Source organism: Flavobacterium sp. RHBU_24 (genome assembly GCF_046613695.1).
Lineage (GTDB): Bacteria > Bacteroidota > Bacteroidia > Flavobacteriales > Flavobacteriaceae > Flavobacterium.
In genome coordinates this window covers 1-57,671 of the sequence record NZ_JBKJHD010000014.1, presented here as the reverse complement: position 1 = coordinate 57,671, position 57,671 = coordinate 1, and the positions used below count along the sequence as shown (strand labels likewise).

Here is a 57,671-nt window from a genome sequence, read left to right as displayed (position 1 = left end):
GCCGGCCATGCTGGTTATGTGCAGGCCTTCTTCTACCTCTTTATTGTAGTCGTCAAGGTCAAGGCGCGACGTACGTAAATAGAACGTATACGCCTGTTCCATCCTGTCGAGGCTGGCGGCCTGTATGCTGTGCACACACGGCGAAAGGCTGCTCTCGTGTACCGTAAGCGGCTCATAAAAGTCGAAGTGCTTTTCAAGCTGGTCTTTGGTAAAATGGTCTTCAAAAAAGTAGAAGCCCTGCAATACATCCGCCTGTTTTATGTAAGGCGAACGCAATATCCTGTCCCAACTCCACTTTTGGTTAATGGGGCGCTGGCTGCGGTCAAGCTGGCTCACGGGCACAAGCTCCTTATCAAGGAAACCGTCCTGCTGCAGGTACACGCCAAATTTATCTGAAAATGGCAGGTACATGTTATCCGAAACATCTTTCCAGGCGCGAATCTCTTCTGCGTCTAATTTAACCAAATCCATAATACGGGCATGGTCATCCGCATATTCATCACGCACGCGGGCTATCTGCTCCACGGCATAGTCAATACACCATTTGGCAATATAGTTGGTATAAAAGTTGTTGTTTATGTTGTTCTCGTACTCGTTAGGGCCTGTAACGCCCAGTATCATGTACAGATTTTTATTGGCAGAAAACGTAGCCCTCTGGTGCCAGAAACGCGCTATGCCTATCAGCACTTCAAGCCCTTTTTCAGGGATGTAGCTGTAATCGTTAGTAAAGCGGTAGTAGTTATAAATGGCGAAGGCAATGGCGCCGTTACGGTGAATTTCCTCAAAGGTAATTTCCCACTCGTTGTGGCATTCCTCTCCGTTCATGGTAACCATAGGGTACAATGCCGCGCCGTTTGTAAAGCCCAGCTTCGTAGCATTTTCTATCGCTTTGCCCAACTGGTTGTGGCGGTAGGTAAGCAGGTTACGCGCTACCTGCTGGTCTTTGGTCGCCATATAAAACGGTATGCAGTAGGCCTCGGTATCCCAGTAGGTAGAGCCACCATATTTTTCGCCGGTAAAGCCTTTAGGGCCTATGTTCAGCCTTGGGTCTTTGCCCAGGTACGTCTGGTTGAGCTGGAAGATATTAAAGCGGATGCCCTGCTGCGCCTTTACGTCGCCATCAATGGTAATATCCGCCATTTCCCAAATGCCTGCCCAGGCGTGTTTCTGCTCTTCTAAAAGGGCATCAAATCCTTTAACTTTCGCCGAAGCAATAACCGCCTTAGCAGCGCTTATCAGCTCCGCCTCCGGATGGTTTGTCGATACGGTATAGCCGCCGAATTTCACTATGGCTGCCGTATCGTTAGCGTTAGCTTCAATAGTATAGCTCAGTTGCACTTTCCTGTCTGTAGCCTCAGCATTAACGGGTAGCGTTTGTGTATCATTGCCATTTAGCAATATGTTGTTGTGCATAAAAGCAGCCGCTCCAAAACCGGTCTTGAACGTGCGGGCCGTTACAAAACCTTCGTTAGCAGAATATTGCACGTCTATTGGCTCCCAAAAGGTTTCCTCCCAGTTGGCATCCATATTCTTAACGCCTGCATCTACATAGGGGCTAAAGGTTATCTGTGCCGCGCGGTTAAGCGGGGTAATTTCATATTTTATGGCGCCAAGCTCATCTGCCACAAGCGACAGGAAACGCTTTACGTTTACTTTTATTTCGGTCCCGTTTTTTAGTACGGCCTCAAAAGAGCGGTTGTACCAGCCCTCTTTCATATTGAGCTCGCGGCGGAAGTTGTTTACAATGCTGCATTTGGCCAGGTCAAGCGCTTCACCATTTACGGTAATGCCTATCCCTATCCAGTTAGGTGCATTAAGTACCTTTGCAAAATATTCAGGGTAGCCGTTTTTCCACCAGCCCACCTTGGTTTTGTCGGGGTAATATACACCCGCTATATAACTTCCCTGAAAGGTATGCCCGCTGTAGTGCTCTTCAAAGTTGGCACGCTGGCCCATGGCGCCGTTGCCAATGCTAAAGAGGCTTTCTGATGAACGCACTCTTTCCGCATCAAATCCTTCTTCTATTACCGACCAATTATCCGGTATAATATAATCCTGGTTCATGTGTGCTTATTAACTGTTAACTAACGTTTCTAAAAAATGTATGTTTATCTCTGCAAAGCTGTTAAAGTTGTGCTTTGCTTCGTGCAGGGTATTGGCATCACCTATGCCCACGCTCGTCATGTGTGCAATGTTTGCGGCCTGTATGCCTGCAATAGAATCTTCAAATACTATCGAATCTTCAGCAGGTTTGCCCAGCAACTGTGCCGCCCTTACAAATACTTCGGGGTCGGGCTTGGCATTGGCTACATCATTGCCGTCTACAATAACATCAAAGTAATGGATGATGCCCACGCGCTCTAAAATTGGCCTTGCGTTCTTGCTTGCCGAACCTAAGGCTATACCCTGGTTATTGGCCTTAAGCCACTCCAGCACCGGCATTACACCATCGAGTATTTCATCAGCGGCCATGTTAGCTACCGAGTTCATATAGTCGTCATTTTTTTCGGCAAGCCATGCATCTTTTTCCGCCTGGCTTGCTTCTACCTGGCCTAAGCCAAGGATAATATCCAGCGAGCGGCCGCGGCTTACGCCTTTGAGCAGCTCGTTATGTTCATGCGTAAAATCGATACCCAGGCGGTTGGCAATTTTTTTCCAGGCCACGTAGTGGTACTTGGCCGTATCTACAATTACACCGTCGAGGTCGAAGATGAATGCTTTTTGTTTCATTGATTATTTTTGATTGATGTATGCTTAATTAGTCACGGTGTCGTCGTTATCTTTTACCCTGGCTACAAACAGTGCAGCAATGATAAACGACACGCCGCTTGCCATAAGTGCATAAACAGCGTTGCCGCCATAGAGGTACTTTACCATAGGCCCGCCAATAATGGCATTGATGATTTGCGGTATTACAATAAAGAAGTTGAATATACCCATATACACACCCATTTTCTTTGGTGGGATGGAGCCTGAAAGGATGGCATAGGGCGTAGCTAAAATGCTTGCCCAGGCAACGCCCACACCTACCATAGAAAGGATAAGCCAGTTAGGATTAGGCACAACGTAAATGGATAGCAGCCCGATACCACCTATTAGCAAGGCAATGAAATGGGTTTTTTTACGCCCTATTTTTTTAGCGATAAACGGAAGGAAAAGTGCCACTATAGCCGAGACACCATTATAAACACCAAAGATGATACCTACCCAGTCGCCTGCTTTTTGGTATAATGCGCTTTCGGCAGCGCTATATTCGCTAAGCTCTTTTAACGGGGTGCCATACAGGTGGTGTGCAATGGCCGGTACAGTAAATACCCACATGCCAAACAGTCCGAACCATGAAAAGAACTGCACCCAGCTGAGCTGGCGCATGGTTTGCGGCATTTTTGCAAAATCGGTAAAAATGTCTGTCAGCGAATGCTTTTCCTCAGCAGCAGGCACGTCAGCAGTTTCTGCGGCTACCTGAAAAGCAGCCATTTGTTCGGGCGTATATTCTTTTGTGGTAGCTATAGTAACCAGCACAGCCCCTACAATACATACTGCCCCGATAATGAATGATAATATAAGATGGTAAGGCACCTGCCCGGGTGTTTCGGCATGCGGCACATTAAACCAGTTTGCCAGTACATAGGGCAGCCATGAGCCTATAACCGCACCCACGCCTATAAGCACCGTTTGGGCACTAAAGCCCAGTGTACGCTGATCGGCAGGGAGCATGTCGGCAACAAGTGCACGAAAAGGCTCCATGGCAATGTTAAATGAGGCATCCATTACCATAAGGAAACCGGCACCAACGTATAACGCAGGCATAAGGGCGGTAAGTGCCCCGGCCTGTGGCATAAATACCAACCCAAGTGCAGCGAGTAATGAACCTACAAGGAAATAAGGTTTCCTGCGGCCGAAGCGTGTCCAGGTGCGGTCGCTGTAATGCCCGATGATGGGTTGTACAATGAGCCCCATGAGCGGCGGTATAATCCAAAACCAGGAAAGGGTGTGTACATCGGCCCCAAAAATCTGGAGGATGTGGCTGGCGTTTGCGTTTTGTAGTGCAAACCCCATCTGGATTCCGAGGTAACCGAAGCTCATGCCCCAGATTTCCCAGAAACCTAATTTACGCTTTTCCATTATCGTAATTTAAATTATTAACGATAAGCGCGTATGGCTTATCAAAATCTTATAAAAAAGTTTGAAGTGACTTTATAAGCTTTGATAATCAGTACAAAGATATATGTTTTTTAATACAAAAAACGTTTTAGTAAAAAATAATTCCTACGCTGCCAATAAAATTCAGTTTTTAACCTGCTGTATATTAGTGATTTGAAAAAACTACAAGGTTGTCGTAGATTTCTGTTGAGGCCCCTCCGAAACCCTCTACTTTTGAGAGACTATGCGCGATACTTACACCTGTGCCGTACTCTCCCTCAGCACCAAATGTGTTTCAACCAGTTCGGTGTGGTATTGCTCAGTTTCCTCCTCTTCGCGCTCCAGGCGCTCTATAAGCAGTTTTGCCGCACGTCCACCCATAACAACACCATTCTGGCTTACTGTGGTAATGCTCGGGCTACTGTATTGGGAGATTATACCATCGGTAAAACCGATAATAGACATGTCTTCGGGTATACGGATACCCATTTTTGCCGCCAGTTTTATGGCGGTAACGGCAAATAGCTCGTTCACTGCAAATATAGCCTCCGGTTTCTTATCCTGCAGCAATACGGCTATTTTACTGGCACAACCCTCTATATCTTCAATTTTTACAATAAGCTCGTCGTCTATCGCCAGGTCGTGGTCGCTCAGGGCATTAATGTAGCCGTCGGTACGCAGGCGGCCTACACTTACATAATCTACCGTAGTTATAAGGCCTATTTTCTTAAAGCCTTTACTTACCAGATAGTCCACCGCTTCATAGGCCGCCATCTGGTCATCTATAATTACTTTATCGCACAATACATCATTAGTAACGCGATCAAACATTACCACAGGCATACCCTGGTTAATAACCTCCTGTATGTGGTGAAAGTCCTTTTTTTGCTGGGTTTCTTTGCTGAGTGCCATGATAAAGCCATCAGTGCTGCCGGTGGCGAGCATCTCCATATTAATTACCTCTTTATCAAAACTTTCGTCACTAAGGCAAACAATTACATTATAACCCATCTCATTAGCCACCTGCTCTATGCCGCTAATTACTGTAGCAAAAAAGTGGTGCACAATTTCGGGAATAATAATGCCTATAGTCTTAGTCTTTTTGTTTTTAAGGCTCAGGGCAATGTTATTGGGTTTGTAATTGTAAAGCTTTGCAAACGCCTGTACCTTCTGGCGGGTATCTTCTCCTATTTCAGGGCTATTTCTCAGTGACTTAGACACCGTACTAATAGAAACATCGAGTTCCCGTGCAATTTGCTTTAAGGTTACCTGTCTTTTCATCGGGTTTGAAGTATATTTAGTCGATTTCGACTATAATTATTGATATCCAAATAAAGATAGTCATTATTTTTATTAATCACAATATTAAGCTGTTTTGCTGCTGCAAATTTAAAAAGTTTTCAACACGACAACGTTGTAGTAACCTTCATTTTACGAAAACGTTTTTTTGTGTCGCCAATTTAGATAATTTTAATCCCTGAAGTGATTTTATAAGCATTTAAAAACGCAAAAATAACCTAAACGACTTGTATGAAAACTATGTATCAGAAGTTATTACTTTTATTGCTGATGCTTCCCTTTGGCCTTTTGGCGCAGACCAAAACCGCCACGGGAACCGTTCGCGATAATACCACCGGGCAGCCCATACCCGGCGTGAGTGTACTTATAGTGGGCACCCAAAACGGTACATCTACCGACATGGATGGTAATTTTACCCTTTCGGCAGTTGCCGAAGGCGCCCAGATAAGCTTTAGTTTTATTGGCTTTGCCTCGCAAACGGTAACTTTTACCGGCCAGCCCATAAATATAGTACTTGCCGAAGATGCTACACAACTGCAGGAGGTAGTTGTAATAGGCTACGGTACCACTACTAAAAAAGATGTAACTGGGTCTGTTACCAGCGTTACCGCAAAAGACTTTAACAAGGGTGCCATAGTAACGGCCGAAAACCTTTTTAGCGGCAAGGTTGCGGGCGTTACTGTTAACACCAGTGGCGCGCCGGGCTCTGGCTCGCAAATACGCATAAGGGGTGGTTCGTCGCTTTTTGCATCTAACGACCCGCTTATTGTAATAGACGGGCTTCCCATCCTTTCGGACACTAACATTGGGTCTACCTCTCCGCTTGCCGCGCTTAACCCTAACGACATCGAGTCGTTTACAGTATTAAAAGATGCTTCGGCAACCGCTATTTACGGCAGCAGGGCGAGTAACGGTGTAATTATCATTACCACTAAAAAGGGCGGTAAAGACCTTAAAGTGAGCTATAACTTTAAATATGGAGCCGGTAAGCATACCGATAAAATAGACGTGTTTAGCGCCGATGAGTTTCGCACCATAATACAAAACACCAGGCCAAACGACGCGGGCTTGCTGGGTACCGCCAATACCGACTGGCAGGATGCCATATACAGGCGCACTGATTTTGTAGACAACAATCTTTCATTGAACGGCAACCTATTTGGCTTTATGCCATCACGTCTAAGCTTGGGTAATACCTACCAGGAAGGTTTAAGGCTTACCAACAAGTTTAACCGCAGTAATATTTCGTTATCATTAAACCCTTCGTTTTTTAAAGACCACCTTAAGTTTAATGTAAACGTTAATTATACTAACGAAAAAAACCGCTTTGCCGATGGTGTAGAGTATAACGCCATTCACTTTAACCCTACCCAACCTATTTTGGATGCCGATTCACCTTATGGCGGCTATTTTGAATACTACAATGCAAACGACGCTAATAACGCGCTGATTTTAGGTACACGCAACCCGGTTGCCCAGCTTATGCAAACCTACGATACGGGTAACAACAACCGTATATTTGGAAACTTCCAGACAGAATACCGTTTTCATTTTATAGACGGGCTTAAAGCAGTTGTAAACCTTGGTTATGACAGGTCTAATGGAGACAGGACTCGCCTGGTGGGTACTAATGCTGCCTCTGCGCCAAGCAACAACAGCATACCTTATGGTACTAATGAGTATAGCGAAAGAAGGATAGAGAACCAACTTTTTGACGGTTACCTTAACTACAACAAAACATTTGGCACTACGCAGCTTGATGCTACCGCAGGTTATTCTTACCAAAAATTCCAGACACGCAGCTTCTACACAGGCAACCTTAATAACCCTACGCTAGGCAGCAATTTCCCTGAAACGGATATTGATACGCCTAACGTACTAATCGGTTTCTTCGGGAGGGCAAACATTACTTTTAACCAAAAATACCTGTTTACCCTCTCGTACAGGAGGGATGGCTCATCGCGCTTTGCCGAAAATAACCGTTGGGGCAATTTCCCTGCAGCCGCTTTTGCATGGAGGGTAAGAGACGATTTCTTTGCAGAATCTAACACCGTAAGCGACCTTAAACTACGCCTGGGCTATGGCGTTACCGGCCAGCAGTCTATACCCGAAGCTAATGTGTACCTGCAGCAATACCAGATAGGTAACGGTAACAGCCAATATATGTTTGGCGGCTCACAATATCCTATCGCAGTTTCAAGGTCATACAACCCTGACATTAAATGGGAAGAAACCACTACCTACAATGCAGGTATTGACTACGGCTTGTTTAATGACCGTGTTACGGGCGCTTTAGATGTGTTTTATAAAAAGAGCGACGACCTGTTAAGCAACGTACCGGTTGCAGATGGCAGTAACTTTTCTAACTTCATCTGGCAAAATATCGGCAGCTTTACCACAAAGGGTGTAGAGTTCAGCGTTATAAGCGATGTTGTAAAAACAGAAAACTTTAGGTGGAACGTAAACTTTAACTTCACCAAATTTGAGAGAAGGATAGAAGAGCTTGCCTACAACCAGGACATCCTTTTAGGAGGCACGGGTTCCGGTACTGGAGGTACCGCCCAGATTTTAAGGGAAGGCTATACCCCCTACTCTTTTTACCTGTACAAACAATTATATGACACTGCAGGCAAGCCTGTAGAAGGCGCTTATGCCGACCTAAATGGCGACGGTGTAATAAATGGCGACGACCGGTATATTTATAAAAACCCCGATGCTGACGCTATTTTTGGCTTTGCATCAAGCATCAACTGGGGTAACCTTGATTTCTCATTTAACCTTAGGGCAAGCGTAGGAAACAGGATATATAATGCGGTTAACGCCGGCAATGCCCAGCTTGCGTTGCTAAAAGCCGATGCCGTATTGGCAAACGTACCTAAATCGGTAACCGCTACTAACTTCGTAAACACTTCTGACGTGGTGCTATCAGACTACTTCGTAGAAAACGGCTCCTTTTTAAGGATGGACAACATTACACTGGGCTACACATTCCCTAAATGGCTTGATGGAAAGGCTTCATTAAGGCTGTACGGTGGCGTGCAAAACGCATTCCTTATAACAAAATATTCAGGCCTTGACCCTGAAATTACTAACGATGGGCGCGACCAGACCATCTACCCAAGGCAAAGGCAGTACCTTTTTGGTGTTAACGTTAATTTCTAAAAAAAGCAACTATGAAAAATATTAAACTAAGCCTGATTTACCTCATGGGCCTCTTCGCACTAAACTCGTGCACGAGCGACCTTGATGTAACCCCAAAAGACGACGACATCTTTACGGCAGACAATTTTTACGCACAGCCGGGAGCTTATAAGCAGGCACTTGCAGGTGTATACGGTAACTTATCTATGACCGGAACCTCCGGTTCAGACAACTCACTACTGCAGGGTATTGATGCCGGTACCAGCCATTATGGCCGCTGCCTGTGGTACCTGCAAACCCTTACTACCGACGAGGTAATATGGAGCTATGAAAATGATGCCGGAACACGCGAACTGCAACGCAATACCTGGAATGCCGATAACCCATTGCTACTGGGTATGTACAGCCGCCTTATGGTGGAGGTAGCCATAGCAAACGAATTCCTTAAACAGTCTACACCCGAAAAAGTAAGCGCAAGGGGCATAACAGGTACCGAAGCTACAGACATAGCCCTATACCGCCAGGAGGCAAGGGTACTGCGGGCACTGGTATACTATAATATGATTGACCTTTTTGGCAAAGGCACTTTTGTTACCGAGAATGACCCTGTAAACTTTCAGGGGCCGGAATACAGCGCAAAGCAACTTTATGATTTTGTAGAGAGCGAACTTACTGAAGTACTACCCACACTTAAAGCGGCGCGTACTAACGAGTATGGCCGTGTAGACCAGGGAGTGGCTAACATGATACTTGCCAAGCTGTACCTTAATGCCGAAGTATATACCGGCACGCCTAAATATGCAGAATGTGCAGCGAAATGCAGCGAAATTATTGCAGGCGGTTATACTTTAAACACAAACTACCTCAACAACTTTACAGCCGATAACGAATTGTCTCCGGAGATGATTTTTACGCTTCAGAGCGATGGCAACGTTACCCAAAACTACGGTCCTACTACTGTTATGGTTAACGGCCAGGTAGGCTCTATTGAGCAAAACGGCCTTGATTTTGGTGTAAGCGCCGCAGCATGGAGCGGGGCTTTGAGGTTAAGGAAACAATTTGTAGAGAAATTTAACGGGCCAGAATTCCTTAATGATGCGAGGAATACCATTATAGGTGGCGACGAACGAACAATTGACATTACGGATATAGCAAACCGCGACCAGGGATATATTTTAGGTAAATATTCTAACATTTCTTCTACCGGTGTGGTAGGGCCTAACTCTACGTTTGTAAATACTGATTTTCCACTGTTTCGCCTTGCAGATGCCTACCTTATGTATGCGGAATGTGCGGTAAGGAATGCAGCCGGCACTTCTCTTACACAAGCACTTAGTTATGTTAACGCGCTGAGGATGCGTGCACACGGAGGCTCTAACGTTGGGAACATAAGCGCGTCTGAACTTTCGCCTGAGTTTATACTTGATGAGCGCGCACGCGAACTGCACTGGGAAGGCCACCGCCGCCAGGACCTTATCCGCTTTGGCAAATATACCGGTGGTAGCTACAACTGGGCCTGGAAAGGAAACGGCGCTAATGGTGTGGCCATACCCGGCCATTTCAGACTGTTCCCGCTGCCTACCGCCTCATTGGCATCAAACCCTAACTTAACTCAAAATACTGGCTATTAATATAATCCTTAAAAACTCTTAAAATGAAAAATATATTTTTATACGTATTTACTGTTGTACTTGCCGCCGGTTTCACGTCGTGCGAAGATGAGCAGGACCTGCTGTTTGTTAACCCTACAGGCAGTTTTACCATAACGTCGCCTGAATCGGGCGCTGCTGCCGTGCTTACAGCCGCAACAGCTACTAACACCGCGCTTACCGTTACCTGGGAAGATATGGACTATGAAACCGCGACCGAGGTTAATTATGTAGTGCAAATTTCTGCCGACGAAGCTTTTACCGCCCCGGTAGATGCTGCTACGACTACCTCTACCACTGCAAGCATTGTAACATCTGCCCTTAATAGTATAGCGGTTAACGCGGGCATAGCTTATGAAATGCAGGGCGTGCTGTATGTAAGGGTTAAGGCTACCGTAGGCGCACAAGGTGCTATGGAGACGTATTCTAATACTATTACATTCCTTGTAACGCCTTATGAGGCATCTATACCGGTGGTGGACCTGTACCTTGTAGGTAATGCCACAGATGCAGGCTGGAATCCTGACAACAACAATACTCCTCTTTTCAGGGATGCGGAAAACCAGAATTTGTATCACTTTACAGGCTATTTTGCTGCTGGCGAACTTAAGTTGCTTTCCCTATTAGGCTCATGGCAGCCGCAATATGGTTCAGCTGGTGACGGTATACTTGCAGTTAACGACGGTACAGGCAGCGACCCCGCAGCTATTGCTGTTGCAGCCGCGGGCTATTATGAGTTGACTGTAAACACGGAAGACATGACCTATACATTAACCCCTTATGATGCCAGCGCTGCACCGTCTTTTAATTCAGTAGGAATTATAGGAGAAGGTACACCCGGCGGATGGACTGCTGATACAGTATTAACAGCCACTGCCACTAACCCCCATATATGGCATGGTACAGACATTGCCATTACTGCTGCGGCTGTTAAATTCAGGGCAAATGCAAGCTGGGACCTACCGGGAAACTGGGGTGGAGGCACTCCTATATCGGGCATGGTTACGGTAAACGGAGGTGATTTTGTACCTGTTGTAGATGCGGGAAACTACGATGTTTGGTTTAACGACCTTGACGGACGTTACATCTTTATAGCCGTAAACTAATACACAAAATTAAAAGGGCTGCCACTAACAGCCCTTTTATAATTAAATTATAAGCATGAAAAAAGTATTATTCTTATTACTGATAGTTACCGGCTTTACAGGCTTAGCGCAGGTGTCTACCACCCCTTCCCCTGGCATACCTACAGAGGCTGTTACCCTGAATTTCGATAAAGCAGGCACACCCCTTGCAGGCTACAACGGCACTATTTACGCCCACATAGGACTTACCGTTAACGGCCAGACATGGCAAAACGTTGTAGGTACCTGGGGGGTAAACTCATCGCAGCCCGCCCTTACCCTGGTAAGTGGTACTACTTACAAACTTGACCTTACACCAAACCTGTACACTTATTTTGGCGTACCGACTACCAGCACCATTACGCAAATATGTGTAGTATTCAGGGCTGCATCGGGTGCACCGCAAAGTGCTGATTACTTTATAAACGTAGGCGCGTTTCAGGTTAGCCTTACCGCCCCTGTCGAAAACGGCACAACCATTGTTTCAAATGGTGGCAGCCTAACCGTTTCGGCTACTAACACTGGTGGGAACGCGGCTTATGAGCTTTTTTTTAACGGCACGAGCATCAACACAAATGCATCAACTGCAAGCTATAACTATACACAAACTAACATAACAGAAAGCGGCCATTATGAGCTGGTAGCTACAATGGGCACTAATGTTATTACTAAAGAGTTTGATGTCATTGTAAACCCGGGTACCATTAGCCAGGCACTGCCTGCCGGCGTGCGCGATGGTATTACCTATAATGATGCCGATAATACTAAGGCCACGCTGGTGCTTAACGCCCCGGGCAAAGACTTTGTGTATGTGGTGGGCAGCTTTAACAGCTACAGCCCTTCATCAGGCTACGCCATGAAAAAAGACCCTGCAACGGGCAAATTCTGGCTGGAGCTTACCGGGCTTACGCCAAATACAAACTATACCTACCAGTACTGGGCAGTAGACCAAACGCCTATTGCGAACACACAATCACTGGTAAAAGTGGCCGACCCATTCTCTACCCTTGTACTTTCGCCTTATGACGACCCATATATTACCAGTGCCGAATACCCTAACCTTCCTGCTTACCCGGCAGGACAGCAGTTTGAAGTTTCGGTGTTAAAAACAGGGCAACAGGCGTACAACTGGCAGGTGCCAGATTTTGTACGTCCGGCTAAGGAAAACCTTATCGTTTATGAAGCCCTTATAAGGGATTTTGGCACAGACAAAACCTGGAACGGCCTTGCCGCTAAAATTGATTATTTTAAAAACCTGCATGTAAACGCTATTGAACTTATGCCGGTTATGGAATTTGAGGGCAACATATCATGGGGTTACAACACGGCCTTCCACATGGCGCCCGATAAAGCGTATGGCACGGCAGACAGCATGAAAGCGTTTATAGACCTGTGCCACCAGAACGGCATTGCGGTAATACTGGATGTGGCGCTTAACCACGTATACGGCCGCTCTCCGCTGGCGCGCCTCTGGGCTGTTGACGGCGATGGTGACGGTTTTGGCGACCCATCTACAGAAAATCCCTATTGTAACACGGTTGCAAGGCATTCCTACAGCGTGGGCAGCGACCTTAACCACTCCAGCCTGCTCACACGATACTATGTGCAGCGCACGGTAGAAGAGTGGATGACTGAGTATAATATAGACGGTTTCCGATGGGATCTTACCAAAGGATTTACCCAAAACTGTACTGCTAATGACCAAACGTGTACTAACAACTACCAGGCAGACCGCGTGGCCATACTTAAGCAATATGCGGACTACCAGTGGGATATTGACCCAGACTTTTATGTGATATTTGAGCACCTGGGCGTGGGCGGCAGTGCTAATGAGGAAACCGAATGGGCTAACTACCGCGTGGCAGAAGGCAAAGGCGTAATGCCATGGAGTAATTTTAACCATGCTTACAACCAGCTGAGCATGGGTTATGCATCTGAAAGCAACTTTAACAACATGGATTTTGAAAACCGTGGTTTTACCGCGCCTCGTGTTATGGGATACATGGAAAGCCATGATGAGGAAAGGCTGATGCGCAAAAACATACTTTATGGTGCCGCATCGGGCAGCTATGATGTAAAAAACGTAGCTACAGGCCTTGAAAGGCAAAAAGCCATAGGTGCTGTATCGTTACTTATACCGGGGCCTAAAATGTTCTGGCAATTTGCCGAACTAGGCTATGACTATGGCATTAACTACTGCGAAAATGGGACCTATAACAACGATTGCCGCACTAACCCCAAGCCAATTCCATCTGAAATAGGATATACAACAGACCCGGCGCGTTTAGCAATTTACAACACTTGGGCAGCGCTAAACAATATGAAGCTGAACAATGCAGTGTTTAATACCAATACATTTACTATTACATCGGGCACTTTAACGCCCAGGATAGACATCTGGAACAATAACCTTAGCGAAAGCGAGCTTAAGGCGGTAGTTGTCTTGACTAACTTTAATACGACGGCACAAACGGTTACTACTAATTTTTCTATTGCGGGAAACTGGTACAACCTTATGGACAATACAACCTTTAGCGGCACAAGCGTTATGTTGCAGCCGGGAGAGTTCAGGGTATTTGGCAACCAGCCATCAAGCCTCGCTACAAACACTCCGTCCGCAGTATCCGCAGCGCTTTTCCCTAACCCGGCTACAAACCAGTTTAGCATAAACATACCGGTAGCTAAGGCTGAAGTATATGCCATAACCGGGCAGATGGTAAAAAGTTTTGGCCCTAACAGCAACGGCAACACGTATGATATAAGCAGCCTTAGCAAAGGTATTTACCTTGTAAAAATTACCGATGTGACTAACCGCCAAATCACAGTAAAACTTGTAAAAGAATAGTTTTTTGAATTAATTTAGATAGTACGCTTGAGAATGGCTCCTTTAAACGGGAGCCTTTTTATTTATTGAAATTTCCCCCCGCTATGATATATAATTTTGCTAATGCACTGAGCCTGTTCTGTATTTATGCTTCGATGGCATTTGGCTACAGCCAAAGCGCCAGTATAACCTTTAATGTAAACATGAACAGCAGAGGCGTTCTTCAAATAGGCCTTTGTTATTTATATCTTAAAGGGACTGCCTAATATAAGCTGTAGGCGTATTTTTATTATTTAAAATTTAGACACTACATGAAAAAGATACTTTTTATGCTACTCGCTTCTACACTGTTTGTAATGTGCAAAACGGCTAAGACCGGCAACACCTCAAAAACAGGCAAAATAGAAACCGAGAAGGCCAACGAACCCGCAAGCGAGAACGTTATTTATTCTGATAAGTTTAAGGCTGCCACAGCTGCCGAGACTGCCGCATTATTAAAAGAACTTAACGCCACGGCAGAGAATTATTCCGTTTTGGTGCTTACACGCAACTACAAGGGCGAGCAAATAACCGTAACCAGCAACGGCAAGCAGGTATATAAGGACTACCCTATTTCTAACAACGCCATTGGCATAGCCGAGAAGATTCGCATAGACAACACTGGCGATACCGAAATTTATGATAACCATACCAAGAAATCAATAACTATAGGAAGTACGGATGCCAAAAAGTATAAGTTTATACATGTGGCTAAAGAGCCGGCCAAAAAAGTGCCGTTTGTAATTGTGTATAGTAATAAGGTGAAGAAGCTGAAATAATTTTATATCCAAAGGCGTTAGGTTTTTAGTACTGTTGCTATTAAAAACCCACCACCATGAAAAAGTTTATCTTAATTACCTTTTTAGCTTGCTTTTCCTGTAGTAAGAAAGAGGTTTTGCCACCCGAAACCGCGGAAGAACGGGCTGAGGTAGAAGCATTCATTCGCAAAACCGACACTTTATATAAGGATTTTAAGCTGCATCTCCCGGATTATTTTGCAGACAGCCGTCATCTCTATAGTATGAGGGACAGCACCATAAAAGAATTTTTGGTCCACAACGGAATAAACCGCACGTTTTATTATGCCGATTTTGATGGCAATGGTATTGACGACATACTGGTAATGGGAGACAACCCATCAGTTTGCGGAGGCCTTCAATCTGGCGAACCCTGTATGTTTTGTTGCCTGGTAGTATTAAAATATCCTGAAAGCAAACCAAAGGTTATAAAACTGCAACGCGGCTGGAGGGGGCTATTCGTTCCGCAGGTAGTTAAGCAAAATGGCAAGCCCCTCATCCATATATTTGAACCCGCCCAATATATAATTAATACACAAATCATACCCGTACGCCGCTATACTTTAGGATATGTAAATGGTGAATTCATTGAGTACAACCCGAAACCGACGTATAATGAAATTGAAAAAATTGAATTTTATGCAGATAGTTGTTTTGGCACCTGCCCGATGTATCAATTGACTCTAAATAAAACCGGAGCATCATATTTTATAGCAAGGCACTATAATTTTAGTGATGAAATAGGCAAAGACTATAATAAAGAGGAAGGTTTTTTTAAATGCCATATAAACAAAAACGATTATGTTTCCCCTGAAAAACTCTTGAACTACATAAACGCTGAAAAGCTTAATACATATTATCAAGTATTAGGGACAGACCAGTCCACAGGCTTTTTAAAAATAACCTACAGTAACGGCAATACAAAAAAGATAGGTGATTATGGTAAAGTAGGCACTTATGGGCTTATGAAATTATATGGACTGATGGACGAAATTCGCTTTAACCAAAAGTGGGAAAAGACAACGGAAAAGCCCGGCATACGCATGGGCCTTGAAGAATGGTATGCGAAGTAATTTATCCCCCACAGCGCAGAGTGTTCTCCATAAAGATTACGGCATCTCAATTCCTTCGCAAAGACATCGCATGAAGAAGGCGACATAAATCAGTCTAAACCGACCGTGTAACAGTCGTACCCGATAGCCCCGGGCATCGCCCGGGGAAACGAATCGCCGTCGAACTATCGAATCATCAAATCAATCGAACCATCAAATCACCAAATAAACGCATAAACAAATCCACCAAAAAATCTCTATCTTTGCATCCTTCACGATGTTAAAAATCATTCCGCGATAATAATTTTTATACATATTTGAATTTCTAAGAAATAATTGTACTTTTGCATCCCCTTTATTGGGGACGGAATGTTTAATTAAAATTATTTATTGTGAACACATTAAGCTACAAAACAGTTTCAGCTAACAAGGCCACTGCCCGCAAAGAGTGGATAGTTGTTGATGCTGAAGGGCATAATCTGGGCCGTTTTGCTTCTAAAGTTGCGATGCTTTTAAGAGGTAAATACAAAACAAATTATACCCCGCACGTTGATTGTGGTGATAACGTAGTAGTTATCAACGCAGAAAAGATCAACCTTACAGGTAACAAGCTGGAGGATAAAACCTACATCCGCCACACCGGTTACCCAGGAGGGCAGCGCACTCTTACCGCTAAAGTTGTTAAGGCAAAAAACCCTTCAATCTTAGTAGAGAAAGCTGTAAAAGGAATGCTCCCTAAAAACAAATTAGGCGCAGAGCTATTCCGCAATTTAAATGTATATACAGGGCCAGACCACAAACATGCGGCACAGGCACCTAAAACCGTTAACCTAAACGACCTAAAGTAAGATGGCGACAATCCACAAAATCGGCAGGAGAAAAACTGCTGTTGCCCGTATTTACCTGACTGAAGGATCAGGACAAATTACGGTTAACAAAAAAGACATTGCAATTTATTTCCCTACCGCTACACTACAGTACAAAGTACGCCAGCCGCTTAGCATGACTAATACGGTTGACAGCTATGATGTAAAAGTAAATGTATATGGTGGTGGTATTACCGGCCAGGCTGAAGCTGTACGTATGGCAATAGCGCGCGCTATGTGCGAAATTGACGTAGAAAACAGGAGCATCCTTAAACCAGAAGGCCTGTTAACAAGGGATCCACGTATGGTAGAGCGTAAGAAATTCGGCCAGAAGAAAGCCCGTAAGAGATTCCAGTTCTCTAAACGTTAATATGTTTATGGGATATATATCCCAAACTGTTTATTATTATTATTTAAAACTGAGTTGTTGTTGCCCCACCGAGGTGAGGGGTTAGTTTAGCATCTAAATGGGCAAGGCCGTTAATTCGCCACTTACTCATTGCGCTTACTCAACAGAACGTAAACTATTACAAAAATGGCAAATAAAGTAGATGTAAAAGAATTACTGGAAGCAGGTGTACACTTTGGACACATGACCAGGAAATGGGACCCAAACATGGCTCCTTATATATACATGGAGCGTAATGGCATACACATTATCAACCTGTATAAAACCGCAGCTAAAATAGAAGAGGCTAACGAAGCCCTTAAAAAAATTGCTGCATCCGGCCGAAAAATACTTTTCGTAGCCACAAAAAAACAAGCAAAAGACATTGTGGCTGAAAAAGCAGGTGCCGCTAATATGCCATACATTACCGAGAGGTGGCCTGGTGGTATGCTTACTAACTTCATCACTATCCGTAAAGCCGTTAAAAAAATGGCTTCTATTGATAAAATGAAGAAAGACGGTACATTCATGACGCTTTCTAAGAAAGAGCGCCTTCAGGTAGATCGTCTTCGTGCTAAGCTTGAAAAAAACCTTGGCTCTATTGCTGACATGACAAGGCTTCCGGCTGCGTTATTCATCGTAGACATCAAGGCAGAACACATCGCAGTAAAAGAAGCTCAGAAATTAAACATTCCGGTTTTCGCAATGGTAGATACCAACTCCGATCCACGTGAAGTTGACTATGTTATCCCTGCAAATGATGACGCTTCTAAATCAATAGACAAAATTTTATCTTTAGTAACCGGCGCGGTTGTTGAAGGCCTTGCTGACAGGAAATCTGACAAAGATGACTTTTCAGACCTTCCGGCTGACGAAGCTGCTGAAACAATAGAAGCTGCTCCTGCAACTCCTGCTGCCGAGGCTCCCGCTGTAGAAGCTCCTGCTGCTGCAACTGAAGAATAAATTAACATTACAGTAAAGCCGTTGTGCGGGGTGATGTTTACTTTTGTGGCATTATCTGTATAACGGCTTTATATTTTTTTACAAACATCAAAAAAAACAACTTTATAATGGCAAATATTACTGCTGCAGACGTTAATAAACTACGTACCATAACTGGTGCCGGTATGATGGACTGCAAAAAAGCGCTTGTTGAAGCTGAAGGAGATTTTGACAAAGCAATTGAAAACCTACGTAAAAAAGGACAAAAAGTTGCTGCTAACCGTGCTGACCGTGAGTCTACCGAAGGTGCAGTACTAGCTGTAGTTAACGCTGACAAAACCGCAGGTGTTGTTGTATCTGTAAACTGTGAGACTGACTTTGTTGCTAAAAACGAATCTTACGTTAAGCTTGCTACAGATATTGCTAACCTTGCCCTTAACTATAACACTAAAGAAGAACTTCTTGCCGCAGACTACAACGGTATTACTGTTGAAGAAAAACTTACTGAGCAAACAGGCGTAATAGGCGAGAAAATAGAAATTGGTGCTTTTGAAAGGCTTGAGGGCGCTTTTGTAGGTTCTTATATTCACGCCGGTAACCGTATCGCTACCCTTGTTAGCCTTAGCGCTAATGTAGAAGGTGCTGAAGAGGCTGCCCGTAACGTAGCCATGCAGGCTGCGGCTATGGCCCCTATAGCCCTTAACGAAGATGGTGTTGACGCTGCTATTGTTGAAAAAGAAATAGAAATTGCTAAGGATGTACTTCGCCAGGAAGGCAAGCCTGAAGCAATGCTTGATAATATTGCAAAAGGTAAACTGGGCCGTTTCTTTAAAGACAACACCCTTGTTAACCAGGACTACATTAAAGACAACAAACTAAGCGTAAGCGCTTATGTTAAGTCGGTTGATGCCGGGCTTACTGTAACAGGCTTTAAAAGGGTTGCGCTTGCATAAGTAAAGCACACCCTGCTAAATATAAAATCCCGCTTTCAAGGCGGGATTTTTGTATTCAGGTATACATTAAATTATTGCTTATTAGCCGTAAAGAAAAATTGCAGCGATAAAAACTCCTCAAAAATACCAAAGGTAAGCCTATTAAATATTTTCGCCATCGACCTGCCTTTATAAATACTTATAGCACTTTTTAGAGTAGTAACCTTAAAGCCCGATTTTGCAAAAAGCCCCACCATGTTCTTTTTACAATAAAACCTCATGTGCGTATAGTCAAACAGGCCACTTTCATCATACTTAAAGTCGCCTTTTAAAAATATCCTTTTAAATGTACTGTAGTGCCTTACATTAGGCATGCTTACAAGCGCGGTACCTCCTGCCTTAAGATACCTGTTCACTTTTTCAAGCACATGTTTAGGCTCTACAAGATGCTCTATCACATCCGGTAAAAGAATAAGATCAAAATAATTTTCAAATTCATGGAAATCAAGCACTTCAATATTACCAAAGATAAAACGGTCTAAAGGCTTATATTTTTCCGGATGTTTCTTATCTTCAAATATATCTACACCCACGGCTTCCTGCGCAATGCCTGTGCTTTTTAAATAATAAAGTGTTTCGCCATAAGCCGCCCCTATTTCTAAAACCCTAAGGTTTGTTGCATTACTGTTTATCAGGGTTAAAAGGTCATGCCTTATATTGGCGTAATAAGATATATCTTTATCTTCGTAGTTCATTAAAAGTACTTGTTAATTAATTTAAGCAATATTATGAAATAAAAACATCATCCACAGCAAGAAACAATCAAATATTTATGCGCGCCGCTCACAGTATCCATAGTTTAAAGAATTTATTAACAAAAACCTTTTCGTAAGCGGTTGCGTATATAAATTAAAGCCACGACCTTCAATAAATACCGAACTTTGGCGTTGTCATTACTGTACAGGCACTGATAAACGGGCATACTATTTGCATTGAAAATTAATGTAACAGCGTTGTAAAACGCCCTGTAAATTTTAAAAAATTATTGCTATGGATACTTTTACCATCAACAGCGCCCTGGCGCCCCAAAGGGAAAAGCTGTTAAACCACCCGCTTTACGCGAGGATAAAAACAATAGACGACCTGAGGTTTTTCCTTGAAGGGCATGTGTATGCCGTATGGGACTTTATGTCGCTGCTTAAGGCCCTGCAAATAAAGCTTACCTGCACCCAGGTGCCGTGGCTGCCTGTGGGCAACCCCGAGATACGCTACCTTATAAACGAAATAGTGCTGGCCGAGGAAACTGACATTAATTTAGACGGTAACAGGCAGAGCCATTTTGAAATGTACCGCGATGCCATGAGCAACTGTGGTGCCGATATCAGTGCGGTAGATGCGTTTCTAAAGGATGTGGTGGCTACTCAAAATATATTTGTTTCAATTAAAAAGAGTAACCTGCACCCCGGCATAAAAGAGTTCCTTGATTTTACCTTCAGGGTAATTGAAGAAGGCAAGCCGCATGAAATAGCAGCAGCGTTTACTTTTGGGCGCGAAGATTTAATTCCGGCCATGTTTACCGAAATACTGCGCAACTTTGAGGCTAACTTCCCTGAAGCCGACCTTAAAAAGCTGGTATATTATTTTGAGAGGCATATAGAACTCGATGCAGATGAGCACGGGCCCATGGCCATGCAAATGATAGATGAGTTGTGCGCGGGCGACATCTTAAAATGGCAGCAGGTAGAAAATATCTCCGTAAAAGCGCTCGAAAAAAGGGTGGCGCTTTGGGATGCTATAGAGGAGCGTATGCTACACGACCACATGGCATCGATATAAAAATCACTACTATTTTACTTATATTACAGGACCACGGAAAAATTCCGTGGTTTTTTTATTAAAATTTTTCTTAACAAATTATTGAGGTTAATATTAAATATCAGATATTTGCAACTGAATATTCGACAAATTTACTAATAGTTTAACTCCAATCATCCCCATGAAAAAAATTACCCGCAACCTGTGGGCGCTAACCTTTGTAAGTCTACTAAGCTTTACAGCCAATGCCCAGATTAATACTATAAAATATAAAAAAGCAAAAACAACTGTAACACAAAAACTTGCTCCAGCAACCACATATCTAAACGTAGGCAGTATTACACAAGTTCCTTGTTCCACAAATTTTGTAGTAACGTTTACAGTTTCTAATCCCGGCGTTGAAGATTTAACTTCTGCAACCATAAATTACACAATAGATGGTTTTCCCGCAACACATTCATGGGAAGGCTCGCTTCATGCGGGAGAAAGTGAAACCATAACATTTACTGTGCCAAATACCGCTACAGGCGAGCATAGCGTTAGCGCCACGCTTGCTGCATTGAATGGAAGCACACAAGGTGTGCCTACAGAAACCTATGACGAAACCATCAACATTCAGCTACTTACCACACCAGCACCTACGGTAACCATACTTATACAGCCGGATAACTTTCCTGATGAAATATCCTGGACGCTACATCGCGTTGGGGTAGAAGAACCCGTAGCCCATGGTGAAAACTATAATCCTGACCCTGAAGTTGTGGGTATAATAACACAAACAATTAATAACATTAATCCTGGTGAATGTTACGTTTTTACTATAATGGATGACTTTCCAGACGGCATTTGCTGCCACGGTAATGGCGAAGGCTTTTATCAAATAATCAATAGCAATGGTGTAGTAATATATACCGGGGAACCGTATATAGAAAGTGCTACTGTTACGTTTGGCGTGATAGAACAGCCAGCAGCTGTTACATCTTATACGCTTAGCAACATAAAGCTATTCCCTAACCCCGCACCTGGTGTGTTACACCTGGAGATACCTTCAGGCATTTCATTACCTGATAGTTATACCATATTTAACAGCGTGGGCCAGGTTGTAAACAAAGGTGTAATAAGCGAATATAACCAGCAGATAAACGTTGCTAATTTTGCAGGCGGCGTATACTTTATAAAGGTTGATAGCGGTAATGCCACTAAAACAATACAGTTTATTAAGTCGTAAACAGATAAGCTATTCCGCGGAGGCTGTTTTTTTATTTACAGTTCTATAGTTTTTAGCTATCGTATAAGACTAAAGTGTCCCTTTACAGTGCGGCCGTCGTTAACGGTAAGCACAAACCAGTAGTCTGAACTTGGCATTTGCCGGCCGTTAAATGTACCATCCCACCCAAACGTTTTAGGGTCAACATCAAACAGCAGTTTGCCATAACGGTCATATATATATAGCTTGCTGCCCTTATATCTTTCGGCACCCAGGCCGGGTATAGTCCAGTACTCGTTAGCAGCATCGCCATTAGGCGAAAAGAACTTCGGTATGGCCAGCACACCTATCTGCTCCCTTATTATACCGCATCCCTGGGTATCATATACATATACCATGTGCAGGCCTTTAGCAACATTTTCAAACAAGGGGCTTTCCTGCCACGGGCCGTTTGGTGCGTCAAGGCTGTAAAGATACTCGGTATTTACCCCACCCAGCGGAATGGCAACAATATTTACAGTATTATTATCGCGCAGGTCTTCAACAATTACATCGGTAATTTCTGCTACATTACTGGCTGTAACAATAACGGTGCGGGTTTTCTGGCAGTGTGTTGGGTACGTATTGTCAGTAACAATCAGCGTGTATATACCGGGCTCATTAACCATTATATCCGGTGTTGTAGCCCCTGTGCTCCAGATGTAATCATACTGGCCACCATATACACCGGCTTCCAGTGTTATATAATCACGGGTATTAAGGCAAACCACTCCGGTGCTATTTTCCTCTATATCGGGCAGTGCACGCACGTGTAAGTCTATCCTCGCTATGCCCAGGCAGTTATTACTGCTTTCTATACGTGCGTAAACTGTCTGACTATTAACCTGGGTATTGGTATACAGGGGGGGTATTTCGTTGGTTTCTGCCAGGGCATCTGTCTCTGTCGGATAATACGCTACCTGTTGGCTGCCGTTTTCATACCCTGCCTCGGCAAGGTTAAATAAGGCAAAGCCATCTTCAACACCATCATAATCACAGGTTTCTATTATGGCCAGGGGCAGCACGTTTGTGGTAACAAAGAGGGCCAGGGGCAGCACCCTGTAACAGCCGCTAAGCGTGTTTAACACTTTGGCATAAACAACATCACCACTACCGGAATTAGTATACAATGCGCTAATGCCATTAGTATCGTTTTCGGCATCGGCAAATGTGGGATAGTAAAATACACTAAGCGCTGTATTGGTACCCGTATACTGGGTGTCGGCCTCATGCAGGTTAAACTGCGTAATGCCATCAGGTGTAGCGCCGGTATCGCACTGCACCAGTACCGCGTTCAATACATTTGGCGGAAGGGGGTTTACGATAAGATTTATAGGCTGTATGTAAGTACAGGAAGGATAAGCAAGGTTTTTTATAAGGGCATAGACAACTGTGGTATTGGTATAAAAATTTGAAGGCAGCGCCGGTGCACCTGCCTGTGCGTTTGCCTCGGTTGCATGCCAGCTAACAGAGTAGCCCGCCGAAGTAACCAGAGCCGCAGTAATGTCTGTAAGGTTAAAAGTTGCCCTACCGTTTGTGTTACTGCCATCTGTTGCATCATCGCATATAGAAAACGAAGTGGCCGTAAGCGTTGCTGCAAGAGCCGCCTGTATCTGGAATGCTACAGTAGTGTAACAATCGGTATTGGTGTTGTGCACTACACGCGCATATACTGTTTGCGGATTGCTGGTATTAGTGTAAGCTATGCCGTTAAGCGGATTACTGTTAGCATCTGCATCTTGCTGGGATGCATAATAATATACAGTAAAGTCAGCCGGATTTTGCCCTCCCAGTATGGCGGCACGGGTGCTGTTAAGGTTAAAAACGGTAAAGCCGTCGTCATCAGGGTCGCACTCTGTAATAAGTGCGGGCACTGCGGCCGTAGGTGGTGGTAGTATATTAACGTCCTGGGTTATAAACTCGGTAATACCATCATAAGTAATGCCAGCTACTACGGTATAAGCACCGGAGGCAGCATAGGTATGTGCAGGTGACTGCAGTGTGGTATTGGCAGAACCGTCGCCAAAATTCCATACCACGCTGTCGTAATTACCATTTACGTGGAGGCTAAATTGTGTGGTTTCGCCAAAACATGTCCCTTCCTTTTGTATGGTTGCGTAAAAAAGCGAGGTTACAAATGGTGGAAGCCCAAATATACTGGCAGTACCCGCCGGAAGCGCAACCGCACTGTTAACATAATTGCAGGCCACACCATCGGCTTCAGGAAAGTTGATAACATCTAATGCGGTACCGTTGACAACAGCTTTATAAATTTTACCGTTAGGGCCTAACTGTAAGGTGGTAGAAGTATTGCCTGTGCTTATTTCGACACCGGATGACGGAATGCTGTCCGCCAACAGGTTGTATTGCTTAACTTTAGAAAGTCCCGTATCATTTTCCTGGTATGATACGTAGAGTTTTTGATTTTGCGGGCTAAACTCCACTCCATAAGGGCGCATGTTATTATCAACCATTACCGGGTTTGATAACTGGCCCGTAGCCCTGTTAAAATTATACAGGTATACTGTACCGCCATTGCCCACCTCGCCGGTAACGCCGCCTGCCTGCTGGTGGGCTATTGCCACAAACTTTCCGTTTGGCGAGGCCTTGATACAGCCTATCGCATTACGCCTGTAGCCCGACAACGGTATTACAGGGTTTATCTGGGTTACAACCGGGGTTTCGTTTACGCCGTCAGCGGTCACTTCAAACGCGTAAAAATTATCAACAAAATGTGTTATAACCCAATAACCGTCTCCAGATGCATTCTTTACGGCGGTAATTTTTTCCGAACATTTGTAACGTGCCTCCTCCAGGTTAGCAGGGTCATAGGTTAGCAGGTGCACATTGCGTGTGGTAACATCGCCTATGGTGCCTGTACTTCCGGCTACATTCAGGTCTACAACCGAATAGTTTAATCCGTTGTTAAGGCCATCGTCTGCCTCAGGTATGGTTTGTGCACCATTTGTTTCTATATAGGTACCGGTATACTGTGCCGGATAAAACTCGGCATTAATATGGTGCGGCTCATCTACGGTAAAAATGTAATAAATATTAGGGTTGTTCTTTTTTGGGATTATAACCGCTGATTGTGAACTTGACGGATCACCTAAGAGCCCCGTACCGTTAAAGTAATCTCCATTAGGCATTACTACGTGGTTACGGTCCCAAACGGTTCTGCCATCGGTATAAAAGAGAAGGTTGCCATCAGCATCGCTAATAGAACTACAACCCTCATTTGTTTGCATTTGCCCCCCGGCTAACGGCACGACGCTGCCGTCATCATTAAAATGAATGCCTGCGTTAAGGCCAAAATACCAGTTGTTAGCTTCTTTTTGGGCAAAAGAAACTAATGGCAAAAACAGCAAGTATATTATTATGGGTATCTTTTTCAATTCAGTTTACAGCGACTAAAACAGCTATTTATTATTTGTAACACTTGTAAATACGGCCGCACATAAAAGACCATGCAGCACCTGCAATTCTTAACTATATTTTAGGGATTATAAAGTTACTATAAAACCTATTACTATAACAGCTATAATGCCTTTTCACCTCATTTTTTTTATGTTTAACCTCTTTACAGGATTTTCAGTTAGATTAAATCACATATTTGCACTATGTTTATGGTATTATGGCAAAAAGAACCCAAAAATATATACTGCATTTACTGGGCTGTGTGCTGTTTATAAGTATTCCAATACTGTCATCGCCCGATTTTAACAATAATACAAACCTGTTTAGCATACCCCATTTCAGGAGGAGCCTCCTTGCCTTTGTACTGCTGCTGCTTTTTTTTTATGCCAATTACCTTTACCTCATACCCCGGTTTTACTTTACCCGCAAGCTATGGCTGTTTTATGCTGCTGTACTGGGCTGTTTTGCTTTTGTAACCTTTTTGCCTAATTTACTTATACCTATAGATGAAAACCCGTTTATAATAATACGCCCGCAAATGCCCGGCAGCAGAGGCCTGCCGCCTAATATGGCTAAGCTGCACACCCTGCCTTTTTTCTTAGGGCGGTCGCTGCTGCTGTTTCTACTTGTATTTTCGCTTTCTTTCCTCTTAGGTATCAACCAGCGCTTATCTGATATTGAAAGCGAAAAGCTAAAAACCGAGCTAAGCTATCTTAAGGCGCAGATAAACCCGCACTTTTTATTTAACACACTGAACAGCCTTTATGCCCTGGCGCTGGAAAAAAGCGATGCCACTCCCGAAGCTATACTAAAACTATCGGGCATGATGCGCTACGTGGTAAGCGAGAGCAGCCGCGACCTGGTACCGCTGGAAAGCGAAATTGCGTATATAAACAATTACATAAGCCTGCAAAAGCTGCGTATGGACGAAAACACCTACTTTAGTTTTGAAACCACCGGCAGCCCGGCAAGCAGGTATATATCACCGATGCTGCTTATACCCTTTATAGAAAACGCCTTTAAATATGGCATTAACCCTGAAGAAGATGCCGCTATAAGTATAACGATAGCCATAACAAATAATCAGCTTTCTTTAACCGTGCGTAATAACAAAGTGCACGCAGCACTGCCCTATGAAGAAGAAAGCGGCCACGGTATAGAAAACACCCGTTTGCGGCTGGAGTACCTGTATACAGGAAAATATAGCCTTACTATTAAAGATGAAACAAAAAGTTTTGAAGTACAACTAACTATAGGCCTGGTATGATAAACGCAATAGCAATAGACGACGAACCACTGGCGCTTAAAATAATTACCCATTTTTGCAGCCAGATAGATTATATAGTGCTTTTAAAAACCTTTACAAAAACCGATGAGGCGCTTGCTTACCTGGAAAAAAACCCGGTAGGGCTGCTCTTTCTTGATATACAAATGCCCGGCAAAAACGGCATTGATTTTTATAAAATGCTCTCGCCAAAAACCATGGTTATATTTACTACTGCGTACAGTGAGTATGCAGTAGAGGGTTTTAATGTAAACGCGGCCGATTACCTGCTGAAGCCTTTTTCGTTTGAGCGATTTTTAGCCGCTACCGATAAGGTTCTTAAAGAGCAGCGCGCACGCAACACTACAACCGGCAACAGCCACTTGTTGCTGCGTGCCGACTATAAGCTGCACCGCATCAGTTTTGAAGACATACTGCTTATAGAAGGGCTTGATGATTATGTAAAAGTGCACATTAAAGGCAAAAGCCCGATAACCGCGCGCCTGAGTATGAAAGGCCTTATGGAAAAATTGCCCCAGCCCGAGTTTATAAGGGTGCACCGCTCTTATATCATTCCGCTTAGTAAGGTAAAAAGTCTGTATAACAAGACACTACAACTGGAAGATTTTGTAATACCCGTAGGCGAAACGTATAAAGATGCGGTAAGTAAATTTTTCTCTGAGTGATTTTTTTACAACGAATACACAAATTCCCGAATTTAAAATACTTAACAAGCGAATCACATTAGAGTAATTGGTGTAATTTGCGGCTTGCATAAACTTTTAATAAAATTTCATTTTTCTTTGCGATTGAAATTGAATAACTTGCAATCGCTTTACAAGAATGTTTGAAATATTTATAGCAATGAAGAGCATTACCCTAAAAAATACATTATTTACGGGCCTTTTACTGTTAGGTACTTTTACTGCCACGGCCCAAAACCTGCCTAAAGTTTTTGGCCATACGGTAAAAGCCGTTAACCCCGATAACGGAGCTATACGCTGTGCGACTACCGAATATGAAGCATGGCTGCAGGAGCAGGACCCTAAGCGCCCCACACGCACCGAATTTGAAGCCTGGCTTGCGCCAAAGGTAGCCGAGGTAAAAGCGAAAAGGATGGCCGCAAAATCGGCGCAATCTGTACAGGAAGTGATTATTATACCCGTTGTGGTACATGTAATACATAACGGCGATGCTTTAGGCGTTAACGAAAATATATCGGACGCTCAGGTTCTGTCGCAAATTGAAGTGCTTAACCAGGATTTTAGGAAGCAATCTGGTACGCCGGGCTATAACAACAACCCTGTGGGTGCCGACATGGAAATACAATTCCGCCTTGCACACACGGCGCCGGATGGCAGCTATACAACCGGTATAGAACACCTAAACCTTAACCAGGCAGATTATAGTTCGATACAAAGCGTAGACACCAGCGTAAAACCCACAACAAGCTGGAACCCGAACGACTACTTTAACATCTGGACAGTAAATTTCGGGGATTCAGATTTATTGGGCTATGCTCAATTCCCTAATACTTCGGGGCTTGGCGGGCTTGACAGCTATATGGGGGCTGCTAATACTGATGGGCTTGTTATAGGCTACGGTTACTTTGGATCGGCCGATATTTACCCGCAGGGCAACTACAGCACCACCTACCCTCAATATAAATATGGCCGCACCGCCACACACGAAATAGGCCATTGTTTTGGCCTGCTGCATATTAGCGGCGACAATTTTGCTAACTGTATGGTAGATGCAACTGATTCTTACAAAGACTACTGCTTAGATACCCCGGCAACTGACCAATATAATTTTTATTGTAACACTACAAATTCATGCCCGGCAAGCCCCGGTAATGACATGATAGAAAATTATATGGATTACACCAATGACCAGTGCATGAATATCTTTACCCAAAACCAGAAGGACAGGGTAACAGCGGTAATGAATAATTCCATACGCAGGGCAAGCCTTAAAACATCAAATACCTGGCAGGAACCTGCTGCCATAGCGGCCTATGACTTTTTTAAAGGTATCAGCCTCTACCCTAACCCTGCCAGCACCACCTTAAATATATCAATACAAAACGGCAACCTGCCCGAAAGTTATAGCATTTACAACAGCCTGGGCCAGCAATTAACGCAGGTAAAAATAAACAGTGAGGCAAACTTGGGTATAAATACATCAGGCCTAAGCACTGGCGTTTACTTTATTAAATTGATAAAAGGCAGCCAAAGCAAAACGCTTAAGTTTATTAAAGAATAGCTTTTTTTATTAATCTATATCTGGAGCCTTTGCTACGTATCACACATTTAGCTCCATCACAAAGCCTTCGTAGGAGCGCACATTTAGCACAGTACCGTCTTCAAAAATAAGGTACTGCCCTTTTATGCCCACCAGCCTGCCACTGTAGTTAGGCGTAGTGGCAAGGTTAAGGCTCTTAATTTTTTTTGGATATTCCAGCACCGGATATTCCATTTTATACAGCTGCTCTACAGTGGTTTCAAAATATTGCGACACATCATCAGGAAGTAAATCTTTTGCAATATTCCGCATGGCAATAAGATCAAATTCCGTTACCTCATTGCACAGCATTTTCTTCCAGTTAATTTTATCTGAATAATGGTTTTTAAGCGCTACCTCGGTAATTCCGGCCAGGTAGCGGTTGGGCACCTCTACAAGTGGTATGGCAAAACTCGCGCCCTGGTCTATCCAACGGGTGGGCACCTGCGTTTTTCGGGTAACCCCCACCTTCATGTCGCTACTACAGGCCAGGTATACCACGTGGGGCTGCACCTGCACACGTGTCTCATAATCAAGGTCGCGGTCGGCTATCCCTAAGTGGGCCGTGCTCAGCTCGGGGCGCATTATCCAGTCGCCCGCACCGGGTATGCTGTAAAAACAATCATAGCAAAAACCCATGCGCCATATTTTCTTTTTTTTAGCGCAGTTAAGGCACTCAAAACCCCGGAAGGAAAGCTCTATCTCCTGTCCCAGCAACTGGTTCATGTGGATAAAGTTGTCGTTAAAAACCAGGTAATATTGTATGGGGCTGCCCGCCTCAGTTTGCATTTTTGTGAGTACACCTTCGTATCGCATAAAAAAAATCACTATTTTTAGGGCAATAAAGATACTAAAATATGGCCTTGCCTATTATAAATTCTATTGCGTCGTGGATACTTAAAAAACGGATACACGACATGGAACTTTTCCTTAAGTACCCAAATGAGGTACAGGAAGAACTGCTGCACAACCTGTTAAACACCGCTGAGCATACCGTAATAGGCAAAAAATATGATTTTGCTTCGATTACAAATTACAGAACATTTGCAGAGCGTGTGCCGGTTTCTACCTATGAAGACCTGGAGCCGCTAATAGAGCAAACCCGCAAAGGGGAACAAAATGTATTTTGGCCTACGCCTATAAAGTATTTTGCAAAAAGCAGCGGCACTACCAATGCAAAAAGCAAGTTTATACCTGTAAGCGCCGAGGCCCTGGAAGACTGCCACTATAAAGGCAGTAAAGACCTGCTGTGCCTGTACCTTAATAATAATGAGGAAAGCCAGCTGTTTACAGGCAAGAGCCTTCGCCTGGGCGGCAGCAAGCAACTGTATGCAGACAATAACTCGGTTTTTGGCGACCTCTCGGCTATACTTATAGACAACATGCCTTTTTGGGCAGAAATGAGCAGCACACCCAGCAGCAGGGTATCACTAATGGGCGAATGGGAAAGCAAACTGGCTGCGATAGTAAGTGAAACGGTTCATGAAAATGTAACCAGCTTTGCCGGCGTACCCAGCTGGATGATGGTACTGCTAAACCGCATACTTGAAGAAACAGGAAAAACCAGCCTGCTGGAAATATGGCCTAATATAGAAGTGTATTTTCATGGCGGTGTAAGCTTTGAGCCGTACCGCGGCCAGTACCACAACATATTGCCCAAAGATGATTTTAAATATTACGAAATATACAACGCCAGCGAGGGTTTTTTTGCCATACAGGACAGTAATTATAGCAATGAACTGCTATTGATGCTGGATTATGGTATTTTTTATGAGTTCATACCTATGGATACCTTTGGCACCGACCGCCAACGGGTACTACCGCTTAGTGAAGTCGAACTTAATAAAAACTATGCCGTGGTAATTACTACAAATTCCGGACTGTGGCGCTACATGGTGGGCGACACCGTAAGGTTTACAAGCATAAGCCCTTACAGGGTAAAAGTGAGCGGCCGCACCAAGCACCATATAAACGTTTTTGGGGAAGAACTTATGGTAGAGAATACCGATAAGGCCATTGCCAAAGCCTGCCAGCTAACGGGGCTTGAAGTGCTGGACTATACCGTAGCCCCTATTTTTATGGAGGGCCGCGAAAAAGGCGCACACGAATGGATTATTGAGTTTAAAAACGCGCCACTTAATGCAGAGGTTTTCCGCACGCACCTGGATGAGGCGGTGCAAAGTGTAAATTCTGACTATGAAGCCAAGCGCTACAACAACATGACACTAAATAAACTGGTACTTAACGTGGCCCGCCCCAAACTGTTTTACGACTGGCTTAAGGAGCAAGATAAGCTAGGAGGCCAGCATAAGATACCCCGACTGAGCAACGAACGCACGTACCTGGAGCAACTTAAGGCCCTGCAAAAAGAAAGCAACACATTAGCCTGAGCATAAAAACAAAATCTTTTAATGGCTAATTTAACAATACTTTGGCATTGATTTTGCATGATAACACACAACACTAAAAAATAATTAAGATGACGAAGATGATGAAAAGGAACTACATTTTATTATTGGGTGCAGGCCTTATGCTGTTAGGCAGCTGTAGCCCCGTACACCGCTACGGCTGCCCGGGCAGAGGCAGGCGCTGCATACCGCTTTCTCATAACGAAACGGTAAAGGCAAAACCACAGGAAATGAAGCGTAATGCTTAAATTATATAGTTAAAGCCGGTGATAATTTAGCCGGCTTTTATTTTGGGTAAAGCACTACCATAAAAAATTCATTTCCCATTCGTCTACAGCAAACCGCCATTCAACGGTATAAAACTGCTACTAATTTTATAAAGTTAGTTGTGCCCTGCAATATTTATTATGTTTGAAAAATGAATGCAACGAATTACGGGATGTCTCCCGCTGAAGAAAAAAACAGGCTGAAGGAATTAAGAAGTTTTGATATACTCGACACCCTTACAGAAAAGGACTATGAGGATATTACCACACTTGCTTCCATTATTTGCGATGTACCTATTGCTCTTATAAGCCTTGTAGACAGCGACAGGCAGTGGTTTAAATCGCACCGTGGCCTCCCTATAGACGAAACGCACCGGCAGTATTCCTTTTGCTCTCACGCCATACTTACCCCTGATAAGCCCTTTATTGTAGAAGATTCCCGTCTTGACGACCGTTTTAAAGATAACCCCTATGTTACCGGCAGCCCAAATATTGTTTTTTATGCCGGTATCCCACTGGTATCTGAAAGTGGTTATGGTATGGGTACCGTTTGTATTATAGACGATAAACCGCACACCCTTACACCGGGGCAGGTAAACGCCCTGCAAATACTTGCCGGGCAGGTAATGCACCTGCTGGAACTGCGCAAAGCAAATCTGGAACTTGGAATACGTAGGGAAATGCTCGAAATAAAAAACAAAAACCTGGACAAGATAGTAGCCGGGCGGGTGGCAGAGATAGAACAGCAAAACCTGATGCTCGAAAACATGAATAAAGAGCTACAGGCGTTTACCTATATTTCCAGCCACGATTTGCAGGAACCACTGCGCAAGATACAAACGTTTATAAGCATGATTAGTGAGCGTGAGTATAATAACCTTTCTGAAAAGGGGCGGGAATATTTTGCTAAAATAGAAAAGGCGGCGGGGCGTATGAGCCTGCTTATTAAAGACCTGCTTGCCTACTCCCGTACTACCACCAGTAAGCAATCTTTTGACGATATAAGGTTAAGTAACCTTGTAAATGCTGTAACCGATGACATGCAGGAAGAAATAAAACAAAAAAATGCTTTGGTTATCCTGACATCTGATGGCGATTTTAAAGCCATTAGCTTTCAGTTCAGGCAAGTAATATACAACCTGCTTTCAAACTCGCTCAAGTTCTCGCGGCCAGGTACACCGCCGGAAATTAAAATTGGCTATAAAGCAGCTAAAGGCTACGAACTTACCTTAAGTCAGTGCTTGCCTGAGCAGAATTACCACATCATTACATTCCAGGATAACGGCATAGGATTTAACAGCCTGTATAAAGATAAAATATTTGGCCTCTTCCAAAGGCTTGAAACTAAAAACATCCATTTGGGCACCGGTATAGGACTGGCAATAGTAAAAAAGATAATAGATAACCATTCGGGTCACATAGATGTGGCAAGTACACCCGACGAAGGCACACTGTTTACTATAATATTGCCTTTTCAATGATCAATAAGTTGTAAAATAAAGTTCAACCTGAAAAATAAAAAAGCCCGTAAACACGAAATGTTGCGGGCTTTTTTGTGTTATATTTTGTCGTTGCAGCTTTAGTATTCACATCCGGCCATGGACATTATAACTTTAAAACTAATTTAAAATTATATCTTAAACGTAACTACCGGTCGCACCGCGTGGTTTACAAGGTCTTCGCTTATGCTGCCGTTAAAAAAGTGGGCAAGCCCCTGGCGGCCATGTGTGCACATTGCTACAAGATCGGCGTTAACGCTGTTTGCAAAGTGCAGTATGCCTTTTTCTACGTTTACATCGTTATATATATTAACAGTGTAACCGTTTATAAGCGAAAAGCCGGCCACAAAATCGTTTATTATTTTTTCGGTCGCGTGGGTACTTTTAAAGTTAGCGGGGGTGTTAATGTACAGCAGGTTTAGCTTTGCATTAAAAGTGTTTGCAAAGTCAACCACTTTTGTAAACGGTTTTTTAATTTCGTCGGCAAAGTTAGACGCAAATACAAAAGTAGACGGGCTAAAATCGGCCTCTTCTTTTTTAATAACAAGAACCGGAATATCAGATGTGCGTACCACCTTCTCGGTGTTAGAGCCGATAAACATCTCCTTAAAGCCGCTGGCACCGTGCGACCCCATAACTATAAGGTCGATATCGTGTTTTTTTGCCGTTTTAATAATGCCTTCAAAAGCGTCAGAAAAAAGTATTGAGTCGGTAACATTAAGACCTTCAAGGTAGTCTGCCGATTTTACGTCGTCAAACCTTTCGTGTGCTTTTTTAAGGAAAAAGGCAATTTCCGGCACCTCCACCCCGGCCACTATTGCATCATTTTCCTGGCCCGGTAGTTCGAGCAGGTGCAATAAAAATATTTCGCCGTTATGTTCTTTTGCAATTTTTGCGGCAACTTTAAGTGCATACTCGGCATGGTCAGAAAAATCTGTCGGGACTAAAATTTTTTTCATAATGTAGGATAATTAACAAAGTTTTGGCGGAACTTAACCACCCGAAAGATAATAATTAATTTAACATTAACCAATGATTTTCAAGATATAAAAATTATTAGTATATTTGCACCGTTATTTAGTAAATCAACAAATAATGAGGGGACGGGAGTCCCCTCTTTTTATAACATTATGGCATTTAAAGATAAAGTAGCCTCGCTTTTAAATCAGGCACTTGATGAGCGCCCTGACTTATTTTTGATTGACCTTAGTATAGGTACCGATAATAAGATAACCGTTACAGTAGATGGCGACAACGGGGTTAACCTTCAGGACTGCATTGATATAAGCCGGGCCATAGAGCACAACCTTGACCGCGAAGAAGAAGATTTTTCGCTGGAAGTAGCCTCAGCAGGCGCCACAAGCCCGCTTAAGCTGCCCAGGCAGTTTAAAAAGAACATAGGGCGCACGGTGCTGGTAAGCACCCCAGATGGGGAGACAGAAGCCCCGCTTGCCGGTGCCACTGATGAAGGAATAATACTGGAGTGGCAGGCGCGTGAACCCAAGCAGGTGGGCAAAGGAAAAGAGACCGTAACAAAAAGGGTTGAAATACCCTATAGTAGTATTAAACAGGCAGTTGTTGTAATTAAATTTTAAAAATAAACGTTGGCATGGAAAATCTGGCATTAATAGATTCGTTTTCAGAATTTAAGGATGATAAGCTAATAGATCGTGTAACCTTAATGGCTATACTTGAGGACGTATTCAGGAATGCGCTTAAGAAGAAATATGGGTCTGATGATAATTTTGACATTATTATAAACCCCGATAAAGGGGATATGGAAATATGGCGTAACCGTGTGGTAGTTGCTGACGGTGAAGTGGAAGATTCTAACTCAGAAATATCTATTACAGAGGCGCGTAAAATAGAGCCCGACTTTGAGGTAGGCGAAGAGGTATCGGAAGAAGTAAAGCTGATACAACTGGGCCGCAGGGCGATATTAGCGCTGCGCCAAAACCTGATCTCTAAGATACACGAACATGATAATACTAACCTATATAAGCAATTTAAAGACCTTATAGGTGATATTTATACTGCTGAAGTGCACCACGTAAGGCCAAAAGCTGTAATTTTGGTGGATGATGAAGGCAATGAGATAGTACTGCCAAAAGAAAAGCAGATACCATCAGACTTTTTTCGCAAGGGAGACAACGTTCGCGGCATTATTGAAGCAGTAGAGCTTAAGGGCAACAAGCCCCAGATTATAATGAGCCGCACCTCTGAACTTTTCCTTGAAAAATTATTTGAACAGGAAATACCCGAGGTAGCAGACGGACTTATAAACGTTAAAAAAGTAGTACGTATACCAGGTGAAAAAGCTAAGGTAGCGGTAGACTCTTATGACGACAGGATAGACCCTGTAGGTGCCTGTGTGGGCATGAAGGGAAGCCGCATCCATGGTATAGTAAGGGAACTGGGCAACGAGAATATAGATGTAATTAATTACACCACAAACACACAGTTGTTTATATCCAGGGCCCTTAGCCCCGCAAAAGTATCGTCTATAAAACTGGACGAAACTAACCACCGGGCCGATGTATTCCTTAAGCTGGAAGAAGTAAGCAAGGCCATAGGCCGCGGCGGACACAATATAAAACTGGCAGGGCTATTAACCGGTTATGAGCTGGATGTAATACGCGAAGGCAGCCCCGCTGAAGAGGAAGATGTAGAACTTAGCGAATTCTCTGACGAAATTGAGGCGTGGGTTATTGCAGAGTTTGCAAAAATAGGCCTTGATACCGCACGCAGCATATTAAAACAGGATGTAGCAGACCTTGCAAGGAGGACGGACCTTGAGGAAGAAACCATTCTAGATGTAATGAGGATACTGAAAGACGAATTTGAAGATTAAACCGGCTAACACTTAGACAGCAACAACACAACGCACGACGATAATAGTAAAAAAAATTTATGTCTGAAGAAAGAGCAATAAGATTAAACAAAGTTTTAAGGGAATTAAATATTTCGCTGGACAGGGCTGTGGACTTTTTAAAAGATAAAGGCCATTCTATAGAGGCAAGCCCCAATGCCAAGATATCCGGCACGGAATACAATGCCCTTTTTAACCAATTCTCTGCCGACCAGAGTAACAAAGCCGCATCGCTTGAGGTAAGCGAAGAAAAGCGTAAGGAGAAAGAGGCGCTGCGTATAGAAAGGGAAAAAGAGCTGGAAGACAAAAGAAGGCATGAAGAAGAGAAACAAAAGCAGGAAGTGATACGTGCACGCGCATCATTATCCGGCCCCGTTCCTGTAGGCAAAATAGATTTAAACCCTAAAAAACCAGAACCTGTTGCTCCTGCCCCTTCAGCCTCACCTACAGCACCGGCAGTCCCCCAGGCAGAAAAACCGGCTCCCGCGACTGAGACTCCAAAAAGGGAAGAACCAATAGCACAGCCAGAAGCCGTAGCAGAAAAACCGGCAGAAGCACCCGCCACACAGGCAGAGCCTGTAAAGGAGCCGCAAAAACCGGCAGAGCGAAAAGCACCGTTAATACAGCCTCGCTATATTACAGATGCAGCAGCACAGCAAGCAAAGCCAGAAGCGGAAGCACCACCGGCTGCACCGGTAGACGAGCATATAAAAACTCAGTATACAAAACTTTCAGGCACCACTTTTACAGGCCAGAAAATAGACCTTACGCAGTTTGACAAGCCCAAGAAAAAGAAAGAAGAACCTGCGGCAAGAAATAACAATACCCAAAGGCCGGGCGGCAACCAGCAAGGCGGAGGCGCCGCCGGTAAAGCTAAACGTAACCGCATTACCCCAAGGCCACAGGGCCAGGGCGCTGGCGGCAATGCTACAGGCGGGGGTGGCAATACCATAAGGCCAAACGGGCCAGGCGGAAATAGCGGGCCGGGCGGAAATAAATTTGGCCCTAACAAGCGTCCTGCAATTGTAAGTAAAACAGAGCCTACCGAAGAAGAGGTTAAAAACCAGATTCGTGAAACGCTCGAAAAACTACAGGGTAAAGGAAATAAATCTAAAGCCGCTAAATACCGCCGTGACAAGCGGGATACCCACCGCCAGCGTAGTGATGATGAGCAAAGGATGGCTGAGGAAGGCAGTAAAACAATCAAGGTTACAGAGTTTGTAACCGTGGGCGAAGTTGCTACCATGATGGACGTGCCTATCACTAAGGTAATTATGACGTGTATGAGCCTGGGCATAATGGTTACCATGAACCAAAGGCTGGATGCTGAAACGCTTACCATAGTTGCAGACGAGTTTGGCTATGAAGTAGAATTTATAACAACCGACATTGAGGAGGCTAAAGAAGTTGTAGAAGACAGGGAAGAAGACCTTGTATTCCGTGCGCCTATTGTAACTGTAATGGGCCACGTAGACCACGGTAAAACGTCGCTTCTTGACTACATCCGTAAAGAAAATGTAATTGCAGGCGAATCGGGAGGTATAACACAGCACATAGGTGCTTACGGTGTTACCCTTGATAATGGCCAGAAGATAGCTTTCTTAGATACACCGGGCCACGAGGCGTTTACCGCAATGCGTGCCCGTGGTGCCCAGGTAACGGATATAGCTATTATTGTAATTGCTGCCGATGATGGTATAATGCCACAAACAAAAGAGGCCATAAATCACGCACAGGCTGCGGGTGTGCCTATTATATTCGCAATAAACAAAGTAGATAAGCCTGCGGCGAATCCTGAAAAAATTAAAGAGCTCCTTGCCGGTATGAACCTCCTTGTTGAAGACTGGGGCGGTAAAATACAATCGCACGATATTTCTGCAAAAACAGGGCTTGGCGTAAAAGACCTTCTTGAAAAAGTGTTGCTTGAGGCCGAACTACTTGACCTTAAAGCCAACCCTGAAAAAGCTGCTGTAGGTACTGTGGTAGAGGCTTTCCTTGATAAAGGGCGTGGCTATGTAAGTACAGTGCTGGTACAAGGCGGTACACTTCGCCTGGGCGATTATGTACTTGCCGGTAAGCACCACGGTAAAATTAAGGCAATGCATGATGAGCGCGGCCACAACGTTAAAGAAGCGGGACCATCTACGCCTATATCTATATTAGGGCTTGATGGCGCGCCAACAGCGGGTGATAAATTTACGGTATATGCCGATGAAAAAGAGGCCAAGCAGATAGCTGCGAAACGTACCCAGCTGATGCGTGAGCAGAGCGTGCGTACCCAAAGGCACATTACCCTTGCTGAGATTGGACGCCGTATTGCACTGGGCCAGTTTAAAGAACTTAACATCATCCTTAAAGGTGACGTGGATGGTTCGGTTGAGGCATTATCAGACTCATTCCAGAAACTATCTACAGAGGAAATACAAATAAACATCATACATAAAGGTGTGGGCGCGATAACCGAATCTGACGTACTTCTTGCTTCGGCATCAGATGCTATCATTATCGGGTTTAACGTAAGGCCGTCTGCAAATGCAAGGCAACTAGCCGATAAGGAAGAAATCGACATCCGTAACTACTCAATTATCTACGATGCTATTGACGACCTGAAGGATGCGATGGAAGGTATGCTTTCTCCGGAAATGAAGGAAGAAGTTACCGGTACTGCCGAGATACGTGAAGTGTTCAAGATATCTAAGGTGGGTTCTATTGCAGGCTGTATGATTACCGATGGTAAAGTGTACCGTAGTTCTAAGATAAGGCTTATCCGCGAAGGCGTGGTAATTTACACCGGAGAGTTAGCAACACTTAAGCGTTTTAAAGACGACGTTAAAGAAGTATCTAAAGGCTACGACTGTGGTATACAAATTAAAAACTATAACGACATACAGCAGTATGACATTATAGAGGCTTACCAGGAAGTTGAAGTTAAAAAGAAACTGAAGTAACATATTTAAAATTATAAATAAAAAATTCCCGGAATGCTTCGGGAATTTTTTATGTTTATAAATGAAACGCCTGCATATTGAAAAACGCAACAAGAATATAAAATAAGTTTCTGATGAACTATTTAAAGATACTTGCAACTATTGCATCAATCCTATGGACTGGAATTAACGTAAATGCACAGCAAAATCCCGAATACCACTTAATTACATTAAGCAGTAGTGACCCTGATGTGGCAGTACCGATGAAGTTTTACGTGGCGGGTGTATATGACGGAAGGCAGTTTACCAATAATATAGGCACTGTACAAAAAGGGCTCGCCAACAGGCAGGTACTGGCTAATTTTGAAAAGCCATTCCTGGAGGAAATTACAGCATACCTTACAAACGCTTACCCTAAAAAAGAGGGGCTGTATCCGGTATGGGTACGCATAAACGATTTGTATGTTTCAGAATATACCGAGCAGACGGAAGAAACCGGATATGCTTCGGCAGTCATGGATGTAATGGTAAAACAGAACGACAGCCTGTATATTGAAGGCACATACGGCGGTAACGTAGAAAGCAGCAGCATTGACGTTACAAAATTCCATGCGCTGAGGATTAAACAGGCGCTTAATAAATGCCTGGGCCTGTATGAGGTTGCGCTGCCTGAAGAAAAGCAGCATGAGCCTTTTATTGAAGACAATATAAAACATGAGATTCCTATACAACCGGCCGAGGGAATTTACAGTTCGTACCTTGATATGGTAAAGAACAAACCAATAGGAGGAGCTAACTATTACATCCGGCAGGATAAAAAAGATAAAAGCAGGTATTATGTAATAAACCGCACCAACAGCATGAAGTGCGATAACTACTATGCCTATTGCGATGGCGAAAACGTATACCTGAATGTAACACGCCTTACGCATGAAAAATTTTATGCGAAGACCGAGCGTATTGCTAATAAATTTTTCATAGACAATCTTGCTTACGACCAAAACAGGGCCATTACGCAAATGGCCATGTACCAGCTTGTAGGCATAGCAGGTTGGTTAGCCACCAGCGATATAAGTATGCCTGTAATGATAGACTGCTATAGCGGGCAACCATTTTTTCTTTCGAATAATGGCATTAAAACCCTTTTGGAGCCTGAACCGCAATTGCTAAAAGAATATAAGAAAAGTAATAAAACACCCGAAGATATTAAAGCCGTAATAAAAAAATATTACGAATTGCACAACGGTAAATAAAACAAAATCCCGCCTCTTAGCGGGATTTATTCTTCAGGAGCAAGTGCTATCTCCAGCCCTTCAAGTTCGTTTGTAATGGGTATCTGGCAGCCCAGGCGGCTGTTTGGCTTTACGTTAAACGCCTCGCTTAGCATGGCATCCTCATCGGGGCCCATTTCGGGCAGGGGTACCTCATTAAGCACATAGCACTGGCAGCTGGCGCACATGGCCATGCCGCCGCAAATACCTATAGTGCCTTCAGGGGCAAGTTCATAAGCACGTACCACCTCCATTATGTTCATGGCCATATCTGTAGGTGCCTGCACAGTATGCGCAACGCCGTCGCGGTCGATTATTTTCAATGTTATCTCACTCATCCTTTTGAGGTTTCAGGTTTCAGGTTTCAGGTTACTCACTCAAACCCGCCAAACTATGTAAAGAGGGGGACTTAGCGCCTGAGTGGCTTCGGCTAAACGGTCAAAAAACCTGAAACCTGAAACAAATAAAAACTATTCTATCGCTTTTACCACCTGCTTTTCGGCCTCCTTGCGGGTACCGTCAAAGCCGTCTACGCCACTTACGGTAGTATATTTAAGCACATATTTTTTGCCGGGATTCAGTTTATTAAACACACTCTGGCACATCAGAGTAGCTTCATGGAAGCCGCACAATATTAATTTTAGCTTACCGGGATAAGTATTGATGTCGCCTATGGCATAAATGCCTTCTATGTTAGTCTGGTAATCGAGCGCGTTATTAACTTTAATAGCATTCTTTTCTATTTCAAGGCCCCAGTTGGCTATCGCGCCAAGCTTTGGCGTAAGCCCGAACAGCGGAATAAAATAATCGGTTTCAATACGGCGGTGCGCGCCTTCTATTTCAAGGTCGAGCGCTTCGACTTTTTCGGCACCGTGAATACCCGTAACCTCAGCCGGGGTTATAAGATTTATTTTGCCCTGGTGTTTCAGCTCGGTAACTTTCTCTACGCTATCCAGCGCGCCACGAAACTCGTTCCTGCGGTGTACCAGTGTAACCTCTGCCGCAACATCGGCCAGGAAAATACTCCAGTCTAATGCAGAATCGCCCCCACCCGCTATTACAATACGCTTATCGCGAAAAAGTTCCGGGTCTTTTACAAAATACTCCACGCCTTTATCTTCATAAAAAGCGATATCTTCAATAACCGGCTTACGTGGCTCAAAGCTGCCGAGGCCACCGGCTATGGCTACTGCCTTTGCATGGTGTTGTGTCCCTTTATTAGTGGTAACAATAAAGGTCCCATCGTTTTGCTTATCAATAGTGTGGGCGGTTTCGTTAAGGGTAAAACCGGGCTGGAACTGCTTTATCTGTTCCATAAGGTTCGCTACCAAATCACCCGCGAGTACCGATGGAAAACCGGGAATATCGAATATAGGTTTCTTAGGATACAATTCGGTAAGCTGGCCGCCCGGCTGCGGAAGCGCGTCTATTATATGGCATTTCAGCTTTAAAAGGCCGGCTTCAAACACGGCAAAAAGCCCTGTGGGGCCTGCGCCTATTATTAAAATATCTGTAGTAATCATTCTGACTTAAAAAGGATAAAGCAATTTATGCTGCAAAGTTGGCTAAAACCGCTTTAATTTAATATGATATAAATCATGTATTAAAAAAGGCGCGTTTTATGCTATGTTTACAACCGTTTCTATTTGTGGCGCATACTTTTTTATGGTAGTTTCCACTCCGGCTTTTAGTGTCATCTGGTTCACACTGCAGGCCACGCAGGCACCTTCAAGGCGCACACGCACATGCCTGTCATCCTCAATATCAATTAGCGAAATGTTACCTCCGTCAGATTCTAAGAACGGGCGTATCTCTTCAAGGGCCCTCTCAACGCTGCTTCTGATTTCTTCTGTTGTCATTTTTGCTTAGTTCTTTTTTACCGCCGAACATCCGGCCATGGTAGTTATTTTAATAGCTTCAGAAGGCGGAAGGTTATCATTCCTGTTTACCGTTTCCTGCACTACATTGCGCGCCAGTGCTTCAAATGATGCCTCAAGCGGGGTAGCGGTTTGCAGGGCGGCAGGGCGGCCGTAATCTCCGGCTTCGCGAATGCCCTGTACCAACGGTACTTCACCCAGGAATGGCACCTCAAGGTCTTCGGCAAGGTTGCGAGCGCCTTCTTTACCAAAGATATAGTATTTATTATCCGGAAGCTCTTCGGGTGTAAAATAGGCCATATTTTCTATAATGCCCAGAACAGGAACATTAATACTGTCCTGGCGGAACATGGCCACGCCTTTTTTAGCATCGGCAAGCGCCACAGCCTGCGGCGTACTTACTATAACCGCGCCCGTAATAGGGAGCGATTGCATGATGCTCAGGTGGATATCGCCCGTACCCGGAGGTAGGTCAAGCAATAAAAAGTCAAGTTCACCCCAGTCGGCATCCCAAATCATCTGGTTCAATGCCTTGCCTGCCATTGGCCCACGCCATATAACCGCCTGCTCAGGGCTGGTGAAAAAGCCTATTGAAAGTAGCTCCACACCGTAGCTGGTAATTGGCTTCATTTTACTTTTTCCATCTACCACAACCGATATGGGGCGCTCACGCTCTACATCAAACATTATAGGCATAGAAGGTCCATAAATATCGGCATCGAGCACGCCTACCTTAAAGCCCATTTTTGCCAGGGTAACGGCCAGGTTAGCCGTAATGGTAGATTTGCCCACACCGCCTTTACCAGATGATACGGCTATAATATTACTAACACCCGGCATTTGCTTGCCTTTAATTTCGGGTTTTTCAGGGGCTTCCACTTTTACATTCACCTTTACTTTTACGTCAGGCGATACAAGTTCGTGTATGGTTTTTACAATATCGGATTCAGCGCGTTTGCGGATGTGCATGGCCGGGGTGGCCATAACAAGCTCTACAACTGCCTCATCGCCAAAGGTAAGCACGTTTCGTATAGCGCCGCTTTCCACCATATTCTGGCCTTCTCCGGCAAGGGTAATGGTTTCAAGGGCCTTAAGTATATCTTTTCTGTCTAACTTCATAAATTTAAAATAGCTAACCGTCTCTTATTAAGACTTATTTCAAATTGCAAAGATAGCGTGAAAAGTTTATTCAGCGAAGATTATTTGGAGGAAAGTAGTAAAGTTACACAGAGGCAAAGTCGAAATCTTAAGCAGTAATCTTAGAACTATCGAGCTAATTTAAATCTACACTACAGGAGTTCCTTCGCCGGGTCCCAGAAAAGCTTTTCAAAATCAACCACTTTATTTTCCTTCACTACTATCCCCTCGCTTTCCAGGAGCTGCTGCATGAGATTGGTGCCGTCAAAATGGTGCTTGCCGGTAAGCAGGCCTACACGGTTAACCACACGGTGCGCGGGCACATCATCCCGGTTATGGCTGGCATTCATAGCCCAGCCTACCATACGTGCCGAACCGGCAGCACCTAAGAATTTGGCAATAGCGCCATAACTGGTTACACGTCCATAGGGCACCTGCGCGGCTACATCATATACTTTGTCAAAAAAGTTTTCTTCCTGCTGCGCCATACGTGGTGTTATTATCTTTTAAGGATTTTAATGAGGGTAATGATAGCAATCAGGGCCGTTATGGAACCCAGGAAATAGTTCACATTTCGCATAAAAAATTCGGTTTTATGCTCAAATTTTTTAAAAAACAAAATATAGAGGTAAAACACGGCGTAAGACCCCCCGGTAGCGCCCAATACAAACAGGAATATGCACAGGTTAGAAAACTTAAACACATTGGCTGAAGACAGCGATATGCTAACAAAAACGTAGTATGGTATGGGAAAGAAATTGAGTGCAGAAATCATGGCCCCTAAAAAGTAGTTGCCTGTTTTACTGCGTATGTGCACCAATTCTTTATTGAGTTTTTTCTTTTTTCTTTTTTTAGAAAAGAAAAAAAAGAAAATGGTAAGCATGGCAAAAATAAAAACGCCCGCTTCTTCCAGGCTGTCAATAATTTCAGGACTGTGGTTAATAAGCCGCGCAAATACTACCGATATATAGGCTTGTATAAATACTATGGTAGCAGCGCCTGCGGCAAACACCATGGCGTTTCTTCGGCCTTCTTTAAGGCTTACCTTTGCGGCTGTCATGTTTAGCAAACCCGGCAGCAATGTTGCCACAAACGAAATGCCGAACCCAATGATAACCGGTAGGATGTACTCCATGCTGTTTATGTTAAAGGCGGTTTGTTTTGCGTTATTTTATTTTAAAGCGGATATAGGTAATGGGCTTATTTTGCTCGAGGTATTGCTGCTCATAAAACGTTTGTATGGCGGTAACGATTTCCGGCGCACCCTCGTTGCGGTATACGTTATGGTTAGCATACAGTACCTCATGGCCTTCGCCATGCAACAGGCCCAGCGTGTAACCGTGCATAAACTCGCTGTCAGTCTTAAGATTTACCACGCCGTTTGGTTTCAGTATTTTTTTATAGCGCTGTAAAAATTCGGCATTAGTAAGGCGGTGCTTGGTGCGCTTATATTTTATTTGCGGATCTGGAAAGGTTATCCATATTTCACTTACTTCTCCTTCGGCAAAAAAGTGTTCTATAAGTTCTATCTGCGTCCGCAGGAAGCCTACATTGCTAAGACCGCCTTCAACTGCAGTTTTGGCGCCACGCCAAAAACGGGCCCCTTTAATATCTATGCCTATAAAATTAGATTCAAGGTAGCGCTCCGCAAGTCCTACCGAATATTCTCCTTTGCCACAGCCCAGTTCTAAAACGATAGGGTTATTATTTTTAAAGAAATCGGCGTTCCATTTTCCCTTCAATGTAAAGTTACCTGCTACGGCTTCTTCCCTTGACGGTTGTAAAACGTTGTTAAACGTTTCATTTTCCCTAAAACGCTTCAGTTTATTCTTGCTTCCCACTATAAACTTAAATTTTTGGTAAAATTAGGGAAATATATGTAACTATAAATAATTTTAGCTTGCGGGTTATAAATAGTTGTCAAAAAAAACCTTGATTTTGGAAACGCGCAAAAAAATTCTGGTAGCCCCGCTCAACTGGGGACTGGGCCACGCGACTCGGTGTATACCTATTATAGAAGCGCTGGAAAATCATGGTTTTGAACCCATTATTGCTTCAGATGGCGCCGCGCTAATGTTACTTAAAAAAGAGTTCCCGCAGCACGTAGCGGTAGAACTCCCCCCTTATCAGATTGAATACGCCAAACATGGGGCGTTTTTTAATATCCGGGTGCTCCTGCAAATGGGGCTGATGTTTAACGTGATTAAAAAAGAACAGCGTATTGTAAAGCACCTGGTAGCAGAGCATGGAATTTCCGGCATAATAAGCGACAATCGCCTTGGTGTGTATTACAGCGGCCTACCTTCTATATTTATCACCCACCAGGTTAACATGCTTTCAGGGACGGCATCGGGGCTTGCCAGCTCACTGCACCGGCATTTTTTAAAAAAATATATAGAATGCTGGGTACCCGATGTAAAGGCATCACCAAATTTATCCGGTAAGCTGGGGCACAGCGAAGAAGATATACCCAACCTTAAGTACATAGGCCCTATAAGCCGCCTGCACAAAACAAGCCCGGAAAAACACTATGACCTTGCTGTGCTGCTTAGCGGTGCAGAGCCACACCGCACTACGCTGGAAAACAAACTCAGTGAAGAGCTTAATCGTTTTGATGGCCAGGTAATATTTGTGCGAGGTGTGGTAGAAGAACGCCAGGTTACTTCCCGCAATGGGAATATAACCATTTACAACTTTATGAGCAGCGACGAGCTGGAAGAGGTGCTAAATAAAAGCGAAATAATACTTTGCAGGCCCAGCTACAGTACTATAATGGATATAGCAAAGCTGTGCAAAAAAGCCTTTTTTATACCATCACCGGAAAATGAAGAGCAGGAATATCTGGCTAAAAAGCTAAAACGGGCCGGGCTTGCTCCTTTTGCTTCGCAAAAAGCCTTTAAAATTGAAGATTTAGAAAAAGCGCGGATGTATAAAGGCCTGCGCGATATTAACGGTGTAGCAAAATGGAAAGACCTATTTACTCTTTTCAAGGGTAAATGAAAATTCTGACCCCTGCTTAAAGGTACTTTCTACATATATTTTTTCATCGTGCGCCTCTATAATGTGCTTTACAATAGAAAGCCCCAGGCCTGAGCCACCCTCAGTGCGGGCGCCACTTTTATCTACACGGTAAAAGCGTTCAAAAAGGCGCGGTATGTTTTTTTTCTCTATACCTTCGCCATTGTCTTTTACACGCACTATAATTTTGTTGTTTACAAGGTCTTCTATACTAACCTCCGTAGTTCCGTTTTCTTTGCCGTATTTTATCGAGTTCACGATAAGGTTAGTTACTACCTGCTGTATTTTTTCCTGGTCGGCATATACCATTATGGGCCGTAAGTATTTGCCGTCAAACATCAGCATGATGCCTTTTTTATCTGCTTTCATCTCAAGGAGGTCAAACACGCTTTGTATAAGCTCCAGTATGTTGAACTTGGTAAAATGAAGGTTCAGGTCGCCTACCTCCAGTTTCGTAATCATGTCAAGGTCCTGCACTATGTAGGTTAGGCGCTCTACCCCTTTTTCGGCGCGCTGCAGGTATTTTTTTCGAAGGGTTTTATCATTCATGGCTCCATCAAGCAATGTAAGCAGGTAGCCCTGAACGGTAAAAAGCGGTGTTTTAAGCTCATGTGATACATTGCCTAAAAACTCCCGCCGGTATTCCTCTTTTATTTTAAGAGCCTCGATTTCCATCTTTTTGTCCCGTGCAAACTTTTCAAGTTCGCGGGTAAGGGTAGCCATATCTGTGGTAATGCGCTTGCTGCGTAGCGGGCTTGCTTCGAGCAATGATATATCATCATATATTTTTTTTACTCTACGGTAAATAAAATGTTCTACCCTGTACTGCAGTACAAAAAATGAGAAAACCAAAAGTATTATAAAGAAAAGAAGCACGGTACCAGTACTGAATGCGTTTGTAAAATACAGCAGTGCAGACAGCATTACGGCTGAAAATACAGAGATGTATAACGCCGATTTAACAGCGAAACGGTATGACTTCTTAAATTTTATATTCACCTAAACCTCCAGCTTATAGCCCACTCCTTTAATGGTTTTAAAAATATCGTCGCCTATTTTTTCGCGCAACTTGCGTATGTGTACGTCTATTGTACGGCCACCCACCACTACTTCGTTACCCCACACTTTATCAAGTATCTCTTCCCTTTTAAACACCTTACCCGGTTTTGAGGCCAGCAGGTAAAAAAGTTCAAACTCTTTGCGTGGCAGTACAATTTCACGGTCTTCAAGAACAATTTTATATTCTTCGCGATTAATTTCAATATTGCCTACACGCAGCACATCCTCTTTGGCCTCGTCTTCCTTAAGCCTCCTTAGCAATGCTTTTACCTTGCTTACCAGCAGTTTTGGCTTAATGGGTTTGGCTATATAATCATCTGCACCGGCATCAAAGCCCGCTACCTGGCTGTAGTCTTCACTTCGTGCGGTAAGGAAAGTGATAATTACGTTGGCCAGCTCCGGTATTTTCCGGATGTTCTCTACCGCCTCCATGCCGTCCATTTCGGGCATCATTACATCTATAATAATCAGCTGGGGCAACTCTTTCTTAGCTTTTGCCACGGCTTCCCTCCCGTTAACAGCGGTAACAATCTGATAGCCTTCCTGGGAGAGGTTATACCCCACAATTTCAAGGATATCCTGCTCATCGTCTACAAGTAAGATCTTGATGTCTTTTTTTTTCATTTTTGACGCTATATGATGTTTAGCGGGGTAAAGGTAAAGATAATAAAAAACCATCAAAGACCCTTAACTGTAATTTAATCTGTTAACAATTTAATAATAACAAAGAAATCCAAACCTAACAATTACCTAACATTAGGTTTAACAGGTCAGGCCATCTTTGCACCAAAATTATAACAACACGACATGAAACTTAAATTTTTAGTAATCGCCCTGTTTATTTTTGCCGTGGGCTTTGCTCAGGAGAAGGCAACCCTTACCGGCATCCTTACTGATAAGGACATGAACGGAGCACCCCTGCCGTTTGCAAGTGTAACCGTTAAAGGTACCACAATATCTACCACTACAGATGAAACAGGAAATTACACCCTTTCGGTTCCGGCCGGGGAGCAAACTATAGTATTTAGCTTTTTAGGATATGAAAGCAGAGAAGCTGTTTTAACCTTTACGACGGGCGAAACACAAACGCTAAACCAGGAACTGGGGTCTACCAGCGTACAGCTTAATGACGTAGTAATAGAACAGCAGGTAAGCCGCGAAAAAGAATCGGCGCTGCTACAGCAGCAAAAAAATGCTGTTGAGATGAAACAGAACATAGGCGCACAGGAACTTAGCCGTAAGGGAATTGGCGATGTAGCTACCGCTGTTGCTAAAACTTCGGGGATATCTAAACAGGAAGGCAGTAATAATGTATATGTGCGGGGGTTAGGCGACCGCTATAACTCTACCTCTATGAACGGACTGCCAATACCATCAAACGACCCTGAAAAGAAAAATATTTTTCTTGATATTTTTACAACTGACATTGTAGACGTTATATCAATAGACAAAGTATATTCTACCAGACTTTTTGGCGACTTCGCAGGTGGTAACGTAGACATTATATCTAAAGAATACAGGGGCCAGGGCATGTTGGAAGTTTCGGTTGGCTCAAAAGTAAACACCAATGCAATTAATAAAAACGGGGAATTTTTATTACAGGACGGCCCAGGCAAACTAGGTTTTAAAAATTACGACTACGCATCAAATGCATTAACTGCTTATACCTTTAAAAACAGCCTTACACCACAAAAAGAAAACCCTTATGCGGGAAGCCTCGGCTTTAAGGCAGGCGACAGCTATCAGATAGGTGAAGAGGGCAGGCTTAGCTTATTTGCTACAGCAAATTTTAGCAACAACTATGATTACAGGGAGGGGCTTAACCAAACAGTAAGTGCACAGGATGCGACAATAAACTCTTACGACCAGGAGCGCTTTCAATATGCTACAAATACAACAGGCATGTTTAATGCTGCCTATCGTGTAAACAGCAATAATAAGATTTCTTATAACTTTTTGCTTGTAAACTCATCAAACCAGTTTCGGGATACTTTTAACGGAACAATACGCGATATTGCCGAGCAAGACAATGGCCTTATCCAAAGGGGTACCTATGTTAAAAATACTCTTATGATTAATCAGCTTTTAGGAAACCATAAAATTGACAGCCTTACCACTATAGACTGGGGTGCATCATACAACAAGGTTATTAGCGACATGCCGGACAGGACACAAAATACACTTAGAAATACTAATGGCACGTGGAATATAGCACAGATTAATACTACCGACAACCACCGTTATTACCAAACACTCGATGAAGATGAACTTGCTGCAAAACTTAGTATAACACGCCAATTTGGCAGTGAAATAAATGGCCAGGCAAGGGGTAACCTTTCAGTAGGCTACAACGGACGTTTTAAAAAGCGTGATTTTGAAGCCATACAGTTTAACTTCAGGCTTACCCAAACGTTTTTAGCCCAAGCTGTAGACCCCAACAACCTTGATGCACTTTTTAACAGTACTAATTACGGCAACGGTGCATTTACAATTGAGGCATACGCAGGTATGACACCGCAAACCTACAGCGGCGACCAGGACATCCATGCAGGTTTTGCTAACATAGATTACAAATTTACCGAAAAACTTACTGCCAGTGTAGGCCTGAGGTACGAGAGGATTAATCAAACGGTTAGCTGGAGAACCCAGTTTGATGCTGCCGGAAGATCTGACACCTTTGACAAAAACGAATTCCTACCAAACCTTATATTTAAGTATGAAGTTAACGACAAGCAGAACCTTAGGTTTGCTGCCAGTAAAACTTACACGCTGCCACAGTTTAAAGAAAGGTCGCCGTTTATATATGAAGATATTAACGAAATAAAATTTGGTAACTTTGACCTTAACCCTTCAACAGACTACAACGTTGACTTTAAGTGGGAGTTTTTCCCTGAACGAGATGAGCTTTTCTCGGCAGCGGTATTTGGTAAATTAATCCAGGACCCAATTGCTGAAGTAAACCTTGCATCATCTACCAATGATATTTCATGGGTAAATATAAGCGATGAGGGCACTGTATATGGTGTAGAGATAGAAGCCAGGAAAAATATTCTGAACTTTGAGAGCGAATTTACAAATAAACTTTCGTTTGGCTTTAACGCCTCATACATGAAAACAAAACAGGACCTTGATGCTGAGAAAGTAAGGCAAGATACTAACGGGCGCCTTAATATTAATCCTACTAACAGCACTTCAGGCTTTACCGGCGCATCAGATTTTCTACTTAATACAGACGTTTCCTACACGAAAGACTGGAGCGCCGATGGCGGCATAACCGCAACAGTAATGTACTCACACTATTCAGACAGGCTTTATGCAATAGGAATTCAACAACAAGGCAACCTCGTTGATAAAGGTATGGGAGCGCTTGACTTTGTGGTTAAGTCTCGTTTGGGCAGGCATTTTGGTGTAGACTTAGTAACACGCAACCTTCTTAACCCCACGTTTGAAAGGGTTCAGGAAAACGGCGGAGGCGACGTACCCGTGGTAACATTTAAAAGGGGGGCTTATATTGGCCTTGGTGTTACATATAAGCTGTAATAAAACTTAAAGACAACAATTTGCTTACGTTAAGGTAACTCTCACGTGGCAGCAGAAACCGAAATTTGCTAACTTAAATAACTATTTTAACACAATGAAAAAATCTATTGTAAGAATTATGGCTTTCGCATCTTTTGCGTTTGCTTTTGTAACCGTATCGTGCGGTGATGACGATGAAAACAATGCTCCTGCATCAACTTTTGTAGTTAACCGTGACGCGCTTGAGGGCAGTATAAACGACGGTGAAGTTGTTCTTGAATCCGGAACATACAAGCTTACAGGCGAACTTTTTGTAAGAGCCGGGGCAAAACTTACTATTAAACCGGGTGTAATTATCGAGGCTACAGACAACACTAATGGTGTTGTGCGTTACATTGCTGTGGCACAGGATGGTAAAATCGATGTTCAGGGTACGGCTTCAAACCCGGTTGTAATGACATCATCTGTAAAATCTCCAGGTAAATGGGGTGGTCTTGTACTTTGCGGAAGGGCACCTATAAACAGTGGCGCTACTGCTAGCGCAGAAGTTGGGTATCAGCTTACTTACGGCGGCACTAATGCTGCTGATAACTCAGGCTCAATAAAATACCTCAGGATAGAATATCCTGGCTATCAGTATAGCAATAGTAAAGAATTTAACGGTATTTCTTTCTTTGGTGTAGGTAACGGCACCGTAGTTGAAAACGTACAGGTTCTTGAAAGTTCTGACGATGGTTTTGAGTTCTTCGGTGGAACTGTAAATACAAAAAACCTTGTAGTGTTAAACGCTAACACAACTTTTGCAGGTGACGACCTTTTTGACTGGACAGAAGGCTGGTCTGGTACTAACGAAAACTGGTATGGCAAAAGGACTAACGGTGGGAACCGCGGTATTGAGGCTGATAACAACTCAAGCAACCACCTTGCCTCTCCAATATCTAACCCAACCATCAAAAACCTTACTCTTATAGGTACAGGTGCTGCCGATGCTGGTTCTGAAGCTCAGGCTATAAAACTAAGGGTAGGTACCAAAGCTAAATTTGATAACGTATTTATCAGCAACTGGAAAAGAGGTTTTGATGTTCAGCACAACGAAAGTGTAGGTTACGTTACAGACGGGTCTCTTGACGCTATAAATGTTAAGTTTGAAAACGTTACTACAAAAGCTAAAGGCACAAAAACTGCAGTACCTCCAGCAGAAACTGGTGATGATGTAAATGTTGATGCTATATTTACTGAAAGCGCTACTGCCACAGGTGCCGGTAACGGTGCAGGCACTCCTACCTGGGCACAGGGATGGACCACAGGCTTGTAATTAGGTACAATTGTAAACAACATATTTTAACTAAGGCTGCTCTAAATGGGCAGCCTTTTTTATTTTCAATTAAACTGCATCTGTTTTAGTTAATCGGCAATCATATTTTTATTAGAAACGTTAAAATAATTTATAAATATTTAATATTTTTTCATAACAAAATTTGGTACGGTATTTGAAAAATATTTTATACTTTTACACTAATACTTACAGCATGAAGAAATTCTACTTTTATACCACATTAACGTTGCTCTTTTTGTTTTCGCTTGGCGCTGTAGCCCAGGAAAACAGGGTAACACCCGCCGGAGGCAATGAGCCTATCGAGGGGCTTAATATTTACCCTAATCCTGTAAGTGGCGGCAAGATATATATTACCTCAAAATCCGGCCTTAATAAAGATGTGGAAATTTATGACGTGCTGGGTAAGCGCATACTTCAGGCTACTGTTACTTCAAAAGAACTGAGCGTATCTGAACTTACTTCAGGCGTTTATATCATAAAAATTAAAGAAGGTGATGCTACTGCCACAAAAAAACTTATAATTAAGTAATATAATTACAGCATTGTATAAAAAACATAAACATTCCCCTCTATACACATTATAGAGGGGAATTTGTATTTATACGGCAAACCAATAACGCTTTATAATACAAAAAGTTAATTAATCATAAATTTACATTGGTTAATGCCGTAAATTGTTATACTTTGTATCTTTGCTAATAGATTAATAACAAAATTATCGACATGAAAAAACTTTACACTATTGGATTTCTATTTGTTGCAGGCTTATCTTTTGGCCAGGCAGCACTTCCTTTTACTGAATCATTTTCTTACGAAGTAGACAGCAACCTTGGAGGACAGGGTGGTTGGGTTAATGTTAATACAGGAGATGAGATCGTTGTTGCAACCGGAAATCTTTCCTATTCCGGATTAATGGCATCATCAGGAAATCAGGTTACATTCGGCGGTGGCGGAATTGACGCTCAAATTGAGTATGTTGCACAAACTACAGGAGTAGTTTATGCATCTTTTATAGTAAACACAGCCGAAGTAGCTAATGTTACCGACCCAAATGGAGGATATTTTGCAGGTTTTGCTGACACTTCGACTACTTTTGCTTCAACGGTTTGGATAAAACCAAGTGATGCAGGATTTGTTTTTGGACTAAATAAATCCACCGGCACCACCGAAATTGTGTGGGATACTACTGTATATAATACCAATACAAGTGTTTTTATAGTAATCGATTATAACATAGAGGATGCAACTTCTCACATGTGGATAAACCCGACCTCATTTGGCGCTACTACACCCCCAGCTGCAACACTAACTGCAGGTACAGGTACAAGCCGAACTAGCCTAGGTAGGTTTTTCATTAGGCAAGATTCTGCAACAGAAACTCCTTCAGTAATGAGTTTAGACGAATTAAGAATTGCTACTACATATGCTTCTGTAACACCTGCCTCAACAGCGGGTTTATCAAGCAACCAAATCACTAACCTTAAAATATACCCTAACCCGGTTTCAGGAAACATACTTAACATTACATCAAACAGCAATGGTGTTAAAGCTGTAGCTATATTTGATGTACTGGGCAAACAGGTAATCAACACTACTACAGTAAATAATACTGTTGATGTAGCTAACCTTAACGCTGGTATATACATGGTTAAAATTACTGAAGAAGGCAAAACTGCTACAAGGAAACTTGTAAAACAATAAGCTGTATTTACATTATATTTAAAAGCACCGCCGCAAGCGGTGCTTTTTTATTTACAATAATTTTAGATTAAAATTCATTATCTAATAAAAAATTTCATAATTTTAGTTAAATTTAAAACCAATTATTTTTATGAAATCAAACTTATTTTTGGCAGGCACCTTGCTTGCCGCAGGGATTTTTGTGGGCAATGCGCAAACTACTTTGAATAATTCATCTATTACTAGTGGTGGCGTACAGTCTGGTACTTTCGGTAGTGCAAATGCTTTTTATGGATACCAAGCCGGAAAAGATAATACAGCGACAGGATTAAGTAATACATTTATTGGAAGCCAAAGCGGGTTTTCAAATACAACGGGTGATAATAATGTGTTTATAGGCACTTTAACAGGAACCACAAATTCTACAGGAAGCAACAATGTATATATCGGAAATGCTGCTGGAAATGCTGGTGATACATCAATCAATAATACATATGTTGGCTCCTTCGCAGGCTACGACAATGAAGGGTCAGGAAATGTTTTCGTTGGTAATCGTGCAGGAGAAGGAACTTCTGTGAGCAATAAACTGTTCATTGACAATACAAGTAATGCATCCCCTCTAATCTGGGGAGATTTCTCAACAGACCAGCTGAAATTTAATGGCAAGGTAGGCATTGGACTAAACGCGGCGAATTTCCCTAATACCGCAGGAAGTATCAACGTGCAAAATTACAGGCTTATTGTTAGCGGTGGTGTACTTGCTACTGAAGTAAGGGTGGCTACAACCTGGGCAGATTATGTTTTTGAGAAAGGATACAAACTGCCATCGCTACTAGAAGTTGAAAAATATATAGCCGATAACGGGCACCTTCCCAATGTTCCTTCTGCAAAAACTATAGAGGCTGATGGTATAGAAGTAGGCAACATGGCTAAGATACAACAGGAAAAAATAGAGGAGCTTACACTATATGCCATACAACAGCAAAAGCAGATAGACCAGCAGCAAAAAGAAATAGACGAACTTAAAGCCGCCGTAAAAGTTTTAGTGAACAAACAGTAATATACGTTTAACTTAAATCATGAAATTATGAAAAACGTATATTTTATTATTTTAATGCTGATATGCTGCATTAAAGGATATTCGCAGGCCGATATTATAATATGGCTTGATAATAGTGACTCTATTGACAATACTGAGTTTGCCAATATGAAAACATCTATTCAAAGTATTATAAGCCAAACGCTCGAATGCAATAATAATAAAGTCGCCGTAGTGCATTATGGAGGACAAGCCGCAAATGGCTCCGCTAGGATTTACATAGAGTCAGACTTTACCGATAATACTACATTGGCTAATTCTTTTATAAAAAGAACTACTAATGTGGGAGGTAATGATTATGCACATGAAGCATTAGCTTTGGTTGGTAACGCATTAGATGGTATTGCTAACGCCTCAATTGTAAGTCCGCAAACTGTATTAAACCATGACCCCACAAGGAAATTAATAATCTTTTTATTTACAGATGCATATCGAAGTTCTACATTCTTTAAAAGCTTCCTGGTAAATACTTCAAGTCCGACTTTAAATAACAATGCGGCATTTTTAAATTATACCAACTTTAAAAACTCTAGAAATGCGAAGTTTGTAATTACAAAAGTTCCACAAGGCACAACTAACGAGCAAAATCAAAGTATGGCCGCAGCGGCAGGAATAGCCACACAAGATAATGGAGCCCCCTACACTGGGACTGTGGAATCATACTCAGCAGATCCAGGAGGTGCGGGAATTCCAAACAGATACTTATTTTCTACTGATTTTGTCTTAACAAGCACGCAACTTAACAGCGTTACCTATTCCTTGTGTAATTTAAGCTATTGTCCATATTCATTAAATTTTTCGACACTTGCGGGAGAAGATGTTATGGCTGGACAGTTAGATAATCAGCACGCATCAGTATATCTCTATGCATCAAACGTTATTAATGCAAATGCTGAGGCAAATTATTTTTCAGGAAATTTAGTAGAGTTAAACGACGGTTTTTATGCTGCAGGTAATTCACTATTTCTTGCTAAAATTGTACCTTGTGAATATAATCAAGTATCCCAAGCCAAAAGAGTCGCCCCAGCACAAAACATTGCTGATGTTATAACTACTAAAGAGTTTATATTGTTGCCTAACCCGGTTACCGATATTGCCACGATAACTGCCCCGGTAAATATTATACGCGTGTCTGTTATGTCTTCAGTTGGTATAGTCTTGTCGAGTACCGCTATCCCGGAAAAATCGACTGAATATAAATTAGATTTCAGCAATTTTAATTCCGGCATCTACTTTACTGTAGTAGAAACTGAGGATGGAAAAACGCATTCCTTTAAAACAATCAAAAACTAAGTTTTGTAACCATACTTAAAAGCACCGCCGCAAGCGGTGCTTTTTTTATTTAGTATATTTGCAAAAACATTTCATCTTGGTTACTTCAGCCGATATTTTTACCATAGCCTCAAAAAAAGAGTTCAGCAAGATTACCCTGAAGGTATTTCGCCATCAGTATGATAACAATATTGTATACAGGCAGTTTTGCAATTTACTTGCAAAGGATAAAGAAAATGTAAAGCAAATAGCCGATATTCCTTTTTTGCCCATACAGTTCTTTAAAACGCATGAGGTGCTAAGCAGCACAGATAAAGTTCAGGAAACCTTTACAAGTAGCGGCACCACCGGCACGGTAACCAGCCGCCACCTGGTAACCGACCTCAGCTACTACGAGCAGAGTTTCCGCATGGCGTTTTCGCAGTTTTATGGCAATATTGAAGATTATGCCGTGCTGGCCCTCCTGCCCTCCTACCTGGAACGCGAAGGCTCATCGCTCATCTACATGGTGGCCGACCTTATCGAGGGCTCTAAGAACTCTGACAGTGGCTTTTACCTGCACAATTATGACGAACTTATAACCAAACTGATTACACTGGATAACGCCGGCCAAAACGTATTGCTTATAGGCGTCACCTACGCCCTGCTCGACCTGGTTGAGAAACAGAAATTCCACCTCAAGAATACCATAATTATGGAAACTGGGGGCATGAAAGGCCGCCGCCGCGAAATGATACGGGAAGAACTGCACAAAGTACTGTGCAATGGCTTTGGCGTAAGCAAAATACATTCAGAATACGGCATGACCGAGCTGCTCTCTCAGGCGTATTCTTTAGGCGATGGTATTTTTGAATGCCCACCCTGGATGGATATCCTCATCCGCGATACCGAAGATGCGCTTGCCTATATAGATACTTGCAAAACCGGCGGCATTAACGTGATCGACCTTGCCAATTACAACTCCTGCTCGTTTATCGCCACGCAGGATCTTGGCAAAAAATATGTCAACCAGAGCTTTGAAGTGCTTGGGCGTTTTGATAATAGTGATATACGGGGGTGTAATTTGATGGTTATGTAATATTAAATGGAACGCGGATGACGCAGATACTTCGCAATCGCGGATTTAAGCGGATTTTTCACGCGTCGTCATTGCGAGGAACGAAGCAATCTCATAGAGAAACTAACATATAGCTCATCCTTATAAGATTGCCGC

General features: G+C 43.2%; 47 protein-coding genes (1 of these 47 running past the window's edge). 30 read left to right on the top strand and 17 right to left on the bottom strand.

Going from position 1 to position 57,671, the window contains the following annotated elements; translation table 11 throughout:
- The 4 genes from ACLI09_RS13650 to ACLI09_RS13635 form a co-directional block, all read right to left on the bottom strand.
- A protein-coding gene (locus ACLI09_RS13650; protein ID WP_411420188.1) for a glycoside hydrolase family 65 protein crosses the window boundary here: on the bottom strand, nucleotides 1–2,064 show its 5' portion. It extends 246 nt beyond the left edge of the window; the window shows 2,064 of its 2,310 coding nt (coding positions 1–2,064); it begins with the start codon at nucleotides 2,062–2,064; the stop codon falls past the left edge of the window.
- 9 nt (nucleotides 2,065–2,073) lie between these two features.
- On the bottom strand, nucleotides 2,074–2,730 hold the full coding sequence (gene pgmB / locus ACLI09_RS13645) for a beta-phosphoglucomutase (RefSeq protein WP_411420187.1): 657 nt from the start codon (nucleotides 2,728–2,730) through the stop codon (nucleotides 2,074–2,076).
- A gap of 24 nt (nucleotides 2,731–2,754) precedes the next feature.
- On the bottom strand, nucleotides 2,755–4,125 hold the full coding sequence (locus ACLI09_RS13640) for an MFS transporter (RefSeq protein WP_411420186.1): 1,371 nt from the start codon (nucleotides 4,123–4,125) through the stop codon (nucleotides 2,755–2,757).
- Between the two features lie 273 nt (nucleotides 4,126–4,398).
- Entirely contained in the window at nucleotides 4,399–5,424 is a 1,026-nt protein-coding gene (locus ACLI09_RS13635) for a LacI family DNA-binding transcriptional regulator (RefSeq protein WP_411420185.1), read from the bottom strand.
- A 249-nt stretch (nucleotides 5,425–5,673) separates the two neighbouring features.
- Here ACLI09_RS13635 and ACLI09_RS13630 point away from each other — a divergent pair, with 249 nt between their 5' ends.
- The 10 genes from ACLI09_RS13630 (at nucleotide 5,674) to tsf (ending at nucleotide 19,217) form a co-directional block, all read left to right on the top strand.
- A complete protein-coding gene (locus tag ACLI09_RS13630) occupies nucleotides 5,674–8,604 on the top strand; it encodes a SusC/RagA family TonB-linked outer membrane protein (RefSeq protein WP_411420184.1) in 2,931 nt (976 codons plus the stop codon).
- 11 nt (nucleotides 8,605–8,615) lie between these two features.
- A complete protein-coding gene (locus tag ACLI09_RS13625) occupies nucleotides 8,616–10,214 on the top strand; it encodes a RagB/SusD family nutrient uptake outer membrane protein (RefSeq protein WP_411420183.1) in 1,599 nt (532 codons plus the stop codon).
- Between the two features lie 23 nt (nucleotides 10,215–10,237).
- Complete coding sequence (locus ACLI09_RS13620; protein ID WP_411420182.1) at nucleotides 10,238–11,338, top strand: SusE domain-containing protein; 1,101 nt, start codon at nucleotides 10,238–10,240, stop codon at nucleotides 11,336–11,338.
- A 55-nt stretch (nucleotides 11,339–11,393) separates the two neighbouring features.
- Entirely contained in the window at nucleotides 11,394–14,201 is a 2,808-nt protein-coding gene (locus ACLI09_RS13615) for an alpha-amylase family glycosyl hydrolase (RefSeq protein WP_411420181.1), read from the top strand.
- A gap of 290 nt (nucleotides 14,202–14,491) precedes the next feature.
- The gene (locus tag ACLI09_RS13610; protein ID WP_411420180.1) at nucleotides 14,492–14,998 is read left to right on the top strand and encodes a hypothetical protein; all 507 of its coding nucleotides are present in this window, start codon (nucleotides 14,492–14,494) and stop codon (nucleotides 14,996–14,998) included.
- Between the two features lie 56 nt (nucleotides 14,999–15,054).
- Nucleotides 15,055–16,089 carry a DUF6438 domain-containing protein gene (locus ACLI09_RS13605; RefSeq protein ID WP_411420179.1) on the top strand — a complete coding sequence of 345 codons (1,035 nt, stop codon included), beginning with the start codon at nucleotides 15,055–15,057 and terminating at the stop codon, nucleotides 16,087–16,089.
- Between the two features lie 371 nt (nucleotides 16,090–16,460).
- Complete coding sequence (gene rplM, locus ACLI09_RS13600) at nucleotides 16,461–16,916, top strand: 50S ribosomal protein L13 (protein WP_411420178.1); 456 nt, start codon at nucleotides 16,461–16,463, stop codon at nucleotides 16,914–16,916.
- 1 nt (nucleotide 16,917) lies between these two features.
- Nucleotides 16,918–17,304 carry a 30S ribosomal protein S9 gene (gene rpsI, locus ACLI09_RS13595; RefSeq protein WP_411420177.1) on the top strand — a complete coding sequence of 129 codons (387 nt, stop codon included), beginning with the start codon at nucleotides 16,918–16,920 and terminating at the stop codon, nucleotides 17,302–17,304.
- A gap of 165 nt (nucleotides 17,305–17,469) precedes the next feature.
- The gene (rpsB, locus tag ACLI09_RS13590) at nucleotides 17,470–18,285 is read left to right on the top strand and encodes a 30S ribosomal protein S2 (protein WP_411420176.1); all 816 of its coding nucleotides are present in this window, start codon (nucleotides 17,470–17,472) and stop codon (nucleotides 18,283–18,285) included.
- Nucleotides 18,286–18,392: 107 nt separating this feature from the next.
- Entirely contained in the window at nucleotides 18,393–19,217 is an 825-nt protein-coding gene (tsf, locus tag ACLI09_RS13585; RefSeq protein WP_411420175.1) for a translation elongation factor Ts, read from the top strand.
- A gap of 71 nt (nucleotides 19,218–19,288) precedes the next feature.
- On the opposite strand, the gene ACLI09_RS13580 is transcribed toward tsf, so the two are convergent.
- Nucleotides 19,289–19,951 (bottom strand): class I SAM-dependent methyltransferase, encoded by a 663-nt coding sequence (locus tag ACLI09_RS13580; RefSeq protein WP_411420174.1) that lies wholly within the window; start codon nucleotides 19,949–19,951, stop codon nucleotides 19,289–19,291.
- A gap of 295 nt (nucleotides 19,952–20,246) precedes the next feature.
- Between ACLI09_RS13580 and ACLI09_RS13575 the strand changes: the two genes are divergently transcribed.
- Together ACLI09_RS13575 and ACLI09_RS13570 are read left to right on the top strand one after the other, a co-directional pair.
- Nucleotides 20,247–21,032 carry a DUF3050 domain-containing protein gene (locus ACLI09_RS13575; protein ID WP_411420173.1) on the top strand — a complete coding sequence of 262 codons (786 nt, stop codon included), beginning with the start codon at nucleotides 20,247–20,249 and terminating at the stop codon, nucleotides 21,030–21,032.
- Nucleotides 21,033–21,192: 160 nt separating this feature from the next.
- On the top strand, nucleotides 21,193–22,239 hold the full coding sequence (locus tag ACLI09_RS13570) for a T9SS type A sorting domain-containing protein (RefSeq protein WP_411420172.1): 1,047 nt from the start codon (nucleotides 21,193–21,195) through the stop codon (nucleotides 22,237–22,239).
- Between the two features lie 56 nt (nucleotides 22,240–22,295).
- Here ACLI09_RS13570 and ACLI09_RS13565 read toward each other — a convergent pair whose 3' ends face one another.
- The gene (locus tag ACLI09_RS13565; protein WP_411420171.1) at nucleotides 22,296–25,616 is read right to left on the bottom strand and encodes a T9SS type B sorting domain-containing protein; all 3,321 of its coding nucleotides are present in this window, start codon (nucleotides 25,614–25,616) and stop codon (nucleotides 22,296–22,298) included.
- Nucleotides 25,617–25,891: 275 nt separating this feature from the next.
- Here ACLI09_RS13565 and ACLI09_RS13560 point away from each other — a divergent pair, with 275 nt between their 5' ends.
- From ACLI09_RS13560 to ACLI09_RS13550, 3 genes are all read left to right on the top strand, one after another.
- Nucleotides 25,892–26,941, top strand: a complete 1,050-nt coding sequence (locus tag ACLI09_RS13560) for a sensor histidine kinase (RefSeq protein ID WP_411420170.1) — start codon at nucleotides 25,892–25,894, stop codon at nucleotides 26,939–26,941.
- Entirely contained in the window at nucleotides 26,938–27,624 is a 687-nt protein-coding gene (locus ACLI09_RS13555) for a LytR/AlgR family response regulator transcription factor (protein WP_411420169.1), read from the top strand. Before ACLI09_RS13560 ends, ACLI09_RS13555 begins: the two co-directional genes overlap by 4 nt.
- A 178-nt stretch (nucleotides 27,625–27,802) precedes the next feature.
- Nucleotides 27,803–29,203, top strand: a complete 1,401-nt coding sequence (locus tag ACLI09_RS13550) for a T9SS type A sorting domain-containing protein (RefSeq protein WP_411420168.1) — start codon at nucleotides 27,803–27,805, stop codon at nucleotides 29,201–29,203.
- 39 nt (nucleotides 29,204–29,242) lie between these two features.
- Here ACLI09_RS13550 and ACLI09_RS13545 read toward each other — a convergent pair whose 3' ends face one another.
- A complete protein-coding gene (locus ACLI09_RS13545) occupies nucleotides 29,243–30,037 on the bottom strand; it encodes a DUF2797 domain-containing protein (RefSeq protein WP_411420167.1) in 795 nt (264 codons plus the stop codon).
- A 41-nt stretch (nucleotides 30,038–30,078) separates the two neighbouring features.
- Here ACLI09_RS13545 and ACLI09_RS13540 point away from each other — a divergent pair, with 41 nt between their 5' ends.
- From ACLI09_RS13540 to ACLI09_RS13530, 3 genes are all read left to right on the top strand, one after another.
- Entirely contained in the window at nucleotides 30,079–31,611 is a 1,533-nt protein-coding gene (locus tag ACLI09_RS13540) for a GH3 auxin-responsive promoter family protein (RefSeq protein ID WP_411420166.1), read from the top strand.
- Nucleotides 31,612–31,700: 89 nt separating this feature from the next.
- Nucleotides 31,701–31,877, top strand: a complete 177-nt coding sequence (locus tag ACLI09_RS13535; protein WP_411420165.1) for a hypothetical protein — start codon at nucleotides 31,701–31,703, stop codon at nucleotides 31,875–31,877.
- Between the two features lie 170 nt (nucleotides 31,878–32,047).
- A complete protein-coding gene (locus ACLI09_RS13530; protein ID WP_411420164.1) occupies nucleotides 32,048–33,376 on the top strand; it encodes an ATP-binding protein in 1,329 nt (442 codons plus the stop codon).
- 149 nt (nucleotides 33,377–33,525) lie between these two features.
- On the opposite strand, the gene ACLI09_RS13525 is transcribed toward ACLI09_RS13530, so the two are convergent.
- A complete protein-coding gene (locus ACLI09_RS13525) occupies nucleotides 33,526–34,353 on the bottom strand; it encodes a universal stress protein (protein ID WP_411420163.1) in 828 nt (275 codons plus the stop codon).
- Nucleotides 34,354–34,524: 171 nt separating this feature from the next.
- Between ACLI09_RS13525 and rimP the strand changes: the two genes are divergently transcribed.
- The 4 genes from rimP (at nucleotide 34,525) to ACLI09_RS13505 (ending at nucleotide 40,443) form a co-directional block, all read left to right on the top strand.
- The gene (rimP, locus tag ACLI09_RS13520; protein WP_411420162.1) at nucleotides 34,525–34,989 is read left to right on the top strand and encodes a ribosome assembly cofactor RimP; all 465 of its coding nucleotides are present in this window, start codon (nucleotides 34,525–34,527) and stop codon (nucleotides 34,987–34,989) included.
- A 14-nt stretch (nucleotides 34,990–35,003) separates the two neighbouring features.
- Nucleotides 35,004–36,245 (top strand): transcription termination factor NusA, encoded by a 1,242-nt coding sequence (nusA, locus tag ACLI09_RS13515; protein WP_411420161.1) that lies wholly within the window; start codon nucleotides 35,004–35,006, stop codon nucleotides 36,243–36,245.
- A 59-nt stretch (nucleotides 36,246–36,304) separates the two neighbouring features.
- Complete coding sequence (infB, locus tag ACLI09_RS13510; RefSeq protein ID WP_411420160.1) at nucleotides 36,305–39,211, top strand: translation initiation factor IF-2; 2,907 nt, start codon at nucleotides 36,305–36,307, stop codon at nucleotides 39,209–39,211.
- Nucleotides 39,212–39,324: 113 nt separating this feature from the next.
- Nucleotides 39,325–40,443 carry a DUF6563 family protein gene (locus ACLI09_RS13505; RefSeq protein ID WP_411420159.1) on the top strand — a complete coding sequence of 373 codons (1,119 nt, stop codon included), beginning with the start codon at nucleotides 39,325–39,327 and terminating at the stop codon, nucleotides 40,441–40,443.
- 26 nt (nucleotides 40,444–40,469) lie between these two features.
- Here ACLI09_RS13505 and ACLI09_RS13500 read toward each other — a convergent pair whose 3' ends face one another.
- The 7 genes from ACLI09_RS13500 to trmB all read right to left on the bottom strand — a co-directional run bounded on the left by ACLI09_RS13500 (nucleotide 40,470) and on the right by trmB (nucleotide 45,316).
- A complete protein-coding gene (locus ACLI09_RS13500) occupies nucleotides 40,470–40,799 on the bottom strand; it encodes a ferredoxin (RefSeq protein WP_411420158.1) in 330 nt (109 codons plus the stop codon).
- A 132-nt stretch (nucleotides 40,800–40,931) separates the two neighbouring features.
- Nucleotides 40,932–41,984: an NAD(P)/FAD-dependent oxidoreductase gene (locus ACLI09_RS13495; protein ID WP_411420157.1), complete on the bottom strand. Its 1,053-nt coding sequence runs from the start codon at nucleotides 41,982–41,984 to the stop codon at nucleotides 40,932–40,934.
- A 96-nt stretch (nucleotides 41,985–42,080) separates the two neighbouring features.
- Entirely contained in the window at nucleotides 42,081–42,320 is a 240-nt protein-coding gene (locus ACLI09_RS13490; protein ID WP_411420156.1) for a NifU family protein, read from the bottom strand.
- Between the two features lie 6 nt (nucleotides 42,321–42,326).
- On the bottom strand, nucleotides 42,327–43,457 hold the full coding sequence (locus tag ACLI09_RS13485; RefSeq protein WP_411420155.1) for a P-loop NTPase: 1,131 nt from the start codon (nucleotides 43,455–43,457) through the stop codon (nucleotides 42,327–42,329).
- Nucleotides 43,458–43,627: 170 nt separating this feature from the next.
- Nucleotides 43,628–43,963, bottom strand: a complete 336-nt coding sequence (locus tag ACLI09_RS13480; RefSeq protein WP_411420154.1) for an MGMT family protein — start codon at nucleotides 43,961–43,963, stop codon at nucleotides 43,628–43,630.
- Between the two features lie 11 nt (nucleotides 43,964–43,974).
- Entirely contained in the window at nucleotides 43,975–44,610 is a 636-nt protein-coding gene (locus tag ACLI09_RS13475; protein ID WP_411420153.1) for a LysE family transporter, read from the bottom strand.
- Nucleotides 44,611–44,641: 31 nt separating this feature from the next.
- Entirely contained in the window at nucleotides 44,642–45,316 is a 675-nt protein-coding gene (trmB, locus tag ACLI09_RS13470; protein WP_411420152.1) for a tRNA (guanosine(46)-N7)-methyltransferase TrmB, read from the bottom strand.
- Between the two features lie 97 nt (nucleotides 45,317–45,413).
- Between trmB and ACLI09_RS13465 the strand changes: the two genes are divergently transcribed.
- Nucleotides 45,414–46,475, top strand: a complete 1,062-nt coding sequence (locus tag ACLI09_RS13465) for a glycosyltransferase (protein WP_411420151.1) — start codon at nucleotides 45,414–45,416, stop codon at nucleotides 46,473–46,475.
- Here the strand turns inward: ACLI09_RS13465 and ACLI09_RS13460 are convergent.
- Both ACLI09_RS13460 and ACLI09_RS13455 read right to left on the bottom strand, forming a co-directional pair.
- The gene (locus tag ACLI09_RS13460; protein WP_411420150.1) at nucleotides 46,449–47,492 is read right to left on the bottom strand and encodes a sensor histidine kinase; all 1,044 of its coding nucleotides are present in this window, start codon (nucleotides 47,490–47,492) and stop codon (nucleotides 46,449–46,451) included. The genes ACLI09_RS13465 and ACLI09_RS13460 overlap by 27 nt on opposite strands.
- On the bottom strand, nucleotides 47,493–48,176 hold the full coding sequence (locus tag ACLI09_RS13455; protein WP_411420149.1) for a response regulator transcription factor: 684 nt from the start codon (nucleotides 48,174–48,176) through the stop codon (nucleotides 47,493–47,495).
- 183 nt (nucleotides 48,177–48,359) lie between these two features.
- Here ACLI09_RS13455 and ACLI09_RS13450 point away from each other — a divergent pair, with 183 nt between their 5' ends.
- From ACLI09_RS13450 to ACLI09_RS13420, 7 genes are all read left to right on the top strand, one after another.
- A complete protein-coding gene (locus tag ACLI09_RS13450) occupies nucleotides 48,360–51,092 on the top strand; it encodes a TonB-dependent receptor domain-containing protein (protein ID WP_411420148.1) in 2,733 nt (910 codons plus the stop codon).
- A gap of 94 nt (nucleotides 51,093–51,186) precedes the next feature.
- Nucleotides 51,187–52,386 (top strand): hypothetical protein, encoded by a 1,200-nt coding sequence (locus ACLI09_RS13445; protein ID WP_411420147.1) that lies wholly within the window; start codon nucleotides 51,187–51,189, stop codon nucleotides 52,384–52,386.
- Nucleotides 52,387–52,600: 214 nt separating this feature from the next.
- Nucleotides 52,601–52,936: a T9SS type A sorting domain-containing protein gene (locus ACLI09_RS13440; RefSeq protein ID WP_411420146.1), complete on the top strand. Its 336-nt coding sequence runs from the start codon at nucleotides 52,601–52,603 to the stop codon at nucleotides 52,934–52,936.
- A gap of 194 nt (nucleotides 52,937–53,130) precedes the next feature.
- The gene (locus ACLI09_RS13435) at nucleotides 53,131–54,108 is read left to right on the top strand and encodes a T9SS type A sorting domain-containing protein (protein WP_411420145.1); all 978 of its coding nucleotides are present in this window, start codon (nucleotides 53,131–53,133) and stop codon (nucleotides 54,106–54,108) included.
- Nucleotides 54,109–54,238: 130 nt separating this feature from the next.
- A complete protein-coding gene (locus tag ACLI09_RS13430) occupies nucleotides 54,239–55,147 on the top strand; it encodes a hypothetical protein (protein ID WP_411420144.1) in 909 nt (302 codons plus the stop codon).
- Between the two features lie 27 nt (nucleotides 55,148–55,174).
- Nucleotides 55,175–56,479 carry a 3-coathanger stack domain-containing protein gene (locus tag ACLI09_RS13425; RefSeq protein WP_411420143.1) on the top strand — a complete coding sequence of 435 codons (1,305 nt, stop codon included), beginning with the start codon at nucleotides 55,175–55,177 and terminating at the stop codon, nucleotides 56,477–56,479.
- Between the two features lie 76 nt (nucleotides 56,480–56,555).
- Nucleotides 56,556–57,536 (top strand): acyl transferase, encoded by a 981-nt coding sequence (locus ACLI09_RS13420; RefSeq protein ID WP_411420142.1) that lies wholly within the window; start codon nucleotides 56,556–56,558, stop codon nucleotides 57,534–57,536.
- Nucleotides 57,537–57,671: the final 135 nt, after the last annotated feature.

Bases quoted from the DNA above. Each gene is read 5' to 3' on its own strand.
- pgmB (WP_411420187.1), bottom strand. From the start codon at position 2,730: ATGAAACAAAAAGCATTCATCTTCGACCTCGACGGTGTAATTGTAGAT.
- ACLI09_RS13640 (WP_411420186.1), bottom strand. From the start codon at position 4,125: ATGGAAAAGCGTAAATTAGGTTTCTGGGAAATCTGGGGCATGAGCTTC.
- ACLI09_RS13635 (WP_411420185.1), bottom strand. From the start codon at position 5,424: ATGAAAAGACAGGTAACCTTAAAGCAAATTGCACGGGAACTCGATGTT.
- ACLI09_RS13630 (WP_411420184.1), top strand. From the start codon at position 5,674: ATGAAAACTATGTATCAGAAGTTATTACTTTTATTGCTGATGCTTCCC.
- ACLI09_RS13625 (WP_411420183.1), top strand. From the start codon at position 8,616: ATGAAAAATATTAAACTAAGCCTGATTTACCTCATGGGCCTCTTCGCA.
- ACLI09_RS13620 (WP_411420182.1), top strand. From the start codon at position 10,238: ATGAAAAATATATTTTTATACGTATTTACTGTTGTACTTGCCGCCGGT.
- ACLI09_RS13615 (WP_411420181.1), top strand. From the start codon at position 11,394: ATGAAAAAAGTATTATTCTTATTACTGATAGTTACCGGCTTTACAGGC.
- ACLI09_RS13610 (WP_411420180.1), top strand. From the start codon at position 14,492: ATGAAAAAGATACTTTTTATGCTACTCGCTTCTACACTGTTTGTAATG.
- ACLI09_RS13605 (WP_411420179.1), top strand. From the start codon at position 15,055: ATGAAAAAGTTTATCTTAATTACCTTTTTAGCTTGCTTTTCCTGTAGT.
- rpsI (WP_411420177.1), top strand. From the start codon at position 16,918: ATGGCGACAATCCACAAAATCGGCAGGAGAAAAACTGCTGTTGCCCGT.
- rpsB (WP_411420176.1), top strand. From the start codon at position 17,470: ATGGCAAATAAAGTAGATGTAAAAGAATTACTGGAAGCAGGTGTACAC.
- tsf (WP_411420175.1), top strand. From the start codon at position 18,393: ATGGCAAATATTACTGCTGCAGACGTTAATAAACTACGTACCATAACT.
- ACLI09_RS13580 (WP_411420174.1), bottom strand. From the start codon at position 19,951: ATGAACTACGAAGATAAAGATATATCTTATTACGCCAATATAAGGCAT.
- ACLI09_RS13575 (WP_411420173.1), top strand. From the start codon at position 20,247: ATGGATACTTTTACCATCAACAGCGCCCTGGCGCCCCAAAGGGAAAAG.
- ACLI09_RS13570 (WP_411420172.1), top strand. From the start codon at position 21,193: ATGAAAAAAATTACCCGCAACCTGTGGGCGCTAACCTTTGTAAGTCTA.
- ACLI09_RS13560 (WP_411420170.1), top strand. From the start codon at position 25,892: ATGGCAAAAAGAACCCAAAAATATATACTGCATTTACTGGGCTGTGTG.
- ACLI09_RS13555 (WP_411420169.1), top strand. From the start codon at position 26,938: ATGATAAACGCAATAGCAATAGACGACGAACCACTGGCGCTTAAAATA.
- ACLI09_RS13550 (WP_411420168.1), top strand. From the start codon at position 27,803: ATGAAGAGCATTACCCTAAAAAATACATTATTTACGGGCCTTTTACTG.
- ACLI09_RS13545 (WP_411420167.1), bottom strand. From the start codon at position 30,037: ATGCGATACGAAGGTGTACTCACAAAAATGCAAACTGAGGCGGGCAGC.
- ACLI09_RS13540 (WP_411420166.1), top strand. From the start codon at position 30,079: ATGGCCTTGCCTATTATAAATTCTATTGCGTCGTGGATACTTAAAAAA.
- ACLI09_RS13535 (WP_411420165.1), top strand. From the start codon at position 31,701: ATGACGAAGATGATGAAAAGGAACTACATTTTATTATTGGGTGCAGGC.
- ACLI09_RS13530 (WP_411420164.1), top strand. From the start codon at position 32,048: ATGAATGCAACGAATTACGGGATGTCTCCCGCTGAAGAAAAAAACAGG.
- ACLI09_RS13525 (WP_411420163.1), bottom strand. From the start codon at position 34,353: ATGAAAAAAATTTTAGTCCCGACAGATTTTTCTGACCATGCCGAGTAT.
- rimP (WP_411420162.1), top strand. From the start codon at position 34,525: ATGGCATTTAAAGATAAAGTAGCCTCGCTTTTAAATCAGGCACTTGAT.
- nusA (WP_411420161.1), top strand. From the start codon at position 35,004: ATGGAAAATCTGGCATTAATAGATTCGTTTTCAGAATTTAAGGATGAT.
- infB (WP_411420160.1), top strand. From the start codon at position 36,305: ATGTCTGAAGAAAGAGCAATAAGATTAAACAAAGTTTTAAGGGAATTA.
- ACLI09_RS13505 (WP_411420159.1), top strand. From the start codon at position 39,325: ATGAACTATTTAAAGATACTTGCAACTATTGCATCAATCCTATGGACT.
- ACLI09_RS13500 (WP_411420158.1), bottom strand. From the start codon at position 40,799: ATGAGTGAGATAACATTGAAAATAATCGACCGCGACGGCGTTGCGCAT.
- ACLI09_RS13495 (WP_411420157.1), bottom strand. From the start codon at position 41,984: ATGATTACTACAGATATTTTAATAATAGGCGCAGGCCCCACAGGGCTT.
- ACLI09_RS13490 (WP_411420156.1), bottom strand. From the start codon at position 42,320: ATGACAACAGAAGAAATCAGAAGCAGCGTTGAGAGGGCCCTTGAAGAG.
- ACLI09_RS13485 (WP_411420155.1), bottom strand. From the start codon at position 43,457: ATGAAGTTAGACAGAAAAGATATACTTAAGGCCCTTGAAACCATTACC.
- ACLI09_RS13480 (WP_411420154.1), bottom strand. From the start codon at position 43,963: ATGGCGCAGCAGGAAGAAAACTTTTTTGACAAAGTATATGATGTAGCC.
- ACLI09_RS13475 (WP_411420153.1), bottom strand. From the start codon at position 44,610: ATGGAGTACATCCTACCGGTTATCATTGGGTTCGGCATTTCGTTTGTG.
- ACLI09_RS13455 (WP_411420149.1), bottom strand. From the start codon at position 48,176: ATGAAAAAAAAAGACATCAAGATCTTACTTGTAGACGATGAGCAGGAT.
- ACLI09_RS13450 (WP_411420148.1), top strand. From the start codon at position 48,360: ATGAAACTTAAATTTTTAGTAATCGCCCTGTTTATTTTTGCCGTGGGC.
- ACLI09_RS13445 (WP_411420147.1), top strand. From the start codon at position 51,187: ATGAAAAAATCTATTGTAAGAATTATGGCTTTCGCATCTTTTGCGTTT.
- ACLI09_RS13440 (WP_411420146.1), top strand. From the start codon at position 52,601: ATGAAGAAATTCTACTTTTATACCACATTAACGTTGCTCTTTTTGTTT.
- ACLI09_RS13435 (WP_411420145.1), top strand. From the start codon at position 53,131: ATGAAAAAACTTTACACTATTGGATTTCTATTTGTTGCAGGCTTATCT.
- ACLI09_RS13430 (WP_411420144.1), top strand. From the start codon at position 54,239: ATGAAATCAAACTTATTTTTGGCAGGCACCTTGCTTGCCGCAGGGATT.
- ACLI09_RS13425 (WP_411420143.1), top strand. From the start codon at position 55,175: ATGAAAAACGTATATTTTATTATTTTAATGCTGATATGCTGCATTAAA.